Here is a 56,768-nt window from a genome sequence, read left to right as displayed (position 1 = left end):
GCCAAGGGACTGCTCTCGGCATGATCGGTACCGGGACAGGTTGCTACGACGGCGTACGAACCCGAATCCTGTCGGTGGACGGCGACGGACCGCCGATCGTATTGCTGCACGGCTACGCAGACTCCGCCGACACCTGGCGAGCGGTTCTCGGTCAACTCGACGCCGTCGGCCGGCGCGCCATGGCGGTGGACCTTCCCGGGTTCGGGTGGGCCGACCGCCGGCGGCAAGGTCCGCTGCTGCCGCAATTCGATGCCTTCGCCGATGCGCTACTGGACGATCTCGGACCCGCGGTGCTCGTCGGGAACTCGCTGGGCGCCGCGACCGCGATACGGGCGGCCGCCCGCAAACCCGATGCCGTGCATGCGGTCCTCGCGCTCAACGACCCACTCAACGCCCGCCATCTGCCGGCGCGGCTTGCTCGCCGCCGACGGCTACCGGTTCAGGTCTGGCACACCGCGGCGATGCTGCCCATCCCCGACGGGATGCTCCGGTGGGCGGCCGGCAAGGCCGTTCGGCACGTGCTGTACGGCCCTGGGGCGGCCGCCGACCCTGCCGTCGTCGCGCGGTGGCGACGCACCATCGGCGGGCCAGCTGCGCTGGCAAGCCTGGGGCGCTACGCGTTTCAGTATGCGCACGAGACGGCTGCCGGGCACGGCGACCTCCGTATCGCGTGCCCTGCGGTCGTCGCGCATGGGGCCAAAGACCGCATCATTCCCGTCCAGGCCAGCCGGACCTTGCATCAGCAGATCCCCGGCAGCTCGCTTGTCGTGCTGCCGAAATCCGGCCACTGCCCTCAGCTGGACAACCCACACGAGGTTGTCCGACTGATCCTGGGGCTGTCGTGACCACGCAACTGGTGAACACGCTTCGCGCGGTCGCGGTGCTACAGCGCCGGGGAATGATCGACCTGACCGATCCTGCCGGCCTGCTGAGCGCCGCCCGGGCCCTGCGCCACTACGGGTCGTTCGGCGGACTCGTCTCGTACACCGCGGCGCGCTACGCCGATTCGCCCGCACTGACCGATGATCGGGGGACGCTGACTTTCCGCGAACTCGACCAGCTTTCGAACGCGGTCGCGCGAACGCTGCTGGCCCGCCACCCGCGCGGCGAGTGCGCAGTCGGGCTGCTCAATCGCGGTCATCGCGGACTCCTGGTGGCACTTGCGGCCGCGGGAAAGGCCGGCATCCGAACGGTTCTGCTGAACACGGGATTCGCCGGCCCGCAGCTGCACGACGTGTGCGTGCGCGAGCGGGTCCAGATGGTGGTCGCCGACCAGGAGTTCGCCGAGCAGCTCGACGCCTTACCGCACGACGTCGAGGTACTGCTGAACTGGGCCGACGGTTCGCACGGTCACCCGTTGATCGACGACCTGTCCGTGGGGCAGTCGGTGGAACCGCTACCACATCCCAGCCGTCCCGGCGGGCTGGTGCTGCTCACCAGCGGGACGACCGGCACGCCCAAGGGCGCACCGCGAGACAGGATCAACCCGCTGCAGTCGGCGCAGCTCCTCGACCGGGTGCCCTGGCCCGCGAACGGCTGCTACGTGGTGGCGGCACCGCTCTTCCACGCCACCGGATTGGCCACAGCGACAGTCGGATTGGCGTTGGGCAATCGCATCGTGCTGTCCGGGAGGTTCGACCCATTGGCGGCGCTGGACGCTATCGCGCGCCATCGCGCCGACGCCATGGTCCTGGTTCCCACCATGCTCAGCCGCATCCTTGACCTTGGACCCGACGTCATCGGCAGGTACGACACGTCGGCACTGCGGGTGATCTTTGCCGCCGGGTCCACTTTGTCGCCGCGGCTGTGCCGGCGCACGCTGGACACCTTCGGTGACGTGCTCTACAACCTGTACGGCTCGACCGAAGTCGCCACCGCCGCAGTCGCGACGCCCGCCGAGTTGCGGGTCGCGCCGGGTACCGTCGGGCGGCCACCGGTCGGTTGCCGCATCGCCGCGTACGACGCGTATGACCGGCTGATCACCGAACCCGGGCACACCGGCACGCTCTATGTGTCCAGCGGACTGAGCTTTTCGGGCTACACCGACGGCGGCAACAAGAGGGTTCTCGACGGTTTGATGTCCAGTGGCGACACCGGGCATTTCGACGACCGGGGATTGTGGTTCGTCGACGGTCGCGACGACGACATGATCGTCTCCGGAGGAGAGAATGTCTACCCGATCGAGGTGGAGAACCTGCTCATCGAGCATCCGGCGGTGATGGAGGCCGCCGCGGTCGGAACGCCGGACCGCGATTTCGGCCAACGCCTGTGTGTCTTCGTCGTCATCAAGGACAACGCCCAGCTGGACGCCGAGGCCGTCAAGACCTACGTCCGCGACCGGCTGGCCCGCCACAAGGTGCCTCGCGATGTCTACTTCCTCGACGCGTTGCCGCGCAACGAAACCGGCAAAGTGCTCAAGCGGAATCTGTTGAGCAAGGTCGCTGAGTGAGGTCCACTGCAGAATCCGTGACCGAGGTCGTAGCTGCATTGCGGTCTCGACAGCCGGAGTGGGAGGCGCTCTCCGTCAGCGCTCGCGTGCGCTGGCTGTCGAGATACCGGGACTGGTTGTGGGACAATCAGTCCCGACTCGAAGCGCTGCTGATTGCGGAGACGGGGAAGCCTGCGATCGAGGCTGGCCTCGAGATTCCCTACATCGTCCAGGCCATCAACTACCACAGTCGCCGGGCGTCGCGGGTGCTCGCCGACCGCAGGCCACACCCGCACGGCGTGCTGGCGATCACCAAGCGGCAGTTGCTCGTTCAACGCCCCTATCCGGTGGTCGGTGTCATCACGCCGTGGAACTTCCCGCTCGGTCTGTCCCTTCTGGATGCGGTACCGGCGCTGCTGGCGGGATGTTCGGTCGTGGTCAAGCCCTCGGAGCTGACGCCGAAAGCGGTGACAGCCGCGGTCGCCGGCTGGGCTGAGATCGGTGCGCCGTTGGTTCTCGACGTGGTGTGCGGTGACGGCCGCGCAGGCAACGCTGTTGTCGCCCAAGTAGATTTCGTCGCGTTCACCGGTTCGGTGCGGACCGGCCGGGCCGTCGCGAGGGCGGCCGCGGACCGCTTGATCCCGTGCGCCCTCGAGCTTGGCGGCAAGGACGCGATGATCGTCCTCGACGATGCCGACGTGACGCGCGCGGCCAACGCGGCGGTGTGGGGAGCGATGGCCAACTGCGGCCAGATGTGCGTGTCCGTCGAGCGGGTGTACGTCGAATCAGCGATCTACGACGAGTTCGTCTCGCAGGTGACGGCGAAGGTCGTCGCGCTGCGCCCCGGACTCGACGTGGGCCGGTTCACCGATCCGGCTCAGGCCGAGGTCATGCGGCGACATGTGGATGATGCCCTTTCGCGCGGGGCGACCGCGCTTGTGCGGGGTAATGGTGGCGACGGGCCCACGGTGCTGGCGGGCGTCGACCACCACATGCTCTGCATGACCGAGGAAACATTCGGCCCGACGCTGCCTGTGGTGCGGGTCGATGACGAACACGAAGCGGTGCGACTGGCCAACCAATCCCGCTACGGCCTGTCCGCAGTGGTGTTCAGCGGCGACCGACGCCGGGCCGAACGTGTCGCGCGACGCATCGACGCTGGGGCGGTCAACATCAATGACGTCTTCGCGAATCTCTTCACCCTGGCATTGCCACAAGCCGGCTGGAAGGAATCCGGCCTGGGCACGCGCGGCGGCAGTGAAGCGGTATCGAAGTTCTGCAGGCCGCAGGCGATTGTGGCCGCTCGGGTGACGCCCGCCCGAGAGCTCACCTGGTACCCGTACACCCCGCTACGCGGCGCGGCGATGCGCCGTGTTTCGCGGCTGATCGGCGCGCGGGGAATTCGGCGGCGATTCGGCTAGCGGTTCGAGAGAAGGAGGCGGCACATGGCAGCGACAAACCTGAGGGATCGGGTAGTGGTGGTGACCGGAGGAGCCAGGGGTATCGGAGCGGCGACCGCATCGGCATTCGTCCGGGCCGGTGCCAAGGTGGCCATCGGCGATGTCGACGTCGAGCTGGCTGAGCGGACGGCGGCCGAGGTCGGATGTTGGTGGGGCCGGGTCGACGTCACCGACCGGGCCAGCATCTCGTGCTTCCTGGACTCGCTGACCGGTGCTGTCGGCGAGATCGACGTGTTGGTGAACAACGCCGGGATCATGCCGGTGACGCCCCTGGTCGACGAGACGGCCGAGTCGATTCAACGTCAGCTCGCCATCAACGTCGCCGGTGTCATCTACGGAACGCAGCTCGCTGTGGAACGGATGGGTCCGCGAGGCTTCGGGCACGTGGTCAATGTTGCGTCCGCGGCGGGCCGGATGGGCTTCGGGGGAGTGTCGACCTATTCCGCCACGAAGTTCGCGGTAGCGGGTTTCACGGAAGCCATCGCGCTCGAGTCGGCGGCCACCGGTATCGCGTTCACCACCGTGTATCCCGGCATGGTCAGGACGGAGCTGTCCGCCGGTCTCGCCGACCACTGGCTGATGCGGACGTGTGCGCCCGAGGCCGTCGCTGCGGCCGTCGTCGACGCGGTGCGCCGCCGCCGGAGGTCGGTGTACGTGCCGCGTCGGCTCGGCCCGTTGACCACGGTCTACGGCCTGCTGCCGGCCAGTGGGCGAGCCGCGGTGATGGGTCTGCTCGGAGCCGACCACCAGATGCTTGACGGCGACGGTGACATCCGCCGCTCCTACGAGTCCAGGGTGAGCCGGGCGTCCGCGACCTAACCTTTGGGCCAAATCATGCCAAGTTGCTCCCAGTCGGCTCACAGGTGGCTAGGTTGAAGTTTGCCAACCGGGGGATGGAGCCGAGCCGGGGGGCAACGACAGAGGGGATCGCTGCCCCCCGCCTTGGTGTAGGAATTAGGAATTCAGACCCAGGCGGACCAGAAGCGGGTCAGCTGCATGCCGATCATGGCCAGCTGGGCGGGCACCCCGGACAAGTCGAAGAACCAGAACACGATCGAGAAGAACCACTGGTTCAGCGCGGGGGCCCACAGCAGAACGATCAGAATCAAGAACCCGAATTGCTTGGCCGGGGCCACCGCGCGCTGCGTCTCGGGGCTCAGGTGCGGCTCGAGCGCTGCGTAGCCGTCCAGGCCCGGGACCGGCAGCAGGTTCAGCAGCAGCGCGGTGATCTGCAGGAATCCCAGGAACGCGACCGCCGACCAGAACACCGCGTGGCCGGGGTCGGAGAACATCCGGACCGCGGCCAGCAGGACGACGGCGAGCACCAAGTTGGCCGTCGGGCCCGCCAGGCTCACCGCTGTGCGCTGCCGCGGGGTCATGTACTCGGTACGGAGATACACCGCGCCGCCGGGCAGTCCGATGCCGCCGAGCGCGATGAACAGCAGTGGCAAGCCGAGTGACAGGAGCGGGCTGGAGTACTTCAGTGGATTGAGCGTCAGGTAGCCGCGCATCGCGACGTCGTGGTCGCCGAATCGCCAGGCCGTGTAGGCGTGGCCGAACTCATGCAGGCACAGCGAAACCAGCCAGCCGGCGATGACGAAGGTGAATACCCCGACGTGGGCCAACAGCCGCGTGTCGGCCAGCCAGGCCAGCACCCCGCCGGCGACGGTGAACGCGACGATCACCAGGAAGACGGGGCTGGGCCGCACGGACTGGTGCAGCGGACGGATGTTCACCTCACGAAACTACCGGAAAGGCGGCGTGACCTGGGATCACGGCACCCGCAGCCAGCCGGTGGTGTGGCGGTAGAACGCCGATCGCTTCGCTTCCCGGGACAGCTCGACGCCGTCGCGGACGACCCGGGCGCCGGTGGTGCCGAGTTGGACGGCTCTACCGGTCAGCCAGCGACGCGGCCGCATCCGACCGGTCAGCACCGCCGCGCGCAGGCCCGGCATCGACGTGGTCGGCTCGATGCGCACGGCCGTGACCTCGCCGTCGAACAGCAGGTCGTCATCGACGACGGCCTCGCCGTAGATCACCCGGTCCTCGCCGGGGGGAAGCCAGAACGCGGCATCGACGAGCACGCTTCCGGTTTCGTCCCGGATCAGCGGAACGCGTTGCGCCGCGCCGGTTAACGCCTTCCGGGCGCCGCGCCACCGCGATACCCGAGCCACCTCGATGTCGAGTCGTTCGGTGCGCATCAACCGGGTCAGCACGGTTGCCAGATCGGCCGCCGAACCCACCACCACCACCCTCGAGGCCGTCCCCGCGGCGGCGTCGATAGCGGCCGGATCGGGGTCGTCGTGACACGGCAGCGAGGCCAGCGCGCGCGCCAGCCGGCGTCCCCCGAAACGCAACACGGCGATCTCGGTGTTGGTCAACGACACTCCTGGGGGCGCGCTCCGATAGGGTAGGTCACCGGCTGGACAGAATTTATGCAGATCAGCGGGAGATTACGCCATGCCGGCAATCGTCCTCATCGGCGCCCAATGGGGCGACGAGGGCAAAGGTAAAGCCACCGATCTACTCGGTGGGCGCGTGCAGTGGGTAGTGCGCTACCAGGGCGGCAACAACGCCGGGCACACCGTCGTCTTGCCGACCGGCGAGAACTTCGCGCTGCACCTCATCCCTTCGGGCATCCTCACACCGGGCGTGACCAACGTCATCGGCAACGGCGTCGTCGTCGATCCCGGTGTGCTGCTGAAGGAACTCTCGGGCCTGGAAGATCGCGGGGTCGACACCTCGGGGCTGCTGATCTCCGCCGACGCCCACCTGCTGATGCCCTATCACGTGGCCATCGACAAGGTGACCGAGCGCTACATGGGCAGCAAGAAGATCGGCACCACCGGCCGCGGCATCGGCCCGTGCTACCAGGACAAGATCGCCCGGATGGGCATCCGGGTCGCCGACGTCTTGGACCACGACCTGCTGGCCGCCAAGATCGGCGCCTCGCTGGAGCTCAAGAACCAGGTGCTGGTCAAGATCTACAACCGCAAGGCGCTCGATCCCGGCGAGGTCCTCGAGACGCTGCTGGCGCAGGCCGAAGGTTTCACGCACCGCATCGCCGACACCCGGCTGATCCTCAACACCGCGCTGGAAGCCGGTGAGACGGTCCTGTTGGAGGGCTCGCAGGGCACCCTGCTCGACGTCGACCACGGCACCTACCCGTTCGTCACGTCCTCGAACCCGACCTCGGGTGGCGCGGCCGTCGGTTCGGGGATCGGTCCGACCCGCATCACCACGGTGCTCGGCATCCTGAAGGCCTACACCACCCGGGTCGGCTCCGGCCCGTTCCCGACCGAGCTGTTCGACGAGCACGGCGCGTATTTGGCCAAGACCGGCGGCGAGGTCGGGGTGACCACGGGTCGCCCGCGTCGCTGTGGCTGGTTCGATGCGGTCATCGCCCGCTACGCCACCCGGGTCAACGGGATCACCGACTACTTCCTGACCAAGCTCGACGTACTGTCGAGCCTGCAGACCGTGCCGGTCTGCGTCGGTTACACGGTCGACGGCAAGCGCACCAACGAGATGCCGATGACGCAGAGCGATATCGCCCGCGCCGAGCCGATTTACGAAGAGATGCCCGGCTGGTGGGAGGACATCTCAGGAGCCCGCGAGTTCTCCGACCTGCCCGCCAAGGCGCGTGACTACGTGCTCCGCCTGGAAGAGCTTGCCGGAGCGTACGTTTCGTGTATCGGCGTGGGCCCCGGCCGGGATCAGACGATCGTTCGCCGCGACATTCTGGCGGAGCGCGCGTGAGTGATGAACGCGAACTCGATCCCGACTACTACAAGCACGGCGGTTTCCCGAAGTTCGAAGTCGCCCAACCCGGCGAGGGATTCGGCCGGTTCCTGACCGCGATGCGCCGGGCTCAGGACCTGGCCGTGTCGGCCAATCCGGACCCCGATGTCTGGACCGCGGCCGCCGACCGGGTCGAGGAACTGGTCACGCTGCTGGCCCCGTTCGAGGCGGCCGAAGGCGTCGGCCCGGCCAATCGGGTGCCCAGCCTGCCGGGTGCCGGCAGTCTGCTGATGGCGCCGTACCACGTGACCAAGTTCGATTCCGAAGCTGTCGAGTTGACGGTGCGGTTCAGTAGGTTTCACGTCGGTGGCAACTATGCCGTGCACGGCGGGGTGTTGCCGTTGATGTTCGACTCGGTGTTCGGCATGGTCATTCACGCGACCGGGCGGCCGATCAGTCGGACCGCCTTCCTGCACGTCGACTACCGCAACGTCACGCCGATCGACACGGACCTGACGGTGCGGGGTTGGCTGCGGGAAGCCGAGGGCCGCAAGGCCTTCGTCAACGCGGAGCTGCGAGATCCCGACGGGACGCTCTGCGCCGAATCGCACGGTTTGATGGTGCGTCTGCTGCCCGGCCAGCCCTGAATCTGTCACGATAACGACGTGGCCGACTCCGATATTGGCACCAACCGCTCGTCGACACTGAAAACACTCACCACCCCACGGGCGGCTGCAGCGGCCGGCGTGGCGTTCGCGTTGCTGTTCGGCGCCAACATGATTCTGATCCGCTCGTCGCTGCCGGAGGGAGCCCAGCCCGGTTCGCAGTGGCTGGACGCGGCGAGCGGCAAGATGAAGATCGCGGCCATCCTGATGCCGTTCGCGGGGATCAGCTTCCTGTGGTTCATCGGCGTCGTCCGCGATGGCCTGGGCCGGCTGGAAGACCGGTTCTTTTCCACCGTGTTCCTCGGCAGCGGACTGCTGTTCCTGGCGATGATGTTCGTGACGAGCGCGGTCGGCGCAGGCCTGGCCGGCACTAACGGAGCGGTGGGACACGAGCAGCTCGGGCACAGCGAGGTGGCGTTGTTCGGCCAGATGATCGTGCTGGCGTTGTCGAAGACCTATGCGTTGCGGATGGCGGCGGTGTTCATGATCTCGCTGGCGACGATCTGGCTGCGGACCGGTCTGATGCCGCGCTGGCTGGTGTACGTCAGCTACCTGCTTGCGGTGGCATTGCTGATCGCCAGCGACATCAGCATGTGGTTGACGCTGGGCTTCCCGATCTGGGTGCTGGTCGTCAGCCTGCTGTTGCTGTCGCGTGCGGGTGTGTTCGAGGGGCTTCGCGACGAGCACAGGTTGTGAGCTTCACCAGGTCACCGGCAGTGCTCGCAGGCCATAGATGAAATGGAACGGTTTGAATTCGATCTCGTCGAACGGCTGAGCGCATTCTAGGTTCGGAAAGCGCTGCAGCAGTGCGGGAAACGCGATCCGCATTTCCATGCGGGCCAGCGGCGCGCCCAGGCAGTGATGTACACCGTGGCCGAACGCCAAGTGGCTCAGCATGTCTCGCTTGATGTTCAGCACGTCAGGATCGTCGACCAGTGCAGCATCCCGATTGCCGGACACCAGTGCGGCCAGCACCAGACTGCCCGCCGGGATCGCAACCCCGGCGATCTGGACGTCGGCGGTGGTGATCCGCGGAATGCTGCTGTGCACGATGGACAGCCAGCGAAGAAGTTCCTCGACGGCGGGTGCGACCGCATCGGGTTCGTCGCGGACGGCGGCCAGCTGCTCGGGGTGCTGTAGTAGTGCCAGGGTGCCCAGGCTCAGCATGTTCGACGTCGTCTCGTGCCCGGCGAGCAGCAGCAGCGCGGAGACCCCGATCAGCTCGTCGTCGCTGAGCTCGTCGCCGTGCTCTCGCACCAGCATGCCGAGCATGTCCTCGCGGGGCTCGCGGCGAGCGGAGGCCACCAGCGCGCCCATGTATTCGCGGCCGGCCCGGACCAGCTCCAGACGCTCCGGGATCGGGATGGACAGGTCGAGCTGACGGGCGCTGCGCCGCTGGAAATCGTCGCGGTCGGCGTACGGCACCCCGAGCAGCTCGCAGATCACGAGGGAGGGGATGGGCAGGGCAAAGTCGGCCACCAGATCGGCTGGCGGGCCCGCCTGTTCGATCGCGTCGAGGCGCGCGGTGACGATCTCGACGATGCGCGGTTCGAGTGCCCTCATCCTGCGCACGGTGAACTCCCCGGTGAGCATCCGGCGTAGCCGGGCGTGCTGGGGCGGGTCGAGCCCCAGCAGATTGCCCGCCCGCGCGGAGGCCTGCTCGTCCTCGGCGAGCTGCGGCGCGCCCGGCACGACGAAACCCGGTGGCCTGCTGTTGGAGAAGTGCTCGTGGTCGGACAACACCGCCCTGATGTCGTCGTAGCGGGTGATCAAGTACACCTGCATGCCGAAAGCGTTGACGGCGGTGACCACACCGCTGCCATCGCGGATATCGCGTAGTTCCGGTGTGGGGTCGAACCCGTTGCGCCGCATATGCAGTGGCGGCAGCGCGGGAGCATGTGTCATGCTCCAACGTTACGCGCCCTGCGGGGGACGTTACGCGCCCTGCGGGGGACGTTACGCGCCCTCGCGGGGGTCGATCTCGGAGCGGGTGAACGCCGGCCACCAGATCGCCGGCCCGATCAGGGTGAACAGCGCGGGGATGACGACGGTGCGCACGACGAAGGTGTCCAGCAGGATGCCCAGGCCGACGATGATGCCCAGCTGGGTCATCACGATCAGCGGCAGCACGCCGAGCACGGTGAACACCGCCGCCAGCACGATGCCGGCGCTGGTGATGACTGCGCCGGTTGCCGACACCGCCCGCACGATCCCGCCGCGGGTGCCGAACTCCTGCGTCTCCTCGCGGGCACGGGTCACCAGGAAGATGGTGTAGTCCACCCCAAGTGCGACCAGGAACAGGAACGCGAACAGCGGAGTGGTGTTGTCCAGCGCCGGAAATCCGAGCACGTGGACGCTGACCCAGCCGCCCAGCCCCAGGGCGGCCATCGAGGACAGCACGGTGGCCGCCACCAGGACCACCGGGGCGAGCGCGGCCCGAAGCAGGACATAGAGCACCGCGAGCACCACGATCAGGATGGCGGGGATCACCACCCAGCGGTCGCGGACCGCTGCGTTCCCGGAGTCGAGGGCCTGCGCGTCCGAACCGCCCACCAATCCGCCGGGGTCCACCTTGTGCACTGAATCACGAAGGGCGGCAATGGTATCGAAGGCAGCTGCCGACGCCGGTTCGGCATTTATCACAACCTGCCATTGGGTCAGTCCGGTGTCGGACCGGCCCGCCGGGTTGGCCGATACGACGCCGGGGGTGGCCAGGATCGCCTGGTCGACGGCGGTGCTCTTGTCGGTGCTGGCGATCACCCGGGTCGGATCGGTGAGACCGCTGGGGAAGTGCGCGGACAGCGTCCGGTAGCCGGCCACCGAGTCCGCGCTCACCCGAAACTGGTCGATCTGGTTGAGCCCCACCGGAGTTGCCAGCAGGCCGGTGGCCAGGACCACCAGCACCGCGGTGGCCGCGACGGTGACCCGACCGGCATGACGCGAGACCCAGTCCGCGACCCGGTGCCAGAACCCGGCGTCGGCGATCTCCTCGGTACCGGCACGAGGAATGAAGGGCCAGAACAACTTCGGACCGAACAACGCCAGCAGCGGCGGCAGCGCCAGCAGCACGAATACGGCGGCGACCAGCAGCCCCGATGCGGCCTGTACCCCGAGGCTGCGGGTACTGGGCGACGATGCGAACAGCAGCGTCAGCAGGGCCAGCACCACGGTGGCGTTGCTGGCCGCGATCGCCGGACCGGCGAACCGGACCGCGGTGCTCAGCGCCCGGCGGTGGTTGCTGGTGTGGCGCAGTTCTTCTCGGTAGCGCGAGATCAGCAGCAGCGCATAGTTGGTGCCTGCGCCGAATACCAGCACGCTGGTGATGCCAGATGTCGAGCCGTCGGCGGCCAGGCCGGTCGCGTCGGCGATGGCCGAGCCCAAGACCGCGGCCACCCGATCGGCGAACGCGATGACCAGCAGCGGCACCAGCCACAGCACCGGCGAACGGTAGGTGACGATCAGCAGCAGCGCGACCACCGCGCCGGTGACGGCCAGCAGGGTGATGTTGGCCCCGGCGAACGCGTTTGCGATGTCGGCGCCGAATGCCGGCCCGCCGGTGACGTTGACCGTCAGGTCGGCCGGCAAGCCCGTCTTGGCGGCGTCTCGCAGCCCCTGGACTTCGTCGCTGAGCGCGAAACCGGACAGCGTCGCCGCGATCGGCACGGGAGCGAGCGCGGCCTTGCCGTCATCCGAGGAGGTGACCGGGATGGGCGGGCCGCCGACGCCGGTCGCGGCGACCATGCGGCCTCGCGCCGCTTCGGCTGCGGCCAGATCGCCCGGCGTGAGCGTCGCTCCGTCGGTGCGGGTGACGACGAGGATGACCGGGGCCGACTCGCCGCCGGGAAACTCCTTGAGCAGCGCGGCCGCCTTGGCCGACTCGGCACTCGGCGGCAGCGACACCGGCGACTGCTCTGCCGAACTGCCCTGGCCGATGGCGCCCAACAGGCCGCCGCCGATCACCGCGAGGATCAACGCCAGCAGCCAGGACCGTGGGTTGCTGACGAGATCGCCGATGCGCTCCCACGACGAACGCGTGGACTCGAGTCCTCGGTGCATCCCTCCAACATAGCTTCAATTTCTTAACAGTTCATCTACTTAACAGACATCCTGGCGGGATGGATGACGCCGGTCGGGCCGAGCTTGAGTCGGCCGTGATCGCCGACGTTCAGGCATTGTCGGCCGAATCCGACCAGATCGGCCGGGCGTTCGCGGGCGTCCACCAGCTCTCGGCAAATGACTTCCGAGCACTGGTGCACATCATGGTCGCGGAGAACGCCGGCACCCCGCTGACGGCGGGGGAACTGCGGTCCAGGATGGGGATGTCCGGTGCCGCGATCACCTATCTCGTCGAGCGGATGATCGAATCGGGGCATTTGCGCCGGGACACCGACCCGGCGGACCGCCGCAAGGTGATCCTGCGCTATGCCGACCACGGTATCGAAGTGGGCCGCGCATTCTTCACCCCGCTGGCCAACCACACCCACCGCGTCCTGGCTGATCTGCCTGACGACGATCTGGCTGCCGCGCACCGGGTGTTCACCGCCGTCCTTGCGGCGATGACGGCCTTCCAGGCCGACCTGAACTGAAACCTCGGCGTTTTGGAGAACTCGGCTGCGGACTTCGCCCAGCGTAAGTAAAGATATTGCAGGCGAACGGTTCTTGGGGGTTCAGGTGGTTGCCCGCACCGGTCGCCGATGGTCGATTGTGAAACGGGATCGGGGAACGGGCAATGAGTCGAACCAGACAACTGTGCGTGGGTGTTGCGGCCGCGGGCCTCTTCGGCCTCGGGTCAACCGTCGTGACGGCGGTCGCCTATGCCGATACGGGCAACGCCGACGGCGGTTCGTCGGCGAGCTCGGCCAGGGCCGGCTCGCCCAGCGCGGGTCCGAAAGCCCGTAGTCGTCCGCAGACGGAAACTCGGCGCGCCACAAGCACCGTCAGCCGGCCCGTGGCGTCGGCCTCGCGCAAACCTGCGGCGGCAGTCCGCACGACCGTGAAAACACCAGCGGCAGAAGCTCTCTCCTTGGCGCTGTCGACGCTCGGCATCACCCCTGTCGCAGCGGCGTCAGGGTCCTCGACGGTGTCGCCGGCGGTCGGCAACAGTCGCCGCGGTGTGGTGATGACCGCAACCGCGTCGGCCGCCGCGGGCAACGGAGGTTCGGTCAGCACCCTGGGGGTCAGCACCCCCACCCATGTCCTGGTGATCGGAATCGACGGCACGAACCTCAGCGCGATCCTGTCCGACCCCAAGAACGTCAACCTGCAAGCCCTGATGACCGGTGGCACCACCGCCGCGTCGACCATGGTCGGGCACATCACGATGTCCAATCCCTCGTGGACGGGGATCTTGACGGGCGTGTGGAGTGAGAAGACGGGTCTGTTCAACAACGTGTTCACGCCCTGGACGTATGACAAGTGGCCGACGATCTTCAATCAGCTCGAGGCCTACGACCGGAACATCGAGACCATTGCGATCGCGGACTGGGAGAACATCGCCCAGATCGCCGGGGCGGGTTCGATCCCGGCCGACGTGATCAAGTTCTTCCCGAAGTACAACAACAGCTGGCTGGACACCGACGACCTGGTGGGCCAGGCATCCGTCGACGCCATCAACGGCACCACCGCGGGGGTCTCCAGTTTCAATTTCACCTACTTCGTCGGGGTCGACGACACCGGGCACGAGTCCGACGCCGGTTCGCAGCAGTACAAGGAAGCGCTGAACAACGTCGACGAGAACGTCGGCGAGATCATGAAGGCGGTCAACGATTGGAATATCGCCCACCCCGACGAGAAGTGGACGGTGCTCGTCACCACCGATCACGGTCAGGTGCCGTGGCCGACCATCCGACTTGGCTCCGATATGCGGGCACACGGCTTCCAAACACCTTGGGAAACAACGACTTTCGTGATTGCCAACGGGACGGGCTTCGAGCCGGGGGCGATCAACAACACCTATTCCAACATCGACATCACGCCAACGGTGGCCTCGCTGTTCGGCCTGACACCCGCGTCCTATTCGGCCGGCAAGCCGCTGATGGACCTCGCCGGAAGTGACTACAAGCCCGTTACCCCCGGCTTCGACGGGATCAACCAAGCGCTCACCGATGCGATAGCGATGTACGGCTATCCCGATGTCGTCACCACTGTGGCTTTGGACCTCCGAACGATCGTCGGGTTCGTCCCCTACTTCGTGTACAGCGTGTTCAACGGACTCACCGCTGACATGACGGGGCCGCTCAAGCTGCCGATCCAGTTCCTCGGCGCGGTGCTCTACCAAGCGGTCAACATCCCGGCGCAGATCATCGCGCGGCTGACCGGGGTGACCGGCAACCAGATCATCCCGCCGGACCTGTGGCCCTACACGACGGTGCCGGGCGTGCAGCCCTTGCCGCCCGCGACTGCGGTGCCGAGCACGGAGGCCATCGCCGTCTGAGGGACTGTCGGCACGTCCTGGTTAAGTGGGGGCGTGCTCGACACCGTCGCCGTGGAGAACTACCGCTCACTGCGCAGGCTGGTCGTGCCGCTGGGCGGCTGCAATGTCGTCACCGGTCCCAACGGCTCCGGCAAGTCCAGCCTGTACCGGGCGCTGCGGCTGCTGGCCGACTCAGCGCGCAACGGCGCGGTCAATGCGCTGGCCCGTGAGGGCGGGCTGAGCTCGACGATGTGGGCGGGGCAGGGCGAGAAGGGTCCGGTGAGCCTCAAGCTCGGCTTCGCCGGTGAGGATTTCGGCTACGCCGTCGATTTCGGCATGCCTCAGGAGGGCAACACCGCCTTCAACCTGGACCCGCAGATCAAATCCGAGGCCGTGTGGGCCGGGCCGGTGCTGCGACCGTCGGCGCTGCTGGCGCAGCGGTCGGGTCCGGCGGTTCTGATCCGTGATGCCGACGACGGCTGGCGCACCGTGGCCACGCTGCGGCCCTTCGACAGCATGCTCAGCGAGCTTGCCGATCCGCAGGCGGCACCCGAGTTGCTGGCATTGCGCGAGCGGGTGCGGTCCTGGCGGTTCTACGACCATGTCCGCACCGACAGTGGCGCACCCGCACGCCGGCCCCAGATAGGCACCCGGACAATGGTTTTGAGCCATGACGGGGCCGACCTTGCGGCGGCACTGCAGACCATCGCCGAGGTCGGCGATGCCGGGGCACTCGCCGAGGCGGTCGACGACGCGTTTCCGGGCAGCCGGGTCGAGGTCCGCTGCAGCGACAGCCGCTTCGAGGTCACCCTGCGCCAGCCCGGGATGCTGCGGGCACTGACGGCGGCCGAACTGTCCGACGGCACGTTGCGCTATCTGCTATGGGTTGCCGCCTTGCTCACCCCGCGGCCGGCCGAGCTCACCGTGCTCAACGAGCCGGAGGCCAGCCTGCACCCCGACCTGCTGCCCGCACTCGCCGCGCTGATCGCCCGCTCCTCGGAGCGGTCCCAGGTCGTCGTCGTCACCCACGCCGCCGCGTTGGTCGAGGCGTTGCGCCGCCAACAGCGCGATGTCAACGCTGTCGAACTCGCCAAAGACGACGGCCGGACCGTCATCGTCGGCCAGGGACTCCTCGACGAGCCGTCCTGGCACTGGCCTGCACGGGGATGAGCACACCTATCCTTGGGCATCATGCGTGTGATGCTGGTCGGATCTGGTGAGCTGAGCCGCGAGCTGGTGCTGGCCTTTCAGCGGCTCGGTGCCGAGGTGGTCGCGGTCGATCGCTACGCCGACGCACCGGCCCATGACGTCGCTGACGAGGCCCTGGTGGTGACCATCACCGACCCCGACGAACTGACTGCCGCGATCACCAGGGTGGAACCGGCCTACGTCGTGGTCGACACCAACGAAGTGGCCATCGACGCGCTGCGGGCCGCCTCCGACGGTGGAACCACCCAGGTCGTACCCGGCGTCTACGCCACGCAGCTGAGCCTGGACCGGGAGGGGATGCGCAGGCTGGCCGCCGACGAATTGGGCCTGCCGACCGCACCGTTCTGGTTCGCCGGGTCCGTCGAGGAGCTGACCGCGGTCGCCGAGCACGCCGGGTTCCCGCTGGTGGTCAAGCCGGTGATCGGGGTGCCCGGCCAGGGACAGTCGGTGCTGCTGCGTCCCGACGACGTCGAGCCCGCCTGGCAGCGTGCCGTCGCGGCCGGCGGCCGGGTGCCGCACAACCGGGTCCTGGCCGAGACCGTCGTCGAGATCGACTACGCGGTCACCTTGCTCACGGTGCGCACCGACGGACCCGCGGGCCCGGCGCTGCACTTCTGCGAGCCGATCGGACATCGCCAAGTCGACGGCGGCGTCCTGGAGTCCTGGCAGCCGCAGCAGATGACGCTGGCGGCCCTCGGCGCGGCGAAGTCGGTGGCGGCGCGGATCGTGCGGGCGCTGGGCGGCCGGGGCGTGTTCGGGGTGGAGCTGCTGGTTCGCGGCGACGAGGTGTACTTCTCCGACGTCAGCGTGCGTCCGTACGACAGCGGGCTGGTCACGCTGCGCACCCAGCGGTTGTCCGAGTTCGAGCTGCACGCCCGGGCCGTCCTCGGCCTGCCGGTGGACACGATCATGATTTCGCCGGGGGCCGCCGAGGTCACCTACGGCAGCGCCGACGATGCCGCGATCACCCCGGAGATCGACCCCGTCGTGCTGGCCGAGGCCCTGGTGGTGCCGGAGAGTGACGTGCGGCTGCTGGGCCGCCACGACGGTTCGGCGCGGTCGCGGCTCGGAGTTGCGCTGGCCACCGGGTCCGACGTCACCACCGCCCGGGATCGGGTGCGACAGGTCTCCACGGCGCTGCACCGGGTGTGGCGGCCGTGACCGAACCTGAGCACGATCGCTCGAGCCCGATGCCCATTTTGATCGCGCTGGGGGTAGCCGTGCTGGTGCTCGCGGCGATCGGGGTCGCCTGGCTGTTCAGCAACAAGCCGATCAGTGAGGACGTCAGGGTCGGTCGTGCCGCCGTCGGCCAGAACGACGCCCTGCAGCGGGACGACTATGGGGACTTCCGCACGTACACCTGTGCCGCACAGCAGGGCACCGAAGCTGAAGTGCTTGCCGGCCAACAGAAATCAAGGACGGCACAGGGCGCCCGTTACGTCGACGACGTCACCGAGGTGAAGATCGACGGCGATAAGGCCACCGCTACCGTCGTCTACCACTTCGAGCGGTCGGCCGACAACAAGATCAAGGTGCCGATGACGTTCGTACGGGAGAAGGGGGACTGGACCGTCTGTTCGCCCGGTCCGGTCTAAGAGCCGCCCGGATTGATGTGGAAGACTCGGCCGGGTGAGCTACGCAGGAGATATCACCCCTGAGGCGAGCTGGAAGCTGCTCAACGAGAACCCCGACGCGGTCCTGGTGGACTGCCGCACCGACGCCGAATGGCGCTGGGTCGGGGTACCGGATCTGTCCAGCCTCGGCCGCAGCGTGGTGTTCGTGGAATGGAATCGCGGCAACGGGCAGCACAACGAGGATTTTGTGGCCGACCTGATCGCTGCCGGCGTCACTCCCGGCGAACGGCCCGTCGTCTTCCTCTGTCGCTCTGGAAATCGCTCCATTCCCGCGGCCGAGACCGCCACCGCCGCCGGAATTACGCCGTCCTACAACATGCTTGACGGTTTCGAGGGCCAACTCGACGAGAACGGCCACCGCGGCGTCAATGGCTGGCGGGCGCTGGGTCTGCCCTGGAAGCAGTCATGAGCGAACCTCAGGTTCCCTCGGTCCGGATTCCTGCCGAACTGCCCGACGGCGTGAGCCAGGCGACCATCGGGGTACGCGGCGGGCTGTTGCGGTCGGGCTTCGAAGAGACCGCCGAGGCGATGTACCTCACGTCCGGCTACGTGTACTCCTCGGCCGCCGAGGCCGAGAGGGCGTTCACCGGCGACATCGACCGCTACGTCTACTCCCGCTACGGCAACCCGACGATCTCGATGTTCGAGGAACGCCTGCGGTTGATCGAGGGCGCGCCTGCGGCGTTCGCGACGGCGTCGGGGATGGCGGCGGTGTTCACCTCGCTGGGCGCGCTGCTGGGCGCGGGGGATCGTCTGGTGGCCGCGCGCAGCCTGTTCGGCTCGTGCTTCGTGGTGTGCAACGAGATCCTGCCGCGCTGGGGTGTGGAGACCGTCTTCGTCGACGGAGAGGACCTCTCCCAGTGGGAGGAGGCGCTGAGCAAGCCCACGCAGGCGGTGTTCTTCGAAACCCCGTCCAACCCGATGCAGTCACTGGTCGACATCGCCGCGGTGTCCGAGATGGCACACGCCGCCGGCGCGAAAGTGGTGCTGGACAACGTCTTTGCCACTCCGCTGCTGCAGCAGGGCTTCCCGCTCGGTGTGGACGTGGTGGTGTACTCGGGCACCAAGCACATCGACGGCCAGGGCCGGGTGCTCGGCGGGGCGATCCTGGGCGACAAGGAGTACATCGACGGTGAGGTGCAGAAACTGATGCGCCACACCGGGCCTGCGCTGTCGGCATTCAACGCCTGGGTGTTGCTCAAAGGGCTGGAGACCATGTCGGTCCGGGTGGACTATTCGAACCGCTCTGCACAGCGCATCGCCGAATTCCTGGAGACGCAGGCAGGGGTGAACTGGGTGAGGTATCCGTTCCTGGAGTCCCATCCCCAGTACGACCTGGCCAAGCGGCAGATGCGCGGCGGCGGCACCGTGGTGACCTTCGAACTGGATGGCGGCAAAGACCGCGCGTTCGAGGTACTCGACAAGCTGCAGGTGATCGACATCTCCAACAATCTCGGTGACGCCAAATCGCTGATCACCCATCCGGCGACGACCACCCACCGCGCGATGGGGCCCGAGGGTCGCGCCTCGATCGGGCTCGGCGACGGGGTGGTGCGGATTTCGGTCGGGCTGGAAGGCACCGAGGATCTGATCGCCGACCTGGAACGCGCGCTGGGGTAGCGGTGTCGCGAAACTCCGACGCCAAGAAGGCCCGCCGCAAGAAGCGGCAGGTCAATCGGGATGCGCGCTGGCTGCCCGACGAGGTGGTTGGCACCCTCGACGATGTCGACGTCGAACTCGCACAGGCGGTCGAGACGTTCGACGAGTGGCTGACCTCCCGCGGCTGGACGTTTGACGCGGAGTTCTCCACCGAGACGTTGATCAGCTGGTTCTACGAGCCGTCGGCCGCCGCTGTCGTCGAGGGATACGAGCCGGTCACGCGGATCTGGATCACGGCGTCGGGAGAACAGGACGACTTCCCCGAGGGCGTCAAGGCGGTACTGGTCGGCACCGGTGGTGAGGGTGAGGGGATGCTCTACTCCATTGCCCCGGAAGTCCTGCTGTCCCATATGGATTCGGTCGAGGCCTACCGGCCGGGGGCCGCGATCCCGGTTCTGGGCTAGGACATCAGCAGAAGCGCAGCCGTCACGACCATGACGACGGCGGTGCCGCCATGGATGCCGAACGCCACGGACTTGGTGCCGCCGCTGCGGAGCACGATGACTGCGTCCGCGACCGGAATGATTGTGGCGGCCAACAGGACCCAGCTGAGTAGGTGTGTCGCCCCCGCGACCATCAGGACGATCACGATCAGCCCGGACGCGATATCGCGGATGCCCTTCACACTCAGATGGGCACCCTCGCCCGGCACCCCATAGCCTTCCGCGGCGGCGGCCGGCGCGAGGAGGAAGCGCGCACCGATGACGATGATGGCAGCGGCGATGAGCCCGGCGAGAACGTAGCCGATGGTGATGATCATTGGGAAAGCTCCTCGTATTTCAGGGGGCTGACTGAGATGGTGTGGACATCGGTGATGTCAGCTACGTCGAAGCCCGCCATGTCCGCGGCGAATTCCGGGCTGGCCATGATGCTCCGCGCGAGCTCGTCGGGGTCGACGTCCTCCGGGTAGCGGATCAGTGCGACGAGTCGCCGCGCGTCTCCGCGACATTCGGTCCACACGCCCTCGGTGCTGACCCCGAACTTCCGGAACGTCGCCAGGTGGCGGGCCCAGTGCACCGTCGCGTACTGCTGCAGGGCTTCGGCTGACCGAAGGGTGTAGATCCTGAGCTGCAACATCGTCAGATCGCCAGCGCTACGCAGAGGGCGGCCACCGCGAGGCCCTGCAACATCGCGCGGGCATTGATGATTCGGTCCCACTGTGCTTGCAGTGCACGCCCATTCGCCGGTGGGCGGCCGGTCTCGGCGGCCGAGGTGAGTCGGCGATTGATGGGTGCGCTCACCCGCGTGTAGAGCACGAGCCACACCAACAGCAGCACCACTGCCGCGCCGGCCGCTGTCGCCTGCGGCCAGTGTCCGGCCAGGGCGGCCGAGACCGCGGCCGCCGCGGAGGCCACCACCCCGATTGCCCCGGGAATGGGCATCCGCCGGTCCCCGTAGCGATGAACGTGGCCCATGACCGCGACCAGGGTGGGGTCGTCGATCAACGTCAGTGCCGGTCGCAGCACGATCGCGCAGAACACGTCGGTGCCGTAGACCACCGCAGTGCCGAGCACAGCGACCAGTGCGGCCGTCCGGGTGATGAGGTCCAGATTCATCTCGAGGCTCCTTGTGGGGCGGGTGTTAGCAACGCTAACCCGCGCGGAACTTGTTGGCAATAGCAGTGCTAGATTTTCTAGCCATGCTAGATTCGGGCATGGCCATCGATGACCGCCGCGCGCGCGACCGTGAGGCCCGGCGTCGGCTGATCGTCGCGACGGCCCGCGCTCTGGCCGAGAACGAAGGCTGGGATGCGGTCACCACCCGTCGGCTGTCCACCGAGATCGAGTACAGCCAGCCGGTGCTGTACAAGCACTTCGCGGGCATGGAACAGATCGCCGACGCGGTCGCGGTCGAGGGGTTCGGCGAGCTCACGGAAGCAATGAGGGCCGCCCAGAGCGGCTCCGGCTCAGCCGATGACGCACTGAGTCGAATTGCCCACGCCTACCTTGATTTCGCCCGCGACAACCCGGCGATGTACGACGCGATGTTCACCCGGGCGACCGGCCTCCGCTTCGCCACCGATGACACTCCGCCGCAGCTCGAGGATTCGTTCGCCGCGATGCGGCAGGCCGTCGACGCCGTCGCGGGCGATCGTGACGCCGACACGCTCACCGAGGTGTTCTGGGCTGCCTTGCACGGACTGGTCACTTTGGGCCGTGCCGGCCGGCTGCGCGACGACTACGACGATGATCGTATTCGATTGCTGGTCAGCGAATTCGCGACTCGGCGCTAGTCCTTGCCCGGGGTCTCCACCACGCCGGTGGCCGATTGCGCGCGCTTCTCATAGGCCGCTCGCGCGGCGGTGTCGAAGTCGAGGAACACCCGGTCGGTGCCCATCTTGTTGGACAGCCAGCGCCGGCCCCGCGGCGGCAGGAACATCACCGCAGCGGCCAGGAAGCGCGAATAGTTGGGCACCGAGATCGAGGTTGTCGGCTTGTCCAGGGCTTTGATGACCGCGGCGGCGATGTCCTCAGGCTGCACGGGCTTGGTGGCCGCGGTGGTGTGCGTGCCCGAGATCAGCTCGGTATTGGTGAATGTCGGCATGACACAACTGATGTGGACACCCTGCGGGGCGAACTCGTCGGCCAGCCCGGTCGTCAGCCCGACGACGGCGAATTTGGTTCCGGCATACAACGCTTGGCCGGGCACGGCCAGCATGCCGGCCATCGAGGCGATGTTGACGATGTGGCCGCCGCGGCGCTTGACCATCTCCGGCAGCACCAGCCGACAACCGGTGAGCACGCCGTAGAAGTTCACCTCGACGGCCGTGCGTACCGCCTGCTCGGAGTGATCGAGGAACGGACCGACGGGCATGACGCCGGCGTTGTTGATCAGCACGTCGATGTGGCCGCCCCCGTCTGCGCGGGCCTTGTCCAGGAACGTCGCGAACGATTCGGGGTCGCTGACGTCGAGCGGGTAACCCGAGACCGGTCCGAGCTTGCTCAGCTGAGCAACGGCCGACTCCTCCAGTGCGACGTCCCGGTCGCCGATCACCACGCGCGCGCCGCGCAGCAGCAGCGCCCGGGCGGTGGCGAACCCGATGCCCCGCGCAGCGCCGGTGATGGCGATGGTCTTGCCACGGATGTTGTCCATGGCCGGGAACTTTACAGGTGTCAAATTCTGGGCGAAAGGGTGTCGCGAGATCCGCTGTGTGCTGATGGCGTCGAGTGTGCGTGCAGGGCGGGATGTGGCCCGATTGGTCGCCGTGGGTGCACACTCGACGGCGTGAGTCCATTGCGGTTCGTCCCTGTTCAGCAGGATGACGAGCTGGCGCAACCGCTGCTCGCGGAGCTCGCCGTCGAGTACGCCACCCGCTACGACGGCACCGAGGAATTCGTGGCGAGGTGGCTGCGCAACCATCCGCCCGGCACATTCAGCCCGCCCGATGGCGGCATGCTTGTCGGGCTGGTCGAGGACCGACCGGTGACGGGTGGGGCCTTCTGCCGCTTCGATGACGACACCGCCGAACTCAAGCGGATCTGGACCGACAGCCGAAGCCGCCGCCGCGGGTTCGGCACGCAACTGCTCGCCGCGCTGGAGGCCGAGATCGCCGCGCGGGGCTACCGCCGGGTCTACCTGACGACCGGTAATCGCCAGCCCGAAGCCGAAGCGCTCTATGACAGCGCCGGCTACACGCGGCTTGACGAACCCCTGCCCAGTCAGGGCGAGGTGTTCCCGGTGGCGTTCGTCAAAGTGCTTTAGAAACAGTCGAATTCGCGACTCAGCGTGGCGTGGCCTGACGCGCGGCCTCGCGGATCGGCCCGACCCATAGGTCTCCATGCCCGGGAATCAGCACATCGGTTTCCAGCATCGCCAGCGCCGACAGACTCCGCACGCAACCTTGCTCGTCGTGGTTGAAGACGCCGTGCAGTAACTGCGGGCCCTCTCGCGAGGCCAGCGGATGGCCGGTGACCAGGGCGTCGCCGCTGACCAGCACTCCGTCGACGAGGTAGGAGCAGTGGCCGCCGGTGTGCCCCGGGGTCGGAACGGCCAGCGGCCGGCCGGGCAAGCGCTCGGCGACGTCCTCGGTGAGGGCGCCGGCCGTCGGGATGCCCGCGTGCACCAGCGCACCCTTGCCGACGATGTCCAGCGACCACTTCACCCAGCGCGGTCGCCAGGCGTGCAACATCAGGTCAACCGGTGAGGCCTGCTGGATGTATTCGCGCTTGGCGTGGCCTACCTCGTCGGCGTGGCAATAGACCGGAGTGCCGTGCTGCTCGGCGAACCAGATGGCCGAGCCGAAGTGGTCGACGTGGGCATGCGTCAACAGGATCGCGGTGACGTCGGACGGTCCGAAGCCGAGCTCCCGCAGCGACAATAGGACGTCATCACGTTGGCCGGGGAAACCGGCGTCGATAAGCATGACGCCGGCGTCGTCAGTGACGACGGTCCAGTTGACCAGCGGGGTTTGTGCCATGTGGACGTGGTCGGTGATCGCAGTGAGGGTCACGGCCATGCCGCGAGTTTAAAACGAGACTCCGGCTGACCACACTGCGCCGGAGGGGAGTAGAAACGAGAGCGTGGCTGAACTCAAACTGGGATACAAGGCGTCGGCGGAACAGTTCGCACCGCGTGAGTTGGTTGAACTGGCGGTGCTCGCCGAGGCGCACGGGATGGACAGCGCGACGGTCAGTGACCACTTCCAGCCGTGGCGTCACGAGGGTGGCCACGCGCCGTTCTCGCTTGCGTGGATGACGGCAGTGGGTGAGCGCACCAAGCGGCTGGTCTTGGGCACGTCGGTACTGACCCCCACCTTCCGCTACAACCCGGCCGTCATCGCACAGGCCTTTGCGACCATGGGGTGCCTGTATCCGGACCGCATCTTCCTCGGCATCGGTACGGGCGAAGCGCTCAATGAGATCGCCACCGGATACGAGGGCGAGTGGCCGGAATTCAAGGAGCGCTACGCCCGGCTGCGCGAGTCGGTGCGGTTGATGCGCGAACTGTGGCTGGGCGACCGGGTCGATTTCGAGGGCGAGTACTACAAGACCAAGGGCGCCTCGATCTACGACGTGCCCGAGGGTGGTATTCCGATCTACATTGCCGCGGGCGGACCGCAGGTGGCCAAGTACGCCGGCCGGGCGGGCGACGGCTTCATCTGCACCTCCGGCAAGGGTGAGGAGCTGTACAAGGACAAGCTCATTCCGGCCATGCGCGAGGGTGCCGAGGCCGCCGGGAAGAACCCAGACGACATCGACCGGATGATCGAGATCAAGATCTCCTACGACCCGGATCCGAAGCTCGCACTGGAGAACACGCGCTTCTGGGCGCCGTTGTCGCTGACCGCCGAGCAGAAGCACAGCATCGACGACCCGATCGAGATGGAGAAGGCCGCCGATGCGCTGCCGATCGAACAGGTGGCCAAGCGCTGGATCGTGGCATCAGATCCCGACGAGGCCGTCGCGAAGGTCAAAGATTACGTCGACTGGGGCTTGAACCACTTGGTGTTCCACGACCCGCGCCAAGATCAGCGCCGGTTCCTCGAGCTGTTCAAGAAGGATCTCGAACCGCGCCTGCGCAAGCTCGGCTAGGGCTGCGGCTGCCGCCGGGGTTGGGGCGATCCCGTCACCTCGTAGATGCGCCAACGGATTTGGCCGGTAGCGCCGACTGCGGCGAATACCAGTCGGCCGAATCCGGCGCCATCTGCCCACAGCGTCGGCCAATGCAGGTTCACCGCGTCCGGCGCATCGTTGAGCGCAGGATTGCTCACCAGGATGTAGCGAATGTGGTTGTCCCACGGCCGGCTGAGTGCGGCTGCGAAATCGTAGTCGCTGGTCACGACGAACTGCTTTGGGTCGTCGGAGTACAGCCAGATGCCCCAGCCGGCGAAGGTGTCCATCAACACCGAGCCATCGGGGAGGTGTTTGGCGTCCAGGTAGTCGGCGATCAAGCGATCGTCGGTGCGCAGCCGTCGGTACCACTGCTCGGCGGGTGGGTAGCGTTGCGGATCGAGGATCGACCGCCAGCCGAACTGCAGGTGCTGGTTGCCGATGTCGGGGTTGAGCATCGCCGTGGCGGTCACCGGGAAGACGAGTAGCGATGCACTCAGTAGCGCTGCGCCGAACTTGACTGCGGAGCCGGGCTTTTCGCTGTGCCTACCGTGATCCCGAGCGGGCGCCCAGCAGCACATGGCGATGACGATGACCATGGGTATCGCGAGAATGTAAAAGCGGAACCAGCCGAAGGTGGTGCCGGTGAACTGCCCCCACACGGCAAACGCGAGTACGGAGCCGAAGATCGCCACCGGCACAAGCGGATCCACCCGTCGGTTCTTGGCCGCCAGCCAACAGGCAAGGGCGACGGCGATCCCGCTCACCGGCTGCATGGCCAGCAACCGCGCCGCAATGACGAATGGTTCGTTGTTACCCGACTTGTCGGTGGTCATGCCGCGCAGAGCCGCTGTCGCGATCTGGCCGGCATTGCCGTATGTCGAGGACAGGGTGGCAAAGAGATCGCCGGTGGTGATCCAGCCGACCAACGCCCAGGACGTGAAGGCAACACCGATCGGGAAACCTACGATCAGAATGTTCAGAGCGGTTCGCTGCCAGAGCATCCGGCGGTCGGAGTAGGCGCGGTCGGCGAGGGTGATCAACGCGACGAGAGCTGCCGTGGCGGCGGCACTGAACGCGAACTCGTAGCGGGCGAGGTATCCGACGGCCAACGCGATCCCGACCCACGCCAGGTGGCCGACATCTCGGGAATTGACCCAGAGAAGCAAGTTCCGGGCCGCCCACAGCGTGCAGAAGATCTCGGCGGCCTCGCTCATGCCGGAGGCACCGTAGATGACGATCACGGGATTGGCAGCCAGTGCGATCGTCGCGACCCACCGCCATCCGGTGGGCAGACCACGATCGCCGGCGATCCGGCGCACCATCACGACCGCGGCGGCCATGAACAGCGAGCTCTGTATGACCGATGCCAAGCCGGCGGTTTTCAATTCCGGCCACCATCGGGCCAGGGGAAGCAGAGGAATCTCGGAGAGGCTGGGCAGCGGATTCCAGACGAAACCGATCGCCGACACGTGCGGATCCCGGCTCATGATGGCGTAGCCGGCGTTGGCGAGCCGGCTGGGTCCGTCAGGATCGAAGTAGTTGTAGCGCAGTATCATTACGGCGCCGACCGCGAAGTACACCGCCGAGCAGACGAGAAAGAGCGCTATCCCGGGGACGGGGCTCGGTTGGCGGCCTACCGGGGCGTTGTCCACCCTGGTCGGCACCCAACGGGTGAGCTCAGGTGCTGCCACGGCGTCGCCGGTACAGGAGGAGTCCAACTACGGCGAGCACAGCGACGCCGCACACTCCCGCCGTGAGCCATATCCACCAGCGCCAAGCCGGGCTCGCGACGGGTCGCGGGGCCATCGGGCCGCCCTCACGGACGGTGAGCGGCACAGTGACGTTCTTGGCGCCGGTGGCAATGACGTCACCGGACAGTGAGGACCATCGATTGTCTTGTGCCCGAACGTAATCGAAGCTTCGGTCGACCAGCGACCAGTCGGTGCTGCTGCTGATCGCCAGCACCGGGCGATTGTTGTCGGTGAACGCCTGGATCACGCCGAGCGGTCCGTCGAGATTCACCGCGGTGACCGGGTCGCCGTTGATGGTGACCGAATTCGTCTCACCGGGTGTGACCGGCGCCTTGAGGCCCGAGCGCGACAGCTGCTGCGGGTCGGCGACGACAAGGAGTGCCGAGCCCGACTTCACCGAGTCGGTCAGCGTGCGGACCACCGGACGCAGCGGGGTGTCGGTGCTCTGTCCCATCAGGTTGATCGCCTGCGCCGCATAACGAATCGACTCGGCATCGCCGAGTGCGACGCTGAACTCCGGGGTAAACGCCATCGGGAGCGCGGGGAATCCGCCACGATTCCCGGTGCCCGGTGTCACCGAGACCGTCGAAGCGGGGTCGAGGGCAAAGGTCAGCCGATCGCTGAGCGGGGCACAGTCCTGCTTCGGCGCGTACTGAATGTCAAGGGCCAGACCGGTTTGTGAAGAGATCACATCAGCAGGGATATCGGCGCTGATATCCAGATGGCCCGACGAATCCAGGGTGTGCGACGCGAGTTGGGTCGAACCGCTGCGCAACACGACCGATCCGCTGCCGGCGGCGATCGGGGTGTAGCGGGCGATCAGGTGTAGTTGCGCGCCCTGGATGGCCCCCACACCGAACGCGGTGGCGTCGAAGGCCGTGTACAGCGTCGCGGTGCCGAGTACCGACGTCTGCTGCGTCATGCCGAGCTGACCGAACGTGAGGATGTTGGTGGACGGCTCCATCGAGTCGATGACCGTGTTGACTGTCGCAGCGCCACTCTGGGCCAGGTCGATTCGGCGATCGGTGAACAGTGCGACCTGGTTCTGCAGGGTGTTGTCCTGGCCGGAGATCACCAGCGCGGCGTCCGGGGTGCCCGGGTCGCGGACTGTGAGACCTGGTTTCGGATCTCGGCGAATCTCGATCAGGCGGCTGTCGGTGGGATCCACCGGCGTGGCCTGCTCGGCAGTGTCGATATCGACACGCACCGGCATGGGCCGATACAGCGAACTGAGTTTGGCGTCCAGGGACAGGGCCGCCTGCTGGACGTCCTTGGGCGCATTGGGGCCGACCCACAGTACGAACCGGGACAGATAGCCGGGCCGGAAATCCGAGACGGCGGTCGGTGCCGGTGATTGGCCAACGAACGTCGTTGCCAGTTGGCTCAAGGTCACCGACGGCGGCACCGCGCAGCTGTTGCCGGGCGGGTTGTCGTCGCGCAATACGAAGCTCAGCTTCACGGTGCCGTTGGTGACCAACGCCTGCGAGGTGTCGATCGCAAACGGTGCGACGGATGTGCCTGCCGGGATGAGAATCTCGCCGAGCACGATCCCGCGGGAGTCGGCCACGTCGACTCGTCCGCTCGCGACATTGACCACCGAACCGATCTGGCCGGTCACCACAGACCCGGACATCTCAGGTGGCAAGGGCATTTCGACCTCGTTGGGCATGGTCGATCCGACCAGCACGATCTTGTCGGCGAGTCCCAGTTGCCGCCAGCTGACGGGAGGCCGCTCGACGGCGGGATCGACGGGAGTCTGGGCCGCGACCTCGATCGCGGGAGGCTCGGCCGCGGGGATCTCGGCAGCGGCCGGGTCGGCAGGGGCGGGCTCGGTCGACGGGTCGGGTTCGGCGATGGCCGGCGCGATGAGCGGCGCGGTCAGTGCGCACAGCGCCAACAGCACGATCGGGGTGTAGCGGAGTTTCATGGAGTCCTCAATGCCTGACGCCCGAGTGGGGCATGGTGCTCAAACCGTGGACGGTCTTCTCCCAGAAGAACGGCCGGAAGATCAACTGGTACACAGCCTTCATCGATGCGACTGCCTGAAGGACCCAGTAGCCCGGCGCCAGGAGCGCGGGCCACCAGTGGTGCGGTTTGCCGATCGCCTGGGCCAACAGGAACCCGGTGTACATCGAGAACGGTGTGCCGATCAGGAACAGCACAAGGCTGACGTAGTAGGTGAACGGCGGGAAGAAGACGTTGACGAAGTCGGGCCGCCCGGCTATCCATGCCACCACCAGCCCACCGAACACCAGGTTGAGCAGGTTGGCGATCGGGATGCCGCCGGTCATGTTGATCAGCCGCAGCGTTGCCTTGGTGCCGATCTCCCGGCGCAGCTGCAGCGGCCTGCGGAGGTGGACGATCATCGTCTGGAGATAGCCCTTGTACCATCTGGATCGCTGCCGGACCCAGTTCACGACATTGGAATTGGCTTCCTCGAGGGTGAGCGAGTCGAGGATCTGCGTGCGGTACCCGTGCCTCGCCAGACGGACGCCGAGGTCGGCGTCCTCGGTCACGTTGAACTCGTCCCAACCGCCCACTTCGAACCACACGCGGGTCGGAATGTGGTTGCTTGTTCCGCCGAGTGGGACGACGCAGCGGGCGCGTTCGACCGCGGGCAGCACCACACCGAACCACTGGTCGTACTCGAGTGAGAACCAGCGGGTGAGCAGATTCTGCGTTTCGTTGAAGTAGCCGAGTCGACCTTGCAGACAGCCGATATCGCTGGCGGCGCGGCGGAACGCGACCACCGCACGGCGCAGTTGCAGGGGCTCGGGAATGTCCTCCGCGTCGTAGATCGTAACGTATTCGCCACGCAGGTCCGGCAGGGACATCCCGTAGTTGCATGCCTTGGGTTTGGTCTTGGGCAGGCTGTGCGGAACGATGACCACGCGCAGGCCTGGAACCGAAAAACCAGCCAGCGCTTGACGTGTCGCGGGGTCGTCCTCTTCGATGAGCAGAAGCAACTCGAGCCGGTCGGCGGGATACTCGAGCCTGCCGACACCCTTCACCAGGTTGGTGACGATCGCGGGCTCGTCGTAGACGGGCATGAGCACGGTGTAGTACGGGAGCTCGTCGTCGGGGATCGCACGCGCCTCTTCGTCGGTGATCCTGATCAATGGCGGGCTGCGTAAACCGCTGAGCATCAGGTAAGCGCGGTCGATGGTCGACCAGAGGTACAGCGCGGCAACGATTGCCGTCACCACCGCGATCGTCACCGACGGGAACATGATCACCAGGGCGACAACCGGACTCAACAGCGCGGCCGCGATCAGGATCGACCTTGGCCCCAGGGCGGTACGGGCCGAAAGGTGCGCGGGCAGTAGTCGTTCGGCGGTGGTCACTGTGGGGCCCCCGCGGTGAGGATCTGGCCGGCGACAGCGTTGGTCGCGGCGAGCACCGGGGGCGGCACCGAGTCAGTGGGATCCGGCTGCTGGCGGGCCAGCCAGAACAACGGATCGATCAGTGAGTTGCGCAGCGTGAGGGGGCGCGGCGAGGGTGGTTGGCCAGGGACGACACCCTGATCCATGATGATCGTCACCCGCTGATATCCGTTGGGCACCTCCCAGATCCACGTCAACAGGTACCAATCGCTGGACTGGTTCGGCCGCGTGATGCTGGCCCCGCCGCTCTGCAGGGACACCGCGGACACGGGCGCGGACAATGAAACCGGTCGATAGTTGGTCGGGGCCGGTGACGGATACCAGATCGCCGACGAGTAGTCGCGCAGCCGGGCCAGGCTGGGCGCTGAGATCACGTCGATGGCCAGTCCGTTCACTTCCCGTCCGGGCGGCAGCTGGTAGCGCGTCAGCGTACTTCCCGGTCCGACGAAGCGGGAGATGAAGCCGAACCGCTCCACCGGCCGCAGGCCCAGCTGGGTCGTCCAATTACCGTGAGCGATGGGCACATCCGGAGCCTTGGGAGCGTGCAGCGATGTCGACAGCAGTGCGAGCGAGATGACGATGAGGGTCGGATACGACCAGCCCCGCCGGTGTGGGAAGTGAGTTCGCAGCTGCGGGAATCGCTGCGTGCCGGTGACGTGGGCGGCGTGGTGCACGACGAATATCGTGAGCAGCGGCAGCACCCCGGCGATGACCATCATCCGCGCCAGGAGGCTGTCGGTGAGATAGCCGGTGAGCGGAACCAGCGCGACTGCCACGGCGAAGTTCAGCCCGGTCGCCAGCAGCCGCCAGCGCCAGCTGGCGACCCGTGCCGAGAAGTAGACGGCCACCGCGCCGAACGCGGCCGCGACGAACGCCGCGTCCTCGTCGGACCCGCCCAGCTGCGCCGTCAGCAGCAGGTAGGTCATGACGGGGGCGGTCAACACCACGTAGGCCCACACCGTCCACATCCGGATGACGTGGCGTACGGAGAAAACCACCATGGCGGCTCCAGCGGCCCACAGGGCGGGGCGAAGGTTGTCCACCCGCCACAGTGCCGCCAGGGTGGGCAGCCGCTGCGTGAAAAGCGATATCGCGAGGAAGCCGCCACCGCACACCAGGATCGCCACGATCCAGTCCGTCTCGGCGTCGGAGACACCGCGCGGTGGGCGGGTGTAGCCGGCGACGACGAGTGCGGCCAGCAGCGGCAGCATCAGTGTGTACGCGCTCAGTGAGCCGGCAGCGGCATCGCTGAACCCGTTGACGGCGGGCACGACGTAGGCGATCGCCGCCAGGGCGAGAACCAAGACGATCCGTGCCCACAGTTCCCGGCGAGTGACGACGTAGGACAAGCCCGTACCCCGGCGCGCAGCGGCGGGCGCGACGGCGGTTGCGGAAATCGGCGCTGTCTCGGGATCGTCCGACAGGTGGTGTCGGACAGCGTCGTGGGCTACGCGACCGCCAGTGAGATCTGCGTGATTAATCACACCGCTTCCTTCGCCCCGAAGAGTTTGCGCAATCCCCTGGCAGAATTTGAGTGCAGCGCGTCCGAACTCCAGTCGGCGTGCTCAATGCACCAATCGCCTCGCAAAGCATACAAATCCGCCGCCGTTTTTGCAGCCCTCGGCGCATTTTTCGTAATTTGCCATATCTGCATGTCTGTGAATGGGTCTTAATTGACTCCTGAGTAATTTCGCTGAACGTTCCGAAACGGCCGGGTGTGAGCGAGGCGTCGATGAGGTATCCGGCTGACGCGACGTCAGCGGTTACGGAAAGCTGTTGGGGTGACCGCCGCCCGCACCACGTCGATCTACATCGCGTCGCCCGAGGGTGACACCGGTAAGTCCACCGTCGCGCTCGGGATTCTGCACCGGCTGACCGCGATGGTGCCTAGGGCGGGGGTGTTCCGGCCGATCACCCGTCGGGAGAACCGCGACTACATCCTGGAGTTGTTGCTGGCGCACAGTAATGCCGGCCTGACATACGAAGAGTGCGTCGGGGTGACATATCAGCGATTGCACGCTGATCCCGATGGCGCGATCGCCGACATCGTCGATCGCTATCACGAAGTCGCCGCGCGCTGCGATGCGGTCGTGATCGTCGGATCGGACTACACCGACGTTGCTACGCCCACCGAGCTGAGCGTCAACGCCCGCATCGCGGCGAACCTCGGTGCGCCGGTGGTCCTGTCGGTGCGTGCGCGCGACCGTACCCCGAGGGAGGTCGCCGAGGTCGTCGAGCTGTGCCTGGTGGAGCTGGCCGCTCAGCACGCCCACACCGCCGCCGTCGTGGCCAACCGCGCCGATCCGGCCGAGCTCCACGCGGTGGCGCAGGCCTGCGCGGACCTCGGGCCGCGCGTCTACGTCATCCCCGAGGAGCCGCTCCTGGTAGCACCGACCGTCGGGGATCTGAGCCATGCCGTCGACGGTGTGCTGGTGCACGGTGACTCCTCGTTGCTCGGCCGCGAAGTGATGGGAATCCTGGTGGCAGGCATGACGGCCGAGCACTGTCTGGAACGACTGACCGAGGGCGTCGCCGTCATCACGCCGGGTGACCGCTCCGACGTGGTGCTGGCCGTCACCAGCGCCCATGCCGCAAAAGGCTTCCCGTCGCTGTCGGCGGTCATCCTCAACGGCGGGCTGCCGCTGCACCGATCGATCGCAGAATTGGTGACCGGGCTGGGCCTGCGGCTGCCGATCATCGCCACCGACCTCGGCACGTTCGAGACGGCCAGCGCGGTCGCGGGCACCAGGGGACGGGTCACCGCGGCCGCACACCGCAAGGTCGACACCGCGATATCGCTGATGGAGCGCTACGTCGACATCGACGACTTGCAGAACCGGCTCAGTCTGCCGATCCCGACGGTGACCACACCGCAGATGTTCACCTTTCAGCTGATGGAGCGGGCACGGGCCGACCGCAAGCGGATCGTCCTGCCCGAGGGCGACGACGACCGTATCCTGCATGCGGCGGGTCGGTTGTTGCTCCGCGGCGTCGCCGATCTGACGATTCTGGGCGAGGAGGAACAAGTCCGTTCCCGCGCAGCCGAACTGAGTGTTGACCTGAGCAAGGCAACTGTGCTGAACCCGGGTACAAGCGAGCTCTGCGACAAGTTCGCCGCCCAGTATGCCGAGCTTCGCAAGAAGAAGGGCGTGACGCTGGAGCAGGCACGTGAGATCATGCACGACGTGTCGTATTTCGGAACAATGTTGGTGCACAACGGCATTGTCGACGGCATGGTGTCCGGTGCCGCGCACACCACGGCGCACACGGTGCGGCCGGCATTCGAGATCATCAAGACCCGACCCGACGTGTCGACGGTGTCCAGCATCTTCCTGATGTGCCTGGCCGATCGCGTTCTGGCCTACGGCGACTGCGCGATCGTGCCCGACCCGACCGCCGAAGAACTGGCGGACATCGCCATCAGCTCTGCGCGGACCGCCGCACAGTTCGGCATCGATCCCCGGGTTGCGATGCTGTCCTACTCGACGGGTACCTCGGGCAGCGGCAGCGGGGTCGAAAAGGTGCGGACCGCAACTGATTTAGTGCGCGAAAGAGCGCCAGAACTGTTGGTGGAAGGGCCGATCCAGTACGACGCCGCCGTCGACCCGACCGTCGCCGCGGCCAAGATGCCGGGCTCTGCGGTGGCCGGCCGCGCAACCGTGCTGATCTTCCCGGATCTCAACACCGGCAACAACACCTACAAGGCCGTGCAGCGCAGCGCCGGCGCCATCGCGATCGGCCCGGTGCTACAGGGCCTCAACAAGCCCGTCAACGACCTGTCCCGCGGGGCGCTCGTGGAGGACATCGTCAATACCGTCGCGATCACCGCGATCCAGGCTCAGGCGATGTGATGACCGATACCGTCCTGGTACTCAATTCCGGATCGTCGTCGCTGAAGTATCAACTGCTGGTGCCTGATACCGCCACATCGCTCGCGCACGGGATTGTCGAGCGCATTGGCGAGGAGACCTCGGTTGCGACGCTGCAGTCCGGTGCTCGCGAGATCCGGCGGGAAGGCCGGATCGCCGACCACGAGGCTGCCCTCCGGGTGGCGTTCGACTTGTTCGCCGAGGCCGGCCAGGATCTGAATGACATGGGACTGGTCGCCGTCGGCCACCGGGTGGTCCACGGCGGCGAAGACCTCTACCGGCCCACGATCGTCGACGATGCGCTGATCGCCAAACTGCGGGAGCTCGCACCACTGGCGCCGCTGCACAATCCGGCTGCGGTGCTGGGTATCGAGGTAGCGTGTCGGGTCCTGCCCGATCTGCCGCACGTCGCGGTATTCGACACCGCTTTCTTCCACAATCTGCCCGCGGCGGCGGCGACCTACGCGATCGATCGAGATCTGGCCAGTCGGTGGCAGATTCGCCGGTACGGGTTTCATGGCACCTCGCATCAGTATGTGAGTCAGCACGCTGCCCAGTTCCTCGGCGCCCCAATCGAATCGCTGAACCAGATTGTGCTTCATCTGGGCAACGGCGCCTCGGCGTCGGCGATCGCCGGCGGGCGCCCGGTCGACACTTCGATGGGCCTCACCCCGATGGAGGGCCTGGTGATGGGTACCCGCAGCGGCGACGTCGACCCTGGCGTCCTCGTATACCTCTGGCGCACCGCCAATATGGATGTCGAGGCGATCGAGACCATGCTCAACCGGCACTCCGGAATGTACGGTCTGGGTGGCGAGATCGACTTCCGCGTCCTGCACCGGCGGATCGAGTCGGGTGACGAGGCGGCGCAATTGGCCTACGACGTGTACATCCACCGGCTGCGGAAGTACATCGGTGCCTACTTGGCCATTCTCGGACACACCGATGTGGTGACCTTCACTGCCGGTGTGGGCGAGAACGACGCGCGCGTGCGCCGCGATGCGCTGAGCGGCCTTGCGCCGCTGGGCATCGAAATCGACGAGCACCTCAACGACAGCCCGGCCAGGGGAGCACGACGGATCTCGGCGGACAAATCACCGACGACAGTGCTGGTGATCCCGACGAACGAGGAACTGGCGATCGCGCAGGCCTGCCTGACAGTGGTCTAGGTCCGTAGCTGCACGCTATGTGGCACCGGGCATCGGGATCGGATGTACGCCCGGTGTGCCGATTTTGCCGGCCAGCCATGGCAAGGCATCGGCGAACGCGTAACCGGCCCCTTGGAAATCGTGGGATGCGTGGGTATTCACGACCGCACATTCGATGCCGTAGTTGCTCACCAGCGAACACAGGGTATGGGCGATGTCGGCGTGGTCCTCTGAATTGGTATCCCAGTCGGACGGGGGCGTCGGGGGAGCGCCGGAGTGCACGCCGGGCCGGTACTCGGCGGACGTGTCCGATGACACGGCGAACCATGCGGACATGCCGGTGTACGGGCCGTGGCGGACTATCGCGGATTTGGGATCAAAGGCTTCCCATGCCGCGACGTCGCCGCCGAACAGTCGCGCGATGGTCTGCTCCCGGGTCCCGGCATTGGGTCCCAGCTGCCCGTCGATGTCGACGATCGCGCTGAACACCTCGGGGTACAGCACGCCCAGCATCAGGGCACACGTGCCACCCGACGACCACCCGGCCACCCCCCAGTTCTCCGGCTCGGGGCTCACGCCGAAGGTCGAGATCACGAACGGCACAACGTCTTTGACTAGATGATCTGCGGCATTCCCGCGGGTGCCGTTGACACACTCGGTGTCATTGCTGAATGTTCCACCGACGTCGGGAAAGACCATCACCGGGGCGTTTCCGTGGTGCCGTGCGGTGAAGTCGTCGAGAGTCACGAGCGCATCGGCCGAACGGAGCCAGTCGTCGGGGCGGCCGAATTCCCCGCCGAACATCATCACGGCCGGCAGAGCGGGCGGCGGCGAGGTCGCGAACCATGCCGGTGGCAGGTACACATATTCCTGCCGGTGGGAAAACCCCGATGCCGCATCGGGAGTCGTCACCTTGACCACAACACCTTCGGTCGGCCTGACTCCGCGCCGCTGCATGTCGGCCAGGGTCTCCTGGTCGATCCAGCGCGGCGGTTCGGTCCCGCTGAGCCGTTCCCAGGCCGACTGCACCGTGGGGAAGTAACCGACCCAGACGTTGACCGCCAATGCCGTACACAGCAGACACAGTGGAACGGCAACCAGCGCCGAACTTCTGCGTGTCCATCCGGTGCCCGGCCAGCCGGCGGCCAGGACGACGACGGCGGCCCCGAAGCCGACGATCCACACCCAGAACATCGCTGGGGCCGGATCCTGAGACAACCCCTGATATTCGATGAACCAGAACGTCAACGCCGCACAAGCGCCACCGAAAATGGCCGCGACAGGGAGCCAGATTCGCAGCCAACGTGACGATCTGCGCCCGACGGCCACCAGCAAAGCTGCCGCCGCGAGGATCTGGATTGCGATCAATAGCCAGCCATGCGTCAAGTTCACGATGGACGGCCTACGCAATCATTGGGCGCTGGAACGGAATTGACCCGTTGGTTCATCCAGTCCAGCGCTTCGGGCATGTCGAGCTGGTCCGGCGCATCACCCGGCAGGCGCCGGATGGTGATGACATCGCCCATCTTGCAGGCGCGGTCGAGCGCGGCATCGGTCCACGCCGCCGGAACCAGCGGATCGTTGTCCCCGTAGATCACCAGCATCGGAGCCTGGGCGGGCCCCTGCGGAAGGCTGCTCTTCTTCAAGAAGCCGCGCAGGGTCGCCGCCGCCGCGGGAGAGTGGGGACGCAGGTCGTCGGGCGTGATCTGACCGGCGATCGTTGCCCGCTCGGCAGCGCCGGCCGCGTCACAGGCCAGCAGCGCGTCCCATTGCTGCGCGACGATTCCGCCGCGGTAGTCGTCGAGGTTGAAATCGTCGAAGTAGGAATTCTTCACGCCGGCGAGAAATGCTTGGAGCGCGAGTTGTTGTTGAGGGTTGAGAGTGCCGGCCTCGGCCAGGTCGGCCAGCCCGGTGATGTCGGCTGCAGGCGAAATCGCGACGGATCCCAGCAGCGTCAGATTCTGGCCCTGATTGGCCATCAGCTCGTTGGCCGCCCACGCGGCCTGGCCGCCCTGGCCGATGCCCAGCGCGAGAAAGGAGGTGGAGGCCGGGGTGACAGCTCGCTCGATCAGCTGACGGGCGGCGCGAACCGAATCGATCAGGTTGTAGCCGACTGTCGTCGAGTCGAGGTAGGGATGATAGATGTCCCGACCCGGTCGATCCTGGATCTTGTCCAGGCTGCCCAATGCCTGGTAATCCGACATCACCACCGGATAGCCCGCCTGCAGCAGCTGCTGCAGAACGGCAGGCGAATCGAGCAGAGGTGATGTCGAGGGTCCACAGCCGGGCTGGGTCCCCGTCGCGGCATGTCCGAACGCGACGATCCGCCACCCTCCTTGCGGGGGGCTGCCCTTGGGCGCTAACAGGATTCCCGTGACGTGGGTGGTGCTGTCATTGATCCCCGATCGGGACGCGTAGGTGAAGCGCTGAGCCCACCCGACGGCCGATTGCAGCGACGGATCGAGATCGGTTGCCGCATCGCTGGCGATCACATCGCCGTAGTTCTCCGACGGACCGTCCTCTTTCACCGGGGGCCGATCCGGGCGACCACTGCAGCCGACGCTGATCAGGGCGACGATCATCACTATCGAGACTGCTTTCGCGGCGGGCATTCGTCGCACAAAGTTGGATGCTAGTCACTACAGGACTGTTGCACCGGGGCTTTGCGACGCGTCAGTGGCCGATAGGGGCGATCAGCGCGGCGGCCGCGGATCGTGGGGATCGTCGGGGTCGGGATCCCCGAACCAGCGCGACGGTGTGTGCTCGGGGTAGTTGTCGTGCCAACTCCACCACTCGTAGGGCTTGCTCTGGGGATAGCCGTCCGGTGAGTCCTCCCAGACCTCTTGGCGCCCCAGTGCGGTCATGTCGAGGAAATGCCATGTGTTGACGAAGATCTCGTCGCCGCGACTGTCGATGAAGTAGGTGCGATAGATCTGGTCGCCGTCGCGGACGAAGGCGTTGGTGCCGTGCCACTGGTCGACGCCGAAGTCGACGTCGAAGGCGCTGCCGGGGTGCGGCAGCATCGTGTACCAGGGGATGTCCCAGCCCATGCCGGCCTTGATCCGCTGAATGTCGACCTGTGGTCCGCGTGAGGCGTACACCAGCGTGGTGTCACGGGCGTTGAGGTGCGCAAGATTGCCGATGTGGTCGGCCATCAATGAACATCCGACGCAACCGTGGTCGGGCCAGCCATGCACGCCGGGGTCCAGGAAGGCGCGGTAGACAATGAGCTGGCGCCGGCCGTCGAACAGGTCGAGCAGGTTCACCGTGCCGTCCGGGCCGTCGAACTCATAGGTCTTGTCGACCGGCGTCCAGGGCATTCGCCGGCGCAGCGCGGCCATTGCGTCGCGGGCCCGGGTCAGCTCTTTCTCCTTGACGAGCAGTTGCCGGCGGGCAGTGTCCCACTCGTCTGCCGAGACGATGTCGGGCGTATTCATTGGTGCTCCTTCCGAGTCATTCAACAAATGAGTTGAATATTTGACTCCAGGGAACCAGGCGGGCCGTCTATAGTCAACAAGATGGTTGAAGATCAGGTTCTGGATCGTGCCTACGCCGCGTTGGCTGATCCGACCCGTCGACATCTGATCGAAACGCTGCGCGGCGGCGACGCGCGGATCACCGACCTGGCCGCACCACTGCCGATGACGTTCGCCGGAGTGTCGCGCCATATCGGAGTGCTGGAATCGGCCGGGCTCATCCAGCGTGAGGTGCGCGGCCGCGAACATTGGGTGTCGCTGCGGCCGGAAGGGCTTGGTGAGGCACAGCATTGGATCGACGAACAGACTCGATTCTGGTCGGTACGTGCCGATGCGCTGGCGGCCCGACTGCGCAGCAAGAAGGGAAAGGGCCGATGAGCCAGACGGTGACCGTTCTCGTCCAGCGCGTCATGCCTGCTACGCCGGCAGAGGTGTTCGACGAATGGCTCGACCCAGAATCACTGAAGGAGTGGATGTGTCCGCATCCGGTGCAGGTTGTCGATGTCGCCGTCGAAGCCCGGGTCGGCGGCACCGTGCGATTCGACGTCGAAGATTCCGGCACGCGGGTGCTCATCAGCGGGCAATTCCTGGCCATCGAGCGTCCGGATCTGCTGAGGTTCACCTGGAGCAACTCCAACTGGGAAGACCCGACACAGGCCAGCATCGTCAATGTGACGTTCGAGTCGGCAGGTGAGGGTCAGACGTTGATGTCGATCGAGCATTCCCTGCTGCCGCCAAGTGAATTCGAGTCCTTCCACACCGGTTGGATCGTCACCTTCGGCCAACTCGCAGCGCGATTCGGCTAGTCGAGTGTGTACGCAGGGCGGGATTTTCTGCGGATCGGCGCCGTAGGTACACACTCGGCGCCGTGAGTGCACAGTCGATGACGCCCAGCTGTGGATAGCCGAACGCACGGTGCCGGATCACGTGGCAACCTGCAGCGGTGTGGGACTGTGGCCAGCCCTTCGTCGGCAGTGAGGCGCTCGCGCAAGGCCTGCTGAACCGGCATCAGTTACGTACCCGGTATCGCGCCGTACTTCCTGACGTCTACGTAACCCGGGACAGCCAAGCGCCGCTTCAGGACCGGATCGCTGCCGCGTGGCTGTGGTCTCACGGCCAGGCCACCATCGCCGGGCTCGCTGCTGCGGCTGTGCATGGCACGAAATGGATTTCGGACGATACACCCGTTGAGTTGTTCCACGCCAACTCGCGGCCACCGAGGGGCGTGATAACCCGACGGGTCCAATTGCACAGCGACGAGGCGCAGTTGATCGAAGGCCGACACGTGACGACCCCGGCCAGAACGGCCTTCGACCTGGGTCGGCGCGGCAGCGTATCGTCTGCCGTCGCCCGGCTCGATGCCCTTGCCAGGGCCACGAGGTTCAGCGTCGAGGATGTGCAGGCCGTTGCCGCGGGCCACCCTGGTGCCCGCGGTCTGCGCAATCTGGAATCCGTGTTGGAACTCGTCGACCGCGGAGCGGAGTCACCGCAGGAGTCTTACCTGCGACTGGTCCTGATTCGTGGTGGCCTGCCAAGACCGCAGACGCAGGTGCCGGTGTATGCCGATGACGGTCTCGTCGTTGCATATCTGGATATGGGCTGGCCGGAGTTGATGGTCGGCGTCGAATACGACGGCGACCACCACCGGACGGACCGTCGACAGTACCTACGCGATATCTGACGTTGGGACTTGGTCGAAGACCTCGGCTGGCACCTGTTGCGAGTCGTGAAGGAGGATCACCCGGCGGACATTTTGCGCAGGGCGCGAGGCGCGATCGCCAAGCGCGAATCGACTATGCGCTAGGCGCACAGTCGATCCCAAGCTAGCCGGCGTGGTGGATGCCGAACTGGACGAGCAGCCGACGTCGGCGCTTTGGTGGTAGGGCCGATCCGCTAGAACGTGCTGGTGGGCCGTACGTTATTGGCCATGTCGACCAGCGCGTACCGGTGCGCTTGACTGGTAGCCACCCGGGCCAGGCTGCGCAGCGATGCCTCGACGCCAAGGCGCAGGCCATGTTCGGTGAACGGGAAGCCGAGGATGTGATTTGTGCTGGCCGAATTCTCGGACATCCAGTCCATCGCGGTGCCCAGCACCAGCGCGCGGATCTGCAGCACCCGTGGCTCGGAATCCGGCAGTGCCTCGACCCGGCGTGCGGCATCGCGGATCTGCTCTTCGGTGAGCTCGTGTGCCGACCGCCCGGACAGCAGCGTCACCGCGCTGGTCAGCCGCGCAGTGGTGAAATGCCGTGACGACGCCGGGACTTCGTCGAGTGTGTTGACCGCTGCCGCACGATCACCCTCCACCGACTGCGCCCGAGCCAGACCGAAAGCCGCCGAAATCGAGTTGTTGTCGGTATGCCAGACGGTCCGATAGAACGGCAGCTCGTCGGACGTTGCCGCCAGCTCGGCGGTGGCCGCCAATGCCAGCTTCGGCGCCAACTCACCAGGGAAGATATCCAGTACCTCAGTGAAATGCTTTGTCGCCGAGTCGTAATCGCCGGTCAATACCTCGGAGACCGCCTTGAACCAAATCAGCCGCCAACGCCAGCCGACGCGCTCAGCCAGTTCGTCGAGCTTGCGGTTGGCCTTGGCGACGTCGCCGAGGTCAAGCAGCGCGCGCACTTCCATCAGCGGCAGCTCGATCGACTCGGTCAGATCCACGCCCTCGGCGTCCAGCACGCCGTGGCGGGCGGCGCGCAGCGAGTCCAGCGTTTGGACGGGCTGCGAGAGCACGGTCGACGAGAGGACGGTTGCGGCGATATCGGTGGGATCCACCAGCGGAACGGGCAGTGCGGTAACGATTTCGGCGGCAGTCAGCTTCTCGGCGTGGGCCAGCCCGTCGAGGTAGACGTCGGTGTGCGCCACCAGCAGCTCCACCCCGAATGCCGCACGGGTTCGGGTGAACACATTTGACAAGCCGGGACGCGGCACACCGGTGTCCTCGGCGACCACCTCGCGCAGCACACCGAGCAACTGCGCGGACATCTCCTCGGCGCTGGCGAACCGGCGGCGCGGGTCGGGATCGATGGCGCGTCGCAGCAGCCGCGCGAACGAATCGTATTTCAGCAGCACCGGGTCGTCGTCGGGCAGGCCATCGACATAGCGGCCCTTGCGGGTTCGCAGATCCAGGGTCAATGCGGCCAGGGTGCGCCCCACCGTGTAGATGTCACTGGCGACGGTCGGGCCGGTGCGCACGATCTCGGGCGCCTGGTAGCCGGGCGTGCCGTACAGGTAGCCGAACGAGTTGATCCGCGACACCGCGCCGAGATCGATCAGCTTGAGCTGCTCCTCGGTCACCATCACGTTCTCTGGCTTGAGGTCGTTGTAGCACAAGCCGATCGAATGCAGATAACCCAGTGCAGGCAGGATCTCCAGCACGTAGGCGATCGCCTCCGACACCGGAAGCTTCTCGCCCTTGGGCATTTTGAGGGACTTACCGCCGACGTACTCCATCACGATGTAACCGACCGGCTCACCGTGCTTATCGGGGTGCTCGACGAAATTGAAGATCTTCACGATCGACGGGTGAACGACCTCCGCGAGAAACTGCCGCTCGGCCATCGCGATCGCCTGCGCCTCGGCGTCACCGGAATGCACCAGGCCTTTGAGCACCACCGGACGTTCGTTGACGTTGTGGTCGACGGCCAGGTACACCCAGCCCAGTCCGCCGTGCGCCACGCACCCCTTGATCTCGTACTGATCGGCCACCATGTCGCCGGGAACAAGTTGTGGCACAAAAGAATACGCGCTGCCGCAATGCGGGCACCAGCCCTCGGAGGAGGCCTCGCCGTCCTTGGTCGAGCGGCCCACCGGCCGTCCGCAGTTCCAGCAGAACCGTTTCGACTCGGCGACAACGGGATCGACCATCAACGCCGTCAGCGGATCGATCTCCGGAAAGCGGGGGATCTCCACAAGTCCGCCGCCAAGCCGTCGGGTCGGCGAAAGCTTTCGGGCGACGGTCGGATGATGCATGGCTTCGGGCTCGGTGCCCACGCTGCCGACCGATTCGTCATCGTCGTCGTCGAAATTCGGCCGGAAGATCGCCTGGGTGGCCATCGGCCGCATCGTCGACATCGAATCGACGACGAGGTCGTCCAATGTCGCCGGCTGCGTGCCGACGTCAGGCTCTTCCGGGGTAGCCATCAGTCCACGTACCTTGGCGTCGGCGGGGCCGGCGCCGGCCCCAGCACTGTCAACCACTTGCGGTACAACGTGTTCCACGTGCCGTCGCGGCGAATGCGTTCCAGGGTGCCGTTGACGAACCGGACCAGACCGGTGTTGGCCAGGTTGATTCCGATCCCGTACGGCTCCTGAGCCATGTTCGGTCCGATGATGTGCAAATAGGGATCCTGGGCCACCAGGCCCGCCAGGATGGAATCGTCGGTGCTGACCGCGTCGACCTCACGCTGCTGCAGGGCGACCAGGCAGTCCGCCCAACTCACCACCGTCACGATGATCGGCGACGGCGCGATCTGACGCACCCGGTCCAGGGACGTGGTTCCGCTGGCGACGCACACCCGGCGCCCGGACAGGTCGGAGGCCTGCGAGATCGCCGACTCTCGCGGGGCCAGGATGCGTTGGTAGGCCATGAAATACGCGGTGGAGAAGTTCACCTGCTTACGACGCTCGCACGTGATCGTCATGGTCTTGACGACGATGTCGACGGTGTTGTTCTGCAGGGCCGTGATCCGGTCGGCCGATGACAGAATGCGGTATTCGACGGCCGACGGGGTGCCGAAGATATCGCGGGCCACCTCACCGGCGATGTCGACGTCGAAACCGGTGATCTCGCCGGTGATCGGGTCGCGGAACGAGAACAGGTTGCTCCCGACGTCGAGGCCGACGATCAGCCGGCCCCGGCCGCGGATGCCTGCCACTGCCGCGTCGGCCTCGGCCTTGGTTCCGAACGGCTTCAGGCTGGCGGTGCGATCGCAGTTGTTCTCGGTCGGATCCGGCGGCTGTGGGGGCTCGGGAGGCAGTTCCTTCATGCCGGCCGGAGTCGGCGGCGCCAGCGTCGGCACCGGGGGCGCGCCGATGTATTCGGTTTTGCCGCAGCCGGACAGGGTGATCGCCGCGGCGATCACGAGGCACAGCAGCCGACGAACTGTCATCTGTACTCACTCAACCTCGGCCACAGCCCGAGCGCCACCGCCAACGCCGCGCCGACCGAAAGCACCACACCGCCGACGGTCGTGCCCGACAGCACCCGGCGCGCCGACAGGATGTCGTTGCGGAGTTGGTTGCGGCTCTCCCGGATACCGAGGGACAGCGCGTCGTCGAGTTTGTCGAACGCCGGCGTCGAATCGTCCTCGCCGGTGCCCAGCGCCACCTGGGTGGCGGCCTGGTAGTTGCCGACCGAGATGTAGGCGTTGATGCGCTCGTCGGCTTGGCGCCACTTGGTCAGCAGCTGGTCGGCGTTCGCCAGCTCGCCTTTGGCGATGGCGTCATTGCGGGCCAGATAGTCGGCGAGCTGAGTGTGCATGGCTTCAACGCGTTGGTAGTAGGACCGCTTCCGGAGGTCTTCGTCGCCCCGGCGGATCAGCGACAGCGTCTCGTCGGCGCGGGCCTGCTGGGCGGTGATCGCCAGGTTAGTCACCGTTTTCAACGACTCGGCCGCGGTGTCCTTGGCGGCCCGGCTCCCGGCGGTGGAAATGATCAGCGCCGAGCCCACCCAGATGACCATCACGACGATGGCCAGGCCGCCGATGATCAGGCCGACATTGATCCGGCGTTTGGTTCGGTCGGCCAGCCATCGATGTCCGAACGCCCCGAACAGCAGGGTCACCGCGACCACCGCGATCACCGGCGCAGGGATCCGGGTGGAGGCCGTCGTCTCCGCGTCAACCCGCGCCGACGTCTGCTCGTAGAGCCGCTGCGCGTCGGGCAGGATCTGCTGCTGCATCAGCGCGGAGGCCTCCGAGAGGTAGGACGAACCGACCGGGTTGCCCATCCGGTTGTTGGTCCGCGCCGTCTCGATCAGGCCGGTGTAGACGGCCAGCTGTGCGTTGATCCGGCCCAGCAGCTGCACCAGGGGTTCGTCGGTGAGCCCGCTGGATGCCCGGGTGACCGCGACGGCCGCGTCGGTGATCGCCTGTTCATAACGCTGCCGTACGGCACGTGGCTCCGAGCCGGCGATGAACGCGGTGGCCGCGGCGGCGTCGGCCACCGACAGCGTGGTGTACAGCTGGCCGGCGGCGAACGACAGCGGTTCGGTGTGGTTGAGGACGGTGGTCAGCTGCGTCTGCCGATTGGTGATCGTGGTGGAGGTGGCGAACGCGGACAGGATCCCCAGCGTGGCAAGGATCAGGCCGAGGGTCAGGATCCGCCCCGGCGTGGTTCGCAGGAACCACCAGCGCGGGTGAGCGGGCACGATCGGCGTCCGTTGCCCCAACGGCTCGGTCGACGGGTGTGCCAGCTCAACGGTCACCGCTCGCGGACCTCATTCCCTGTTGCCACCGATCCACTGTTGTCCGTACCGGGATACCCGGTGTCGCTTCCTGAGACAATCCTAAGAGGTCTGGTTGAGGATGGGGTGGGATCGACCGACCTACTCCGGCGTGGCGCGCTTATCCTGAACGCGTGCGTGGGGATGGCGACGGCTGGGTGGTGTCCGATACCGGCACCCACTACTGGGGAGTGCACGGCGCCGCCGGACTGTTGTTGCGGGCACCCCGCGCCGACGGAACCCCCGCAGTTCTGCTGCAGCACCGCGCCCCCTGGAGTCATCAGGGCGGCACCTGGGCACTGCCCGGCGGCGCGCGGGACAGCCACGAAACTCCCGAACAGGCCGCGGTTCGCGAGGCTCACGAGGAGGCGGGGCTGCTCGCCGAGCATGTGCAGGTTCGCGCGACGGTCGTGACCGCGGAGGTCTTCGGCGCCAGCGGTTCGCACTGGAGCTACACCACGGTCGTCGCCGACGCCCCCGAATTGCTCACCACCGTGGCCAACCGGGAGAGCTCCGAGCTGCGCTGGGTGGCCGAGGACGAGGTGGTCGAGCTGCCACTGCATCCGGGCTTCGCCGCCAGCTGGGAACGGCTGCGCATCACGACGACGCTGAGCGCGCACGATCATGACGCATGCCGGCAGCCGGTGCCGCACACCGTCGAGATCTCCTCGGGGGTCTTTGCGTGGTGCACGTCGGCCGCCGCGGAAGTCAGCTGAGCGCCGCACGCAACCTCGCGGCGGCGGCCTGTGGATCGTCAGCCGCGGTGATCGCACGCACCACCACGATTCGCGTTGCGCCGGCAGCCAGTACCTCGGGCAGTCGCTCCTCGTCGATCCCGCCGATCGCGAACCACGGCTTGTCGGGCTGCAGCGCAGCCACCTCGCGCACCAGGTCGAGGCCAGGGGCGGGACGACCCGGCTTGGTCGGCGTCGGCCAGCACGGGCCGACGCAGAAGTAGTCGACGTCCTCGGTCAGCGCCCGGGCGGCCTCACCGATCGCGTGTGTGGATCGGCCGATCACGGTTGCGTCGCCGACGATGTCGCGCGCCACCTCCAGCGGCAGGTCATCCTGGCCCAGATGCAGGACGTCGGCGCCGGCCGCGCGGGCGATATCGGCGCGGTCGTTGACGGCCAGCAGCGCGCCGTGCCGGCCGGCCGCATCCGCCAGGATCTCCAGTGCCTGAAGCTCACCGCGCGCCTCCAGCGGGCCGAACTGTTGCTCGCCGGGGGAGCCCTTGTCCCGCAGCTGAATGAGGTCGACGCCACCGGCCAGCGCCGCGTCGGCGAATTCGGCCAGTTCACCGCGCTCGCGGCGGGCATCGGTGCAGAGGTAGAGCCGTGCGGTCGCGAGCCTGGTGTGAGGTTCGTGCACACCGCGACGGTAGCGGCTAGCGTGGACGGTTGGCACGGGAGCCCCGGGAGCGGGGCTGAGAGTGGAGCGATAACCCTCCAGACCGTCACCACCTGATCCGGGTCATGCCGGCGAAGGAAGCGAAAGGGACATGTCGATGCAATCTCTGGCCGTCATCGGGGGCGGTGTCATCGGTCTCGCGGTCGCGCGCCGCGCCTTGCTCGACGGACTTTCGGTGCGGGTGCACAGGGCCACGGGGAGCCGGGGTGCGTCCTGGGTGGCCGGCGGGATGCTTGCCCCGCACAGCGAGGGCTGGCCGGGTGAGGAGAAGCTGCTGGCGTTGGGCCTGGAGTCGCTGCGGCTGTGGCACAGCGGCTTTCTCGACGGCCTGCCCGGCGATGTCGTCACCGCACGCGAGTCGCTGGTGGTCGGGGTGGACCGCGCCGATGCCGAAGATCTGCGGACGGTCGCGGACTGGCTGTCGGTACAAGGTCATCCGGTCACCGTGACGAGGACCGCCCGCGACACTGAACCGCTTCTCGCCCAGAATATTCGGCACGGTTTCATCGCCGCCGACGAGCTGGCGGTGGACAACCGCAAGCTGGTGGTTGCCCTGGAGGCGCACTGCGACCAACTCGGCGTTCGGTGGGCGCCACCGGTGCAGCAGCTCGACGAGGCCCGCGACGGCGCCGACACCGTGGTGATCGCCAACGGTATCGATGCGCCGGCGCTGTGGCCCGGTCTGCAGGTTCGCCCGGTCAAGGGCGAGGTGTTGCGACTGCGTTGGCGGCGCGGCTGTATGCCGGTGCCGCAGCGGGTGGTTCGGGCCAGGGTGCACGGCCGTTCGGTGTACCTGGTGCCCAGGGCCGATGGTGTGGTGATCGGCGCCACGCAGTACGAGCACGGCCGTGACACCGCGCCCGCGGTGACCGGTGTCCGCGAGCTGCTCGACGACGCCTGCGAGGTGATGCCGGCGCTGGGCGAGTACGAACTGGCCGAATGCGCGGCGGGTTTGCGGCCGATGACGCCGGACAACATGCCGATCGTCGGCCGGCTCGACGAGCACACCCTGGTGGCGACCGGACACGGCCGGTCGGGATTTCTGCTGGCGCCGTGGACCGCTGAGCATATCGCCGCCGAGTTGATTGGAGCACGGGCATGAAGGTGATGGTCAACGACGAGGAGCTGGAGGTCTCCGACGACACCACGGTGTCCGGGCTGCTGCAGACCCTCGGCTTTCCCGAGCGGGGTATCGCCGTCGCGGTGAACTGGACGGTTCTGCCTCGTTCACAATGGAATTCGGCGGTGCCCGAAGGCGCCCGGGTCGAAGTGGTGACGGCGGTGCAAGGTGGTTGAGCAACTGACGATCGCGGGCCGCACATTCGGCTCGCGGCTGATCCTGGGTACCGGCGGTGCGCCGAATCTGACGGTGCTGGAAGAAGCGTTGGTGGCGTCGGGGACCGAGATGACGACGGTGGCGATGCGCCGGGTCGACGCCGAAGGCGGAACCGGCGTGCTCGACCTGTTGACCCGGCTGGAGATCACCCCGCTGCCCAACACCGCGGGCTGCCGCGGCGCGGCGGAGGCCGTGATGACCGCGCAGCTGGCCCGGGAGGCGCTCGGTACCGACTGGATCAAACTCGAGGTCATCGCCGACGAACGCACCCTGCTGCCCGACGCGGTCGAATTAGTGCGCGCGGCAGAGCAATTGGTTGACGACGGGTTCGTGGTGCTGCCCTACACCAACGACGACCCGGTGCTGGCGCGGCGGCTCGAGGACACCGGCTGTGCCGCGGTCATGCCGCTGGGCTCGCCGATCGGGACCGGCCTGGGAATCTCCAATCCGCACAATATCGAGATGATCGTGGGTGCCGCCGGTGTGCCGGTGATCCTGGATGCCGGCATCGGCACCGCCAGCGACGCCGCGCTGGCCATGGAATTGGGTTGTGATGCAGTTCTTTTGGCGAGTGCGGTGACCCGTGCCGCTGACCCGCCCGCGATGGCCGCTGCGATGGCCGCCGCCGTCACGGCCGGTCTGCTGGCCCGGCACGCCGGGCGCATCCCCAAGCGGTTCTGGGCGCAGGCGTCGAGTCCGAGCCTCGCAGCCCGGCGATGAACGCAGAGAAGAGCCGCAATCAGACCCGCCGGTACGTCGCTCTGGGCAGTTCGATGGCGGCGGGACCCGGGATCAAGCCGCGGGCCGCGGATTCACCGATGGCGGCCGGGCGCTCGGGCCGCAACTATCCGCATCTGGCTGCCGAGCAGCTGGGTCTCGATCTGACCGACGTCACCTACTCCGGGGCCACCACCGCCAACGTGCTGCGGGAGCGCCAAAACGGCGCGCCACCCCAGATCGACGCCCTGGACGGCTCGGAAGAGCTGGTGACCGTCACCATCGGCGGCAATGACGTCGGGTACGTCCCCTTGCTGTTCGCCGCTTCGCTGCCAACGATGTTGCGGTCCATGCCGATACTCGGGCCGCGACTGCGTGAGCTGCTGGATCCCTTGGCCCGCGATACCGCGCTGAACCAGGTCGGCGCCTCGCTGCGGGAGGTAGGCAGCGCAGTACGCGAGCGGTCCCCGCACGCACGAATCATGTTCGTGGACTACCTGACTCTGCTGCCGCCGCGCGGAACCCCGGCGCCGCCGCTGGCCGACGATGTCGCGGACTTGGGCCGCCACGTCGCGCAGCGACTGGCCGACGAGACGGCCGCCGCGGCGCAGGCCACCGGCTGCGAGATTCTCCACGCCGCCGACGCCAGCCGCGATCACCACGCCTGGTCGGCCGACCCGTGGACGGTCGGCGCCGGATCGCTGTTGCCGTGGCGCCCGAAGCCGTGGCATCCCAACGCCGCGGGCATGCGTGCGGTCGCCGAACTGCTCGTCGCGAGCGTCCGTCAGCCGTAGGTGTTGGCCGGCGGGTCGATGCGTGCGATCTTCGACACCTCCAGCGTCGGTATCGACGCGGTGCCCGAATATGTCTGGCCGGCAGGCACCGTGCCCGCCACCTGAAGCCAGGTGTTCTCCGGTAACGCGGCGGCGCCGGCCGCGGCCGGACCGGACAGATGCAGCCGGGCCAGCTGCGCGTCCGCAGCGCAGCAGATGATGACGATCTTGGCCAGGTCGACCCGATCGCCGTCGCGCATGGTGAACCCGGTCGTGGTGATCTGCCTGCCGTCCAGTCCCCCGACCGGGCCGACCGCGACGCGCATCAGCACCTCGGGCAGCGACACCGTCGGCGCTGCTCCGTCCGGCAGCGGCGGGAAGGACCGCGCTGCCGTCACCGTGACTGCCGCCGGTGCGGCCGCTCTGGCGCTCAATGCCGGTGGCACCACGAAGATCAGCAGCACGACCGGAACGACCAGCAGCCAGACGATGCCGTTGCGGTGTACGTGGCCGGCGTGTTCGTGGCCCGCACCTCCGCCGCGGACATCGCGCGCGATCGCGACCAGCGCCAGCGCGATCACCACCGCCGCCGAGACGGCCAGCCACGGCAGCATCGTGGGTTTGACGTAGCGGGTGTAGGCACCGGTGACCGTGACCATCACCAAGGCGATCCCGATGATCAGCAGCAGCGTGTTCTCGGTTTCGCGCCTCACAGCAGCATCACTCCCACCGCGGTCGCCAGCACGGTGGCGACCACCAGCGTGACCGGAGCGAAGCGCAGCGCGAAACTACGCCCGAACAGACCCGCTTGCATGGCAACGAGTTTCACGTCGACGGCCGGGCCGACCACCAGGAACACCAGCCGCGGAATCAGCGGGACCATCGTGAGGCTGGCCGCCACGAACGCGTCGGCTTCCGAGCACAGCGCGAGCACGAACGCCAGCAGCGCCATGGTGATGACACCGATCAGCAGGTGACCGGCGATGTGTTCGAACATCCACGGCGGCACCACAACCCGCAGGGTGGCCGCCGCGGCGGCACCGATCACCAGATAGGAGCCGGCCTGCAGGAAGTCGTGCCGGGCGGCGTCGGCGAACACGATCCAGCGAGGCTGGTCGTCGCCGCCGGTACGGGGTAGCGTGCGGGTCACCCAGCCGGGGCGCCCCCACTTCGACCACAACACCCCCATCACCACCGCGGTAGCCAGTGAGGCCACACACCGTGCCGCCACCATTTCCGGCTGGCCGGGGAAGGCCACGGCGGTGGCCACCAGCACCACCGGATTGATCGCCGGTGCGCTCAGCATGAACGTCAGGGCCGCCGCGCCCGCCGTCCCGTCGCCGAACAGGCGCCGGGCCACCGGGACCGAGCCGCACTCGCAGCCCGGCAGCGCCGCACCGGCCACCCCGGCCGTCAGCACGGCTGAGGCCGCCCGTTTGGGCAGCCACCTGGCCAGCCGTTCGGGCGAGACGAACGCGGCGATCAGGCCACTGATCACCACACCGAGCACCAGGAACGGCACGGCCTGCAAAAACACCCCGGCGAACACCGTTCCGGCGGTGGCCAGCTGCGGATTGCCCGCCACCCCGTCGCGCATCCAGGTGCCGACCAGTGCACACACCACGAGCCCCGCCACCAGGACCTCGGTCGAGGTCACCAGCCGGCGACGGGGGGCAGTCACAGTCATCGACCGACATCGTGCCACCCGAACCTGCGTGCGGGCGCATGCGTCTAACCTGGGCGCCGTGAAGTACAGACAGCTGACCGCCATGGCCCTCGCCGGTGTCGTGCTGACCGTGGCGGGATGCGATCGCTCGGCCGACTCCGCGCAGCCGGGTCCCGCGCGCACGCCGGCCGGCCAGTTTGCCGACGGGCTGCGCAAGCAGGTCAGCACCGACGCCATGTATGCCCACCTGCAGAAGCTGCAGGGCATCGCCGACGCCAACAACGGCACCAGAGCGGTGGGCAGTCCCGGGTTCGATGCCAGCGTCGACTACGTGGCGGGTGTGCTGCGCGGTAAGGGGTTCGACGTCCAAACCCCCGAATTCCAGGCCAGGGTCTGGCAGGCCGGCAAGCCGGACCTGCGCGTCGCAGGCAACGGGGTGACGGCGCGCGCCATGGAGTTCAGCCTGCCCACTCCGCCGCAGGGCGTCAGCGGACCGCTGGTCGCCGCGCCGGCCGAGGACACTCCCGGCTGCGCCCCTTCCGACTACGACGGCCTGCCCGTCAAAGGCGCCGTCGTGCTGGTGGACCGCGGTAGCTGCCCGTTCAAGAACAAGCAGGAGATCGCCGCCAAGCTGGGCGCCGTCGCGATGATCGTCGCCGACAACGTCGACGAACAACAGATGGGTGCGACGCTGGGGGAGGACACCGACGTCAAGATCCCGGTGGTGGGCGTGACGAAAGCCGACGGGGCGGCGATCCGGGCCAATCCGGGGCCGACGACGCTCAAGCTCGAGGCGAACACCGAATCCGTCAATGCCCGCAACGTGATCGCACAGACCAAGACCGGCTCGACGGGTGACGTCGTGATGGTCGGCGCCCACCTGGACAGCGTTCCCGAGGGGCCTGGTATCAACGACAACGGGTCGGGGGTGGCCGCGGTACTGGAGACCGCCGTCCAACTCGGGCCGAACCCCGATGTGAAAAATGCTGTGCGATTTGCCTTCTGGGGCGCCGAGGAACTCGGCACGATCGGGTCGAAGAAATACATCGAGTCGCTGAACGTCGATCAACTCAAAGACATTGCGCTCTATCTCAATTACGACATGATCGGCTCACCCAACCCCGGATACTTCACCTACGACGGTGACCAGTCCACACTCCCGGTCGGTGCGGTACCGCGGGTGCCGGAGGGATCGGCTGGCATCGAGCGTACGCTGGTCGCCTACCTCGAGTCGGCTGGAAAGACGGCTCAGGACACGTCTTTCGACGGCAGGTCGGACTATGACGCCTTCACTCAAGCCGGGGTACCCTCCGGCGGGCTGTTCTCGGGGGCGGAGGAGAACAAGACCGCCGATCAGCAGAAACTCTGGGGCGGCACCGCCGACGCGCCGTTCGATCCGAATTACCACAAGAGCACCGACACCCTTCAGCACATCGACAAGACGGCGTTAGGCATCCTGGGTGGCGGAGTCGCCTACTCGGTCGGTCTGTACGCCCAGGACATGGACGGCCGCAACGGGATTCCGCTGCGCGACGACCGCACGCGGCACGTGATTGATTCGCATTGAGTCAGAACTCAGATCGTACTTTCGCGGGAAAGTGCGATCTGATTTCTGACTCAACGTTGTGATCGCAGCGCCCCCAGCGCCCGCATGCCGTGATAGATCACCAGCGCGGCGATCGAGCCGAGCGCGATACCGGTGAACGTGAGATTGCCGATGTGCCAGGTGAAGTCGGCGATCCCGATGATCAGCGCGATCGCTGCGGTCATCTGGTTGATCGGCAGGCCGAAGTCCACGTGATTGGTCAGCCAGATCCGCACACCGAGTACGCCGACGAGTCCGTAGAGCACGATCGTGGCGCCGCCGAGTACCCCGGGCGGGATGGCCGAGATCGTCGCTCCGACCTTGGGGCACAACGCCAGGACGATCGCTGTCACGCCCGCCACCCAGTACGCCGCGGTGGAGTAGACGCGGGTCGCGGCCATCACCCCGATGTTCTCGGCGTACGTGGTGGTCGCTGACCCGCCGCCTAAGCCCGCCAACACCGTCGCGGCACCATCGGCGGCCAGCGCGCGCCCGGTCAGCGGGTCGGTGTCGACCCCCGTCATCTGCCCGACCGACTTCACGTGCCCGATGTTCTCGGCGACGAGCGCGATCACGGCGGGCAGGAACATCGGCAGCACCGCCAGGTTCAGCGTCGGGGTCTGGAACTCCGGCAGCCCGATCCAGCCGGCCGCTGCGATCCCCGAGGTGTCGACCTCGCCGAGAGCCAGCGCGAGTAGATAACCCGCGACCACCGCCAGGAAGATCGCCAGCCGCCCGATGATGCCGCGGAAGAACGCCAGCACCACGACGAGCAGCACCAGCGTGACAATGCCGACCAGCGGGCCCTTCTCGAAGTTGGCCTTGGCGGCCGGAGCCAGGTTGAACCCGATCAGCGCGACGATCGCGCCGGTGACGACCGGGGGCAGGGCCACCTCGATCCAGTGGGTACCGGCCAGGTGCACCACCAGACCGATGACGATCAGCAGCACCCCGACGGCGATCAACCCGCCCAAGGCGCTCCCGGCGCCGTGCGAGGCCACCGCGGCCGTCACCGGAGCGATCACCGAGAAGCTCGAGCCGAGATAGCTCGGCAGCCGATTACCGGTGATCACCAGGAACAGGAGCGTGCCGATACCGGAGAACAACAGCGTGGTGGCGGGTGGGAAGCCGGTGAGCACCGGAACCAGGAATGTGGCGCCGAACATGGCGACCACATGCTGGGCGCCGATCCCCAGCGTCCGCGTCCAGCTCAGCCGCTCATGCGGTGCGACGACGAACGTCTCGTCGGCGCGACTCTCCACCGGTGTCCAGCTCATCGGAATCACGGTCAGAAACTCAACCCCATTGCGGCCCCTCGCGCATGCTGTATCCATGAACTGGACCGCCGTCGCGCCTGGTCTGACGCAGTTCCGCGGCTACCGGCGACGGTGGTTACGAGGCGACCTGCTGGCGGGTCTGGCCGTCGCCGCCTACCTGGTGCCCCAGGTGATGGCCTATGCCACCGTCGCCGGTCTGCCCGCGGTGGTCGGGTTGTGGGCCGCGATCGCACCACTGGCGGTCTACGCACTGCTCGGGACGTCGCGGCAGCTGTCTGCGGGCCCGGAGTCCACGACCGCGCTGATGACAGCGACGGCACTGGCTCCGCTGGCCGTCGGCGACGCCGGGCGATATGCAGCGCTGGCTGCGCTGCTGGCGCTGCTGGTCGGGGTGATCTGCCTGGTGGGCGGTTTGGTGCGGCTGGGTTTCCTCGCCGACCTGTTGTCCCGGCCGGTCCTGGTCGGGTATATGACCGGCGTGGCGATCATCATGATCGCCAGCCAGTCGGGCAAAGTCATCGGCGCCCCGGTCACCGGTGACGAGTTCGTACCGCAGATCCGTTCGCTGGTCCGGGTGATCGGCGAGACGCACTGGCCGACGGTGGTGTTCTCGGCGACGGTTCTTGCGGTCCTGTTCGGATTGGCTCGGCTGTTCCCGCGTTCGCCTGGTCCGCTGATCGCCATGCTCCTCGCCACCGCGGTGGTGGCGATATTCTCGTTGGACCGCAACGGTATTCGGGTGATCGGTGAAGTCCCTTCCGGCTTGCCGTCGTTCGGGGTCAGCGGGGTCGACTGGCACGACCTTCCGACGCTGGCGGTCGCGGCAGGCGGTATCGCCATTGTCGCGTTCTCCGACAATGTGCTGACCGCCCGCACTTTCGCCGCCCGCAAGGGCGAGCACATCGACACCAACGCCGAGTTGCGGGCACTGGGGGTGTGCAACCTCGGTGCCGGAGTGTCGCACGCTCTACCGGTGAGTTGCAGCGGTAGCCGCACCGCGATCGGTGATCTGGTCGGCAGCAAGACGCAGCTGTATTCGGTTGTGGCCCTGGCTGTTCTGCTGACAGTCATGCTCACCGCGCATGGTTTGCTGGCCAGATTCCCCACCGCCGCACTGGGCGCGCTGGTCATCTTCGCCGCGCTGCGGCTGATCGACGTCGCGGAATACCGGCGGCTGGCAAAGTTCCGCCGAAGCGAACTCATGCTGGCATTGCTCACCGCCGCAGGCGTTCTGGGCCTCGGCGTGCTCTACGGGGTGCTGGCCGCGATCGCGCTGTCGATCCTGGATCTGCTGCGCCGAGTCGCGCGCCCGCATGACAGCGTGCAGGGCTTCGTCCCGGGCCTCGCCGGCATGCACGACATCGACGATTACCCGCAGGCGCAGCTGGAACCCGGCCTCCTGGTGTATCGCTACGACGCCCCGTTGTTCTTCGCCAATGCCGAAGACTTCCGCACCAGGGCGATGGCCGCCGTCGACGAAAACCCCAATCCTGTGCGGTGGTTCGTGCTCAATGCCGAGGCGAACGTCGATGTGGATCTGACCGCGCTGGATGCCTTGGATCAACTGCGCACAGATCTCAACGACCGGGGCATCGTCTTCGTGATGGCCAGGGTCAAACAAGATCTTCGTGACCAATTGCGGGCCGTCGGCCTGCTCGAGAAGATCGGCGAGGACCACATCTTCATGACCCTGCCGACCGCGGTCGAGGCCTACCGTACCCGGCGCACCGCGTAGATCAGGGCGCCGAGCATGAGCACTCCCACGCCGGCCGCGACCGCCTGCACCGGGAGCGCGACGGCCAGCACCACGCAGCCGAGCAGGCCGAGCGCGGGAACCACTCTGCGTCCCAACGTCCATGCCGAAGCATTCGCGATCGCGTAGTACACCAGCACCGCGAACGACGAAAACCCGATCACGCCACGGAGATCGGCGACCGCCGCCAGCAGAGCGACCACCACGCCGACCGCAACCTCGGCGCGGTGTGGCACAGCGAAGCGCGGATGCACGACAGCCAGCCCAGCTGGCAGGTGATGATCGCGCGCCATTGCCAGCGTGGTCCGCGAAACCCCCAGTATCAGTGAGAGCAGCGAGCCCAGCGCGGCCACCGCCGCGCCGACACGCACTACCGGCTCGAAGCCGGCCGCGCCCGCGATCCGCATCGCGTCGGCCAAGGGTGCTGCGGCCGTTGCCAACCGGTCCGGACCCAACACCGCCAGCACTGTCACGGCCACGGCCGCATAGACGGCGAGGGCAAGGCCGAGCGCGGCGGGGATGGCCCGCGGGATGGTCCGGGTCGGATCGCGCACCTCCTCGCCGAGTGTGGCGATGCGCGCGTAGCCGGCGAAGGCGAAGAACAGCAATCCGGCGGCCTGCAGTACCCCGAGTACGGTGCCGTCGCCGAGCCGCAGATACTCGGCGTCGGCCCGTCCCGAGGTCGCGGCGATCACCACCACCGCCGCCAGCACGGCCAGCACGACGGAGACGATGATCCGGGTCAGCAGCGCCGACTTCTGGATGCCGCGGTAGTTGACGGCCGTCAGCGCCACCACCGCGGCGACCGCGACCCCGTGGGCGTACGCCGGCCACACGTAGAACCCGACCGTCAACGCCATCGCCGCACACGACGCGGTCTTGCCGACCACGAAACTCCAGCCCGCGAGATAGCCCCAGAAATCGCCGAGCCGCTCGCGGCCGTAGACGTAGGTGCCGCCGGATTGCGGATAGCGGGCTGCCAGCCAGGCCGAGGACATGGCGTTGCAGTACGCGACCGCACCGGCGAGTGCCAGCCCGACCAGGAGCCATGACCCGGCAGCGGCTGCGGCGGGGGTCAACGCGACGAAGATTCCGGCCCCGACCATGGAACCGAGCCCGATGATCACCGCGTCGGTGGTGCCGAGGCGGCGCTGCAGGCTGTTCACCGGCGGCATGTTAGGCCCTGAAAATGAAATGCGGACCGGCGTGGGAGCGGTTACCCGCGCCCAGGCCGGTCCGGCACGGTCCCCCGACCCATATTTCGCGTGGCATCCTCTACAACCAACGACTACGCGTCGCCGTGCCCGATCAATCTAAGCGAAAAATCTGACGATGCCGTAAATGTTGTCGGATTTGTGACCTTGGGGTGCTCAGCGATTGCGTGCGACGTTTGCGCCTAGATAGGCGCCGTAGGCGAGT

56 protein-coding genes, 1 pseudogene and 1 riboswitch (2 of these 58 running past the window's edge) are annotated in these 56,768 nt (G+C 67.1%); of the genes and pseudogenes, 31 read left to right on the top strand and 26 right to left on the bottom strand.

Translation table 11 applies throughout. The annotated features are described in order from the left end of the window. The 5 genes in view from HPC46_RS01450 to HPC46_RS01430 are tightly spaced (at most 24 nt apart) and all read left to right on the top strand, a layout consistent with a single transcriptional unit that may run on beyond the window. Positions 1–24, top strand: partial view of an acyl-CoA dehydrogenase family protein gene (locus HPC46_RS01450; RefSeq protein WP_179466421.1) — the final stretch only. The gene continues 1,236 nt to the left of window position 1, outside the view; 24 of the gene's 1,260 nt are visible here — the last part of the coding sequence; its start codon lies off the left edge, out of view; it ends in the stop codon at positions 22–24. Beyond that, positions 21–845 (top strand): alpha/beta fold hydrolase, encoded by an 825-nt coding sequence (locus tag HPC46_RS01445; protein ID WP_179466420.1) that lies wholly within the window; start codon positions 21–23, stop codon positions 843–845. The genes HPC46_RS01450 and HPC46_RS01445 overlap by 4 nt, the downstream gene beginning before the upstream one ends. After that, positions 842–2,449 (top strand): AMP-binding protein, encoded by a 1,608-nt coding sequence (locus tag HPC46_RS01440; RefSeq protein ID WP_179466419.1) that lies wholly within the window; start codon positions 842–844, stop codon positions 2,447–2,449. Before HPC46_RS01445 ends, HPC46_RS01440 begins: the two co-directional genes overlap by 4 nt. Next, positions 2,446–3,849, top strand: coding sequence for an aldehyde dehydrogenase family protein (locus HPC46_RS01435; RefSeq protein ID WP_179466418.1), 1,404 nt, complete (start codon positions 2,446–2,448; stop codon positions 3,847–3,849). The genes HPC46_RS01440 and HPC46_RS01435 overlap by 4 nt, the downstream gene beginning before the upstream one ends. Before the next feature lie 24 nt (positions 3,850–3,873). After that, on the top strand, positions 3,874–4,707 hold the full coding sequence (locus HPC46_RS01430; RefSeq protein ID WP_179466417.1) for an SDR family NAD(P)-dependent oxidoreductase: 834 nt from the start codon (positions 3,874–3,876) through the stop codon (positions 4,705–4,707). Between the two features lie 143 nt (positions 4,708–4,850). Here HPC46_RS01430 and HPC46_RS01425 read toward each other — a convergent pair whose 3' ends face one another. Next, entirely contained in the window at positions 4,851–5,624 is a 774-nt protein-coding gene (locus HPC46_RS01425) for a site-2 protease family protein (RefSeq protein WP_179466416.1), read from the bottom strand. A 36-nt stretch (positions 5,625–5,660) separates the two neighbouring features. After that, on the bottom strand, positions 5,661–6,269 hold the full coding sequence (locus HPC46_RS01420) for a peptidase M50 (RefSeq protein ID WP_179466415.1): 609 nt from the start codon (positions 6,267–6,269) through the stop codon (positions 5,661–5,663). Positions 6,270–6,348: 79 nt separating this feature from the next. Between HPC46_RS01420 and HPC46_RS01415 the strand changes: the two genes are divergently transcribed. The 3 genes from HPC46_RS01415 to HPC46_RS01405 are packed head-to-tail and all read left to right on the top strand — an operon-like array spanning position 6,349 to position 8,990. Beyond that, a complete protein-coding gene (locus HPC46_RS01415; protein WP_179466414.1) occupies positions 6,349–7,647 on the top strand; it encodes an adenylosuccinate synthase in 1,299 nt (432 codons plus the stop codon). Continuing rightward, complete coding sequence (locus tag HPC46_RS01410; protein ID WP_179466413.1) at positions 7,644–8,276, top strand: PaaI family thioesterase; 633 nt, start codon at positions 7,644–7,646, stop codon at positions 8,274–8,276. The genes HPC46_RS01415 and HPC46_RS01410 overlap by 4 nt, the downstream gene beginning before the upstream one ends. A gap of 18 nt (positions 8,277–8,294) precedes the next feature. Continuing rightward, complete coding sequence (locus HPC46_RS01405; protein WP_179466412.1) at positions 8,295–8,990, top strand: hypothetical protein; 696 nt, start codon at positions 8,295–8,297, stop codon at positions 8,988–8,990. A 3-nt stretch (positions 8,991–8,993) separates the two neighbouring features. Here HPC46_RS01405 and HPC46_RS01400 read toward each other — a convergent pair whose 3' ends face one another. Together HPC46_RS01400 and HPC46_RS01395 are read right to left on the bottom strand one after the other, a co-directional pair. After that, positions 8,994–10,199, bottom strand: a complete 1,206-nt coding sequence (locus tag HPC46_RS01400) for a cytochrome P450 (protein ID WP_179466411.1) — start codon at positions 10,197–10,199, stop codon at positions 8,994–8,996. A 51-nt stretch (positions 10,200–10,250) separates the two neighbouring features. Continuing rightward, the gene (locus HPC46_RS01395) at positions 10,251–12,350 is read right to left on the bottom strand and encodes an MMPL family transporter (RefSeq protein ID WP_179466410.1); all 2,100 of its coding nucleotides are present in this window, start codon (positions 12,348–12,350) and stop codon (positions 10,251–10,253) included. A gap of 59 nt (positions 12,351–12,409) precedes the next feature. Here HPC46_RS01395 and HPC46_RS01390 point away from each other — a divergent pair, with 59 nt between their 5' ends. Next, the gene (locus tag HPC46_RS01390; RefSeq protein ID WP_179466409.1) at positions 12,410–12,880 is read left to right on the top strand and encodes a MarR family winged helix-turn-helix transcriptional regulator; all 471 of its coding nucleotides are present in this window, start codon (positions 12,410–12,412) and stop codon (positions 12,878–12,880) included. A gap of 226 nt (positions 12,881–13,106) precedes the next feature. On the opposite strand, the gene HPC46_RS01385 is transcribed toward HPC46_RS01390, so the two are convergent. After that, positions 13,107–13,445 carry a hypothetical protein gene (locus HPC46_RS01385; protein WP_179466408.1) on the bottom strand — a complete coding sequence of 113 codons (339 nt, stop codon included), beginning with the start codon at positions 13,443–13,445 and terminating at the stop codon, positions 13,107–13,109. Here HPC46_RS01385 and HPC46_RS01380 point away from each other — a divergent pair. From HPC46_RS01380 to HPC46_RS01350, 7 genes are read left to right on the top strand one after another with little or no spacing between them, the layout of a single operon-like run. Then, positions 13,414–14,727: an alkaline phosphatase family protein gene (locus tag HPC46_RS01380; protein WP_179466407.1), complete on the top strand. Its 1,314-nt coding sequence runs from the start codon at positions 13,414–13,416 to the stop codon at positions 14,725–14,727. The genes HPC46_RS01385 and HPC46_RS01380 overlap by 32 nt on opposite strands. Positions 14,728–14,760: 33 nt before the next feature. Further along, entirely contained in the window at positions 14,761–15,876 is a 1,116-nt protein-coding gene (locus tag HPC46_RS01375) for an AAA family ATPase (RefSeq protein ID WP_179466406.1), read from the top strand. A 21-nt stretch (positions 15,877–15,897) separates the two neighbouring features. Beyond that, a complete protein-coding gene (gene purT, locus HPC46_RS01370; protein ID WP_179466405.1) occupies positions 15,898–17,076 on the top strand; it encodes a formate-dependent phosphoribosylglycinamide formyltransferase in 1,179 nt (392 codons plus the stop codon). A gap of 29 nt (positions 17,077–17,105) precedes the next feature. Further along, on the top strand, positions 17,106–17,510 hold the full coding sequence (locus HPC46_RS01365) for an Rv0361 family membrane protein (protein WP_218893524.1): 405 nt from the start codon (positions 17,106–17,108) through the stop codon (positions 17,508–17,510). A 34-nt stretch (positions 17,511–17,544) separates the two neighbouring features. Next, positions 17,545–17,958 (top strand): rhodanese-like domain-containing protein, encoded by a 414-nt coding sequence (locus tag HPC46_RS01360; RefSeq protein WP_179466403.1) that lies wholly within the window; start codon positions 17,545–17,547, stop codon positions 17,956–17,958. Next, positions 17,955–19,169 carry an O-succinylhomoserine sulfhydrylase gene (locus HPC46_RS01355; RefSeq protein ID WP_179466402.1) on the top strand — a complete coding sequence of 405 codons (1,215 nt, stop codon included), beginning with the start codon at positions 17,955–17,957 and terminating at the stop codon, positions 19,167–19,169. Before HPC46_RS01360 ends, HPC46_RS01355 begins: the two co-directional genes overlap by 4 nt. 2 nt (positions 19,170–19,171) lie before the next feature. After that, positions 19,172–19,612 (top strand): hypothetical protein, encoded by a 441-nt coding sequence (locus HPC46_RS01350; RefSeq protein ID WP_179466401.1) that lies wholly within the window; start codon positions 19,172–19,174, stop codon positions 19,610–19,612. Here the strand turns inward: HPC46_RS01350 and HPC46_RS01345 are convergent. The 3 genes from HPC46_RS01345 to HPC46_RS01335 are packed head-to-tail and all read right to left on the bottom strand — an operon-like array spanning position 19,609 to position 20,764. Next, positions 19,609–19,968, bottom strand: coding sequence for a DUF4267 domain-containing protein (locus tag HPC46_RS01345; RefSeq protein ID WP_179466400.1), 360 nt, complete (start codon positions 19,966–19,968; stop codon positions 19,609–19,611). The two genes, HPC46_RS01350 and HPC46_RS01345, sit on opposite strands and share 4 nt — an antisense overlap. Then, on the bottom strand, positions 19,965–20,285 hold the full coding sequence (locus HPC46_RS01340; protein ID WP_179466399.1) for an NIPSNAP domain-containing protein: 321 nt from the start codon (positions 20,283–20,285) through the stop codon (positions 19,965–19,967). Before HPC46_RS01340 ends, HPC46_RS01345 begins: the two co-directional genes overlap by 4 nt. A gap of 2 nt (positions 20,286–20,287) precedes the next feature. Continuing rightward, on the bottom strand, positions 20,288–20,764 hold the full coding sequence (locus HPC46_RS01335) for a DUF1772 domain-containing protein (protein ID WP_179466398.1): 477 nt from the start codon (positions 20,762–20,764) through the stop codon (positions 20,288–20,290). Positions 20,765–20,862: 98 nt separating this feature from the next. Here HPC46_RS01335 and HPC46_RS01330 point away from each other — a divergent pair, with 98 nt between their 5' ends. Further along, positions 20,863–21,441, top strand: coding sequence for a TetR/AcrR family transcriptional regulator (locus tag HPC46_RS01330; RefSeq protein WP_179466397.1), 579 nt, complete (start codon positions 20,863–20,865; stop codon positions 21,439–21,441). On the opposite strand, the gene HPC46_RS01325 is transcribed toward HPC46_RS01330, so the two are convergent. Then, a complete protein-coding gene (locus HPC46_RS01325; protein WP_179466396.1) occupies positions 21,438–22,301 on the bottom strand; it encodes an SDR family oxidoreductase in 864 nt (287 codons plus the stop codon). The genes HPC46_RS01330 and HPC46_RS01325 overlap by 4 nt on opposite strands. A gap of 132 nt (positions 22,302–22,433) precedes the next feature. On the opposite strand from HPC46_RS01325, the gene HPC46_RS01320 reads away from it, so the two are divergent. Further along, the gene (locus HPC46_RS01320; RefSeq protein WP_179466395.1) at positions 22,434–22,910 is read left to right on the top strand and encodes a GNAT family N-acetyltransferase; all 477 of its coding nucleotides are present in this window, start codon (positions 22,434–22,436) and stop codon (positions 22,908–22,910) included. 19 nt (positions 22,911–22,929) lie between these two features. Here HPC46_RS01320 and HPC46_RS01315 read toward each other — a convergent pair whose 3' ends face one another. Beyond that, entirely contained in the window at positions 22,930–23,664 is a 735-nt protein-coding gene (locus HPC46_RS01315; RefSeq protein WP_179466394.1) for an MBL fold metallo-hydrolase, read from the bottom strand. A gap of 64 nt (positions 23,665–23,728) precedes the next feature. On the opposite strand from HPC46_RS01315, the gene fgd reads away from it, so the two are divergent. After that, entirely contained in the window at positions 23,729–24,739 is a 1,011-nt protein-coding gene (fgd, locus tag HPC46_RS01310) for a glucose-6-phosphate dehydrogenase (coenzyme-F420) (RefSeq protein ID WP_179466393.1), read from the top strand. Here the strand turns inward: fgd and HPC46_RS01305 are convergent. Genes HPC46_RS01305 through HPC46_RS01290 form a run of 4 tightly spaced genes read right to left on the bottom strand, consistent with a single transcriptional unit; the run spans position 24,736 to position 31,378 of the window. Further along, a complete protein-coding gene (locus HPC46_RS01305) occupies positions 24,736–26,451 on the bottom strand; it encodes a hypothetical protein (RefSeq protein ID WP_325096530.1) in 1,716 nt (571 codons plus the stop codon). The two genes, fgd and HPC46_RS01305, sit on opposite strands and share 4 nt — an antisense overlap. Next, entirely contained in the window at positions 26,438–28,438 is a 2,001-nt protein-coding gene (locus tag HPC46_RS01300) for a hypothetical protein (protein ID WP_179466392.1), read from the bottom strand. The genes HPC46_RS01305 and HPC46_RS01300 overlap by 14 nt, the downstream gene beginning before the upstream one ends. A 7-nt stretch (positions 28,439–28,445) precedes the next feature. Next, positions 28,446–29,855 carry a glycosyltransferase family 2 protein gene (locus tag HPC46_RS01295; protein WP_325096529.1) on the bottom strand — a complete coding sequence of 470 codons (1,410 nt, stop codon included), beginning with the start codon at positions 29,853–29,855 and terminating at the stop codon, positions 28,446–28,448. After that, the gene (locus tag HPC46_RS01290; RefSeq protein ID WP_179466391.1) at positions 29,852–31,378 is read right to left on the bottom strand and encodes a hypothetical protein; all 1,527 of its coding nucleotides are present in this window, start codon (positions 31,376–31,378) and stop codon (positions 29,852–29,854) included. Before HPC46_RS01290 ends, HPC46_RS01295 begins: the two co-directional genes overlap by 4 nt. Positions 31,379–31,675: 297 nt before the next feature. Between HPC46_RS01290 and pta the strand changes: the two genes are divergently transcribed. Together pta and HPC46_RS01280 are read left to right on the top strand one after the other, a co-directional pair. Beyond that, the gene (gene pta / locus HPC46_RS01285; RefSeq protein WP_179466390.1) at positions 31,676–33,745 is read left to right on the top strand and encodes a phosphate acetyltransferase; all 2,070 of its coding nucleotides are present in this window, start codon (positions 31,676–31,678) and stop codon (positions 33,743–33,745) included. Continuing rightward, on the top strand, positions 33,745–34,932 hold the full coding sequence (locus HPC46_RS01280; RefSeq protein WP_179466389.1) for an acetate kinase: 1,188 nt from the start codon (positions 33,745–33,747) through the stop codon (positions 34,930–34,932). The genes pta and HPC46_RS01280 overlap by 1 nt, the downstream gene beginning before the upstream one ends. Before the next feature lie 15 nt (positions 34,933–34,947). Here the strand turns inward: HPC46_RS01280 and HPC46_RS01275 are convergent, their stop codons facing one another. From HPC46_RS01275 to HPC46_RS01265, 3 genes are all read right to left on the bottom strand, one after another. Beyond that, positions 34,948–36,303: an alpha/beta hydrolase gene (locus HPC46_RS01275; protein ID WP_325096528.1), complete on the bottom strand. Its 1,356-nt coding sequence runs from the start codon at positions 36,301–36,303 to the stop codon at positions 34,948–34,950. After that, complete coding sequence (locus tag HPC46_RS01270) at positions 36,300–37,493, bottom strand: lipase family protein (protein ID WP_179466387.1); 1,194 nt, start codon at positions 37,491–37,493, stop codon at positions 36,300–36,302. The genes HPC46_RS01275 and HPC46_RS01270 overlap by 4 nt, the downstream gene beginning before the upstream one ends. Before the next feature lie 111 nt (positions 37,494–37,604). Then, positions 37,605–38,348, bottom strand: coding sequence for a DUF899 domain-containing protein (locus HPC46_RS01265; RefSeq protein WP_179466386.1), 744 nt, complete (start codon positions 38,346–38,348; stop codon positions 37,605–37,607). 81 nt (positions 38,349–38,429) lie between these two features. Between HPC46_RS01265 and HPC46_RS01260 the strand changes: the two genes are divergently transcribed. The 3 genes and pseudogenes from HPC46_RS01260 (at position 38,430) to HPC46_RS01250 (ending at position 40,191) form a co-directional block, all read left to right on the top strand. Then, positions 38,430–38,765 (top strand): ArsR/SmtB family transcription factor, encoded by a 336-nt coding sequence (locus HPC46_RS01260; protein WP_179466385.1) that lies wholly within the window; start codon positions 38,430–38,432, stop codon positions 38,763–38,765. Continuing rightward, entirely contained in the window at positions 38,762–39,193 is a 432-nt protein-coding gene (locus HPC46_RS01255) for an SRPBCC family protein (protein ID WP_179466384.1), read from the top strand. The genes HPC46_RS01260 and HPC46_RS01255 overlap by 4 nt, the downstream gene beginning before the upstream one ends. A 137-nt stretch (positions 39,194–39,330) precedes the next feature. After that, positions 39,331–40,191, top strand: a pseudogene (locus tag HPC46_RS01250) (endonuclease domain-containing protein). A gap of 89 nt (positions 40,192–40,280) precedes the next feature. Here HPC46_RS01250 and HPC46_RS01245 read toward each other — a convergent pair. From HPC46_RS01245 to glnX, 3 genes are read right to left on the bottom strand one after another with little or no spacing between them, the layout of a single operon-like run. Beyond that, a complete protein-coding gene (locus HPC46_RS01245; protein ID WP_179466383.1) occupies positions 40,281–42,530 on the bottom strand; it encodes a serine/threonine-protein kinase PknG in 2,250 nt (749 codons plus the stop codon). Further along, positions 42,530–43,498 carry a glutamate ABC transporter substrate-binding protein gene (locus HPC46_RS01240; RefSeq protein ID WP_179466382.1) on the bottom strand — a complete coding sequence of 323 codons (969 nt, stop codon included), beginning with the start codon at positions 43,496–43,498 and terminating at the stop codon, positions 42,530–42,532. The genes HPC46_RS01245 and HPC46_RS01240 overlap by 1 nt, the downstream gene beginning before the upstream one ends. Then, a complete protein-coding gene (gene glnX / locus HPC46_RS01235) occupies positions 43,495–44,814 on the bottom strand; it encodes a protein kinase G-activating protein GlnX (protein ID WP_179466381.1) in 1,320 nt (439 codons plus the stop codon). The genes HPC46_RS01240 and glnX overlap by 4 nt, the downstream gene beginning before the upstream one ends. 152 nt (positions 44,815–44,966) lie before the next feature. On the opposite strand from glnX, the gene HPC46_RS01230 reads away from it, so the two are divergent. Then, entirely contained in the window at positions 44,967–45,548 is a 582-nt protein-coding gene (locus HPC46_RS01230) for an NUDIX hydrolase (protein ID WP_050950495.1), read from the top strand. On the opposite strand, the gene thiE is transcribed toward HPC46_RS01230, so the two are convergent. Continuing rightward, positions 45,541–46,203, bottom strand: coding sequence for a thiamine phosphate synthase (gene thiE / locus HPC46_RS01225; RefSeq protein WP_179466380.1), 663 nt, complete (start codon positions 46,201–46,203; stop codon positions 45,541–45,543). The genes HPC46_RS01230 and thiE overlap by 8 nt on opposite strands. A gap of 24 nt (positions 46,204–46,227) precedes the next feature. Further along, positions 46,228–46,339: riboswitch (TPP riboswitch) on the top strand. Between thiE and thiO the strand changes: the two genes are divergently transcribed. The 4 genes from thiO to HPC46_RS01205 all read left to right on the top strand — a co-directional run bounded on the left by thiO (position 46,334) and on the right by HPC46_RS01205 (position 49,089). Continuing rightward, a complete protein-coding gene (thiO, locus tag HPC46_RS01220; protein ID WP_179466379.1) occupies positions 46,334–47,344 on the top strand; it encodes a glycine oxidase ThiO in 1,011 nt (336 codons plus the stop codon). (Overlaps the previous riboswitch by 6 nt.) Continuing rightward, entirely contained in the window at positions 47,341–47,538 is a 198-nt protein-coding gene (gene thiS / locus HPC46_RS01215) for a sulfur carrier protein ThiS (protein WP_179466378.1), read from the top strand. Before thiO ends, thiS begins: the two co-directional genes overlap by 4 nt. Beyond that, on the top strand, positions 47,531–48,298 hold the full coding sequence (gene thiG / locus HPC46_RS01210; RefSeq protein ID WP_179466377.1) for a thiazole synthase: 768 nt from the start codon (positions 47,531–47,533) through the stop codon (positions 48,296–48,298). The genes thiS and thiG overlap by 8 nt, the downstream gene beginning before the upstream one ends. Next, positions 48,295–49,089, top strand: coding sequence for an SGNH/GDSL hydrolase family protein (locus HPC46_RS01205; protein ID WP_179466376.1), 795 nt, complete (start codon positions 48,295–48,297; stop codon positions 49,087–49,089). The genes thiG and HPC46_RS01205 overlap by 4 nt, the downstream gene beginning before the upstream one ends. Here the strand turns inward: HPC46_RS01205 and HPC46_RS01200 are convergent. Together HPC46_RS01200 and HPC46_RS01195 are read right to left on the bottom strand one after the other, a co-directional pair. Next, positions 49,080–49,781: a TIGR03943 family putative permease subunit gene (locus HPC46_RS01200; protein WP_179466375.1), complete on the bottom strand. Its 702-nt coding sequence runs from the start codon at positions 49,779–49,781 to the stop codon at positions 49,080–49,082. The two genes, HPC46_RS01205 and HPC46_RS01200, sit on opposite strands and share 10 nt — an antisense overlap. Then, positions 49,778–50,755 carry a permease gene (locus tag HPC46_RS01195; RefSeq protein ID WP_179466374.1) on the bottom strand — a complete coding sequence of 326 codons (978 nt, stop codon included), beginning with the start codon at positions 50,753–50,755 and terminating at the stop codon, positions 49,778–49,780. Before HPC46_RS01195 ends, HPC46_RS01200 begins: the two co-directional genes overlap by 4 nt. Before the next feature lie 82 nt (positions 50,756–50,837). On the opposite strand from HPC46_RS01195, the gene HPC46_RS01190 reads away from it, so the two are divergent. Beyond that, a complete protein-coding gene (locus HPC46_RS01190) occupies positions 50,838–52,301 on the top strand; it encodes a M28 family metallopeptidase (RefSeq protein WP_179466528.1) in 1,464 nt (487 codons plus the stop codon). A 50-nt stretch (positions 52,302–52,351) separates the two neighbouring features. On the opposite strand, the gene HPC46_RS01185 is transcribed toward HPC46_RS01190, so the two are convergent. Continuing rightward, positions 52,352–53,596, bottom strand: coding sequence for a uracil-xanthine permease family protein (locus HPC46_RS01185; RefSeq protein WP_218893523.1), 1,245 nt, complete (start codon positions 53,594–53,596; stop codon positions 52,352–52,354). Between the two features lie 55 nt (positions 53,597–53,651). Here HPC46_RS01185 and HPC46_RS01180 point away from each other — a divergent pair, with 55 nt between their 5' ends. Further along, positions 53,652–55,331 carry a SulP family inorganic anion transporter gene (locus HPC46_RS01180; protein WP_179466372.1) on the top strand — a complete coding sequence of 560 codons (1,680 nt, stop codon included), beginning with the start codon at positions 53,652–53,654 and terminating at the stop codon, positions 55,329–55,331. On the opposite strand, the gene HPC46_RS01175 is transcribed toward HPC46_RS01180, so the two are convergent. Both HPC46_RS01175 and HPC46_RS01170 read right to left on the bottom strand, forming a co-directional pair. Beyond that, a complete protein-coding gene (locus tag HPC46_RS01175; RefSeq protein WP_179466371.1) occupies positions 55,307–56,524 on the bottom strand; it encodes an APC family permease in 1,218 nt (405 codons plus the stop codon). The genes HPC46_RS01180 and HPC46_RS01175 overlap by 25 nt on opposite strands. Before the next feature lie 195 nt (positions 56,525–56,719). Beyond that, positions 56,720–56,768 carry the final stretch of a DoxX-related protein gene (locus HPC46_RS01170; RefSeq protein ID WP_179466370.1) on the bottom strand. 212 nt of this gene lie beyond the right edge of the window, so 49 of the gene's 261 nt are visible here — the last part of the coding sequence; its start codon lies beyond the right edge, outside the window; it ends in the stop codon at positions 56,720–56,722.

Source organism: Mycolicibacterium vinylchloridicum (genome assembly GCF_013404075.1).
Lineage (GTDB): Bacteria > Actinomycetota > Actinomycetes > Mycobacteriales > Mycobacteriaceae > Mycobacterium > Mycobacterium vinylchloridicum.
This window is presented reverse-complemented; position numbering and strand designations above follow the sequence as displayed.

Coding starts and splice junctions, on each gene's coding strand:
- HPC46_RS01445 (WP_179466420.1), top strand. CDS start 21: ATGATCGGTACCGGGACAGGTTGCTACGACGGCGTACGAACCCGAATC.
- HPC46_RS01430 (WP_179466417.1), top strand. CDS start 3,874: ATGGCAGCGACAAACCTGAGGGATCGGGTAGTGGTGGTGACCGGAGGA.
- HPC46_RS01415 (WP_179466414.1), top strand. CDS start 6,349: ATGCCGGCAATCGTCCTCATCGGCGCCCAATGGGGCGACGAGGGCAAA.
- HPC46_RS01400 (WP_179466411.1), bottom strand. CDS start 10,199: ATGACACATGCTCCCGCGCTGCCGCCACTGCATATGCGGCGCAACGGG.
- HPC46_RS01395 (WP_179466410.1), bottom strand. CDS start 12,350: ATGCACCGAGGACTCGAGTCCACGCGTTCGTCGTGGGAGCGCATCGGC.
- HPC46_RS01390 (WP_179466409.1), top strand. CDS start 12,410: ATGGATGACGCCGGTCGGGCCGAGCTTGAGTCGGCCGTGATCGCCGAC.
- HPC46_RS01380 (WP_179466407.1), top strand. CDS start 13,414: ATGACCGCAACCGCGTCGGCCGCCGCGGGCAACGGAGGTTCGGTCAGC.
- purT (WP_179466405.1), top strand. CDS start 15,898: ATGCGTGTGATGCTGGTCGGATCTGGTGAGCTGAGCCGCGAGCTGGTG.
- HPC46_RS01365 (WP_218893524.1), top strand. CDS start 17,106: ATGCCCATTTTGATCGCGCTGGGGGTAGCCGTGCTGGTGCTCGCGGCG.
- HPC46_RS01355 (WP_179466402.1), top strand. CDS start 17,955: ATGAGCGAACCTCAGGTTCCCTCGGTCCGGATTCCTGCCGAACTGCCC.
- HPC46_RS01345 (WP_179466400.1), bottom strand. CDS start 19,968: ATGATCATCACCATCGGCTACGTTCTCGCCGGGCTCATCGCCGCTGCC.
- HPC46_RS01340 (WP_179466399.1), bottom strand. CDS start 20,285: ATGTTGCAGCTCAGGATCTACACCCTTCGGTCAGCCGAAGCCCTGCAG.
- HPC46_RS01335 (WP_179466398.1), bottom strand. CDS start 20,764: ATGAATCTGGACCTCATCACCCGGACGGCCGCACTGGTCGCTGTGCTC.
- HPC46_RS01330 (WP_179466397.1), top strand. CDS start 20,863: ATGGCCATCGATGACCGCCGCGCGCGCGACCGTGAGGCCCGGCGTCGG.
- HPC46_RS01325 (WP_179466396.1), bottom strand. CDS start 22,301: ATGGACAACATCCGTGGCAAGACCATCGCCATCACCGGCGCTGCGCGG.
- HPC46_RS01315 (WP_179466394.1), bottom strand. CDS start 23,664: ATGGCCGTGACCCTCACTGCGATCACCGACCACGTCCACATGGCACAA.
- HPC46_RS01300 (WP_179466392.1), bottom strand. CDS start 28,438: ATGAAACTCCGCTACACCCCGATCGTGCTGTTGGCGCTGTGCGCACTG.
- HPC46_RS01280 (WP_179466389.1), top strand. CDS start 33,745: ATGACCGATACCGTCCTGGTACTCAATTCCGGATCGTCGTCGCTGAAG.
- HPC46_RS01270 (WP_179466387.1), bottom strand. CDS start 37,493: ATGATCGTCGCCCTGATCAGCGTCGGCTGCAGTGGTCGCCCGGATCGG.
- HPC46_RS01265 (WP_179466386.1), bottom strand. CDS start 38,348: ATGAATACGCCCGACATCGTCTCGGCAGACGAGTGGGACACTGCCCGC.
- HPC46_RS01260 (WP_179466385.1), top strand. CDS start 38,430: ATGGTTGAAGATCAGGTTCTGGATCGTGCCTACGCCGCGTTGGCTGAT.
- HPC46_RS01255 (WP_179466384.1), top strand. CDS start 38,762: ATGAGCCAGACGGTGACCGTTCTCGTCCAGCGCGTCATGCCTGCTACG.
- HPC46_RS01245 (WP_179466383.1), bottom strand. CDS start 42,530: ATGGCTACCCCGGAAGAGCCTGACGTCGGCACGCAGCCGGCGACATTG.
- HPC46_RS01240 (WP_179466382.1), bottom strand. CDS start 43,498: ATGACAGTTCGTCGGCTGCTGTGCCTCGTGATCGCCGCGGCGATCACC.
- thiO (WP_179466379.1), top strand. CDS start 46,334: ATGTCGATGCAATCTCTGGCCGTCATCGGGGGCGGTGTCATCGGTCTC.
- thiS (WP_179466378.1), top strand. CDS start 47,341: ATGAAGGTGATGGTCAACGACGAGGAGCTGGAGGTCTCCGACGACACC.
- HPC46_RS01205 (WP_179466376.1), top strand. CDS start 48,295: ATGAACGCAGAGAAGAGCCGCAATCAGACCCGCCGGTACGTCGCTCTG.
- HPC46_RS01195 (WP_179466374.1), bottom strand. CDS start 50,755: ATGACTGTGACTGCCCCCCGTCGCCGGCTGGTGACCTCGACCGAGGTC.
- HPC46_RS01190 (WP_179466528.1), top strand. CDS start 50,838: ATGGCCCTCGCCGGTGTCGTGCTGACCGTGGCGGGATGCGATCGCTCG.
- HPC46_RS01185 (WP_218893523.1), bottom strand. CDS start 53,596: ATGAGCTGGACACCGGTGGAGAGTCGCGCCGACGAGACGTTCGTCGTC.
- HPC46_RS01180 (WP_179466372.1), top strand. CDS start 53,652: ATGAACTGGACCGCCGTCGCGCCTGGTCTGACGCAGTTCCGCGGCTAC.
- HPC46_RS01175 (WP_179466371.1), bottom strand. CDS start 56,524: ATGCCGCCGGTGAACAGCCTGCAGCGCCGCCTCGGCACCACCGACGCG.